Origin of the sequence: uncultured Polaribacter sp. (assembly GCF_947501385.1) — a bacterium.
In the GTDB taxonomy this organism is placed as follows: domain Bacteria; phylum Bacteroidota; class Bacteroidia; order Flavobacteriales; family Flavobacteriaceae; genus Polaribacter.
Window position 1 is genome coordinate 1 of sequence record NZ_CANMVP010000030.1, and the last position, 57,671, is coordinate 57,671.

Sequence of the window (57,671 nt, forward strand, 5' to 3'; positions counted from 1 at the left end):
AATAATAAACCAATTATTACTATTTTTAATAATGAAATAAATAACTAAAAACGGTCAACTCTAATCAGGGAAGTACAAGGAAAAGTACAAAAGATAAAAAAATCTGCGATTCCTTTTCGGTAAAATCGGTGCCAATTCGTGAAATCCGTGTCTAAACTTGAAATCATGAAACTTGAAACCTTTTTAACGTTCTCCCAGTTTAACCTTGAATTTTAAACTAAGAATCTTGAATCTTTTGAAGAAACTTGAATCTTTTGAAGCATGAAAAAAACAACCCAAATAGCCCTAGCAATCGCCCTACTCTTATTGCTGTTTCTCTTCAAAGACTGGATTAATTTTTCATTGCAATTTCTGTAAAACAACATGTTTTATTAATTGAAAAGGGATTGTAGAAATTGTTTATTAAAATGCACTTGCCCTTCAGGATGTAACATCGCATCAAAATCGAAAACCTTACGCGGTGCTATGGATAAGCATTTTTTACGGCGCCCAATTTCTAGCAATAGTAAAACACGCCATGCCACCAGTATATTGTCGAACTTTTCTTTTGATAAATGCCATTGTTGATCATAGTCTCCTTTTATAAATGTATAACAGGAATACAACACGAAAATGAGTTCACAGAGTAATTTTTCATCCATATCCACACTTTTAAAATTTGTTGCCGCTTCTAATCTGTAAAGCAGTTCTTCTGGAAGTTCGTTAGACATCATATCTGGCGCTTCCTTTAACACGTTCATGGTATCACGAATAAGATGATTCGTATCATTTTCAAATTGGTAATCGTTCAATGGGTTGTACATGAGCTTGTTTTCTAAGAGTTAGTTAAATAAACAGATCAGATACTAAATTTAGTAAAAACCATGAGATTTGCAAAATACAGGGTGTATTTTAAGCGAAATGCCTTCTACAATGGCTGTTCGATCTATCTTAGGGGCAGCAGCAGGTATGTGAGTGCGACAATTTCATCATAAGAATTTGGAAGCTGAAGTTTTAAGTTGAGTAGGTATACACTTTGAACTTTAAATTAAGAATTTTGAGTCTTTTGAAGTAGGAAGAAGTAAGAAGTTAGATGTTAGATGTTAGAAGTTGGAAGTTAGAAGTAGGTTAGATGTTAGATATTAGATATGAAAAGTACAAAAGATAAAAAAATCTGCGAATCCTTTGCGTTTCCTTTTTGAATATTTTTACGGTAAGATTAGTGCCAATTCGTGAAATCCGTGTCTAACCTTAAATTTTAAACTAAGAATTTTAAATCTGTTAAAGTGGTCAATCCATTAGCCCTTCACAACCCGTTTCATCAATAAAAAAAGCAACGAAAACAATTGAGTCTGCACTTCTTTACGAATTCGTTTTAAGGCTTTTCCAATCTGGTTTTCAACAGTTTTTACAGAAATACCCAATTGCGCAGCAATCTCTTTATAGCGCATATTGTTTTGTTTGTTCATCACAAAAATTTCTTTACAACGCGGTGGTAAGGTCTCAATCGCCGTTTGTACTTTCTCTAGACGTTCTTGAAACAGTGCATCATTGTCTTCTAGCAATTCAGAGAGGCTTTCTAGGCGAAAAGTTTCCAGCTCTTGGTGCATTTTTACTTTTTTTCGGTATAGATTAATGTATTCATGGTAGGCCAATTTGTACAAATAGCCTTTTAAAGAACCCTCAATGCGCAAACTGCTACGTTTGTCCCATAGTTTTAGAAAGGTTTCTTGTACAACATCTTCCGCAATGTTTCTGTCTGTGGTAAAATTTAAGACATAGATACACAAGCGTTCGTAGGCATAGAGGTAGATTGCCCGATAGGCAGCCTTGTTGCCGTTTTGAATCTCGGTAATAATATGCTTTTCATTATCAGTAGTATAGGTCATACAAATAGCTACTTAAACAGGGGGGGTGTTAATTTTAAGGAAATGATAAGCTAAAGTTAAAAAGAATATTTTAATAAAAAAAATGAAATTTGCGTGGGGGTTTTTTAAAATAGTACCGTATTACTAGCAAACAAACTAAAGCACCGTGAAAGAATACCCCAAAGATTTGATTCAGAAATTTTTAAGCAATCAGCTAAACGAATCAGAAATCGCAACACTAAAAGACTGGCTGGCATTGCCAGAAAACAAGGCGCTTTTAAAAGAAGAAATTAAGTTGTACCATTTGCTCAATGCGCATTTTCAAGCTTTTGATGCACAAAAGGCCTTTGCAAAACAAACCATCAAGATAAGCCCAGTACCTCCCAAAGCAGTAGTTAAAAAATTGCGTTGGACAGCAGTGTTCAAATACGCAGCTATATTTATAGGGCTGTTAGGCGGTTATTATACCTATATACAGTTGTCTGGAGGAAACGAGACGCAACTGATCATTCCAGAAGAAACCATCACCTTACAGTTAGACAACGGTACTACTAAAATTTTAGAAGAAGCCGGGAGCCAACAAATAGCGACTGCTAGTGGTCAGATTGTTGGTACCCAAGAAGGCAACCAATTGGTCTATGTAAACAAGGGTACGGCTACAGAAAAACTGGTGTTCAACACCTTAACCGTTCCCTATGGGAAGACCATGCAGGTGCGTTTGTCTGATGGCACACAGGTACATGTAAATGCAGGTACTACCTTGCGCTATCCACAACAATTTGGCAAAGACCAGAGAACCGTATTTTTAGACGGCGAAGCTTATTTCTCGGTGACCAAAAATGCCAAGGCCCCGTTTACGGTACAGACCCGTGGGGTAGCCGTAGCCGTATTGGGTACAGAGTTTAACGTTTCTGCCTATGCAGATGATGCAGAGATAAGCACGGTACTAGTAGAAGGCTCGGTATCTTTAAGTGCCCCAAAAGCAACAAAGACCTTTCAAAACCCAATCCTGTTGCAGCCCAATCAAATGGGGCTTTGGAATACTCAAACCCAACAAATAGATGTAAAGGAAGTAGCTGTAGATGATTATACGTCATGGCGTTTTGGCAAAGTCATCTTTTACAAAAAGACCTTTGCTGCCATTTTACGCGTATTAGAACGCAAGTACAATGTACAAATTCAAAACAAGTACTACGCCTTGGACGACCAACGTTACAAAGCCATTTTTGAGAACGAATCTATAGAAGAGGTGCTACATACCTTTACCCAAAGTAGGTTGTTTAGCTATACCCTACAAAACAATGTCATTGTCATAGAAGCACCCAAAAAATAAAACAAAGATGAATCAAATAAGCACACGTATGAAGAAACAAATCAAAAAAGCAAGCCCGCCCTAAGCTTTTGGATTTCGCCAAGCTGCGAAATGCGAATCGAGACTCCATGCCCGGAATCTCGATTCTAAAATCTAGTGATTGTAAAATAGAATTAAAAACCACCAAAAGACAAAAGTATGAAAAATCATCGATTGAGACAGTGGCTGCTGCCTGTTTCTCTAAAAATGGATCTTAAAATGAAATTGACGGTACTCTTTACGCTCATTTCTTTGTGCCAATTGCAGGCATTAGATTCTTATAGTCAAAAAGTAAGCTTAGATGTAGAAAATGCGACCTACGAAAGTATTTTTAAACAGATAGAAGCCCAGACGGCTTATACGTTTTTTTACAATATAGCCGATGTAGATGCGTATAAAACACGCAGCCTAAAAATACGTAAAAAAACGATTACCGAGGTACTGGCACAGCTCTTTCAAAACACAGACATCCAATACCGGCTTGCAGATACCCAAATCATTTTAACCAAAACTGTTCGTTCTGGAACCTCTAAAAAAGCAAGGCTAAAAGTCAAAGCGCAACAACGCCAAATAACAGGTACGGTAACCAACCAAAAAGGCGAAGTCCTCCCAGGCGTTAACATATTCATAAAAGACACGAACAAAGGCCTTTCTACCAATTTTGAAGGCCAATACCAAATTACGGTACCCAATGCCTCGAGTGTATTGATCTTTTCCCACTTAGGCTACCAAACCCAAGAAGTATTGGTAGGTAACCAAACGATCATTCATGTGACGCTACAAGAAGCTATTAATAAGCTAGAAGAAATAGTTTTAAATACGGGGTATTATAAAACTACAAAAGAACAAGCCACAGGATCCTACGAAAAAATAAATAATAGCACTTTAGAAACTAAAATAGCGCAAAATATTCTTACTAAAATTGAAGGGGAAATTCCAGGAATTCTTTTTGATGCAAATGATGGTCCCACCATACGAGGCTTAAGTTCTATTGATGATACTACAAATAGAGATCCGCTATTAGTGGTAGATGGCTTTCCTGTAACCCAAGATTTATCGACAATAAATCCTAACAATGTAGAAAGTATTACAGTGCTAAAAGATGCGGCTGCCGCCTCTATTTGGGGGTTAAGAGCTGCCAATGGTGTGATTGTTATTGTAACCAAAAAAGGGAGTAAAAATCAAAAACCAGTTGTCGAGTTTTCAACAAGATATAGCATCACTCCTCAAGACGATTTACATGATTTAAAATTAGCTTCTACGCCAGGTTTTTTAGATTTAGAAAGGCATTTTGCAGAGAACGGGTGGAGAAATCTACCTTTTGGATTTAGCTTACCACCATTAAGTGAAGGGTTGGAAACATTCTTACGCCTAGAAGCGAATCAAATTACAGAAGCAGAAGCCAATGCTGTAGAAAATAGATTAAGTACTATTGACAATAGAAATGAATTTGAAGATTTATTTATGAGTGATGAAACATGGACACAATACAACTTAAGTGCAAATGGCGGTGGGGAATATAATAGGTATAGAGCATCCTTCACTTACAATCGTAATGAAAGCATGGGGTCATATAAAGAGAATGATCAAGATGAATTAATTGCAAATATTCAAAATTCAATAAGTATTAGTCCTAAATTGACTTTTAATGGTAGCGTAAACTATGTGAAAACAGCTATTAAGCCAAATAGCATGAGTTTTAATGACTATAATAATATAGATCAATACCAAAGCATACTAGATGCTAATGGCAATTTTGTTGTACAGCCACAATCTTTATTTCAGCCTTATAAAGAAGAACGTGTTGCATTAGGCTATCCTTATAATTGGGATTATAACCTAAAGCAGGAATTCGATCATAAAAACAATAAAACAAAAAATACCCAATTAAGGTTACAAACATCGTTAAAATATGATATTACAGATTTCTTATCAGTTGAGGGGCTTTACCAATACGAATGGAGCGATAGCCAAACCACAAATTTATTTAACGAAAGTACTTATAGAGTAAGAAATATTACTAATGTTTATACCACCATAGATAATGGAAATGTTGTTAGCGCTATTCCTAAAGGAAGTATTGTAGACGAGCGCTCTTTGAATAGCGAATCTCAAACGGGTAGATTTCAATTAAATTATGATCAATCTTTTAATAGCAAACTGCATCAGGTTACAGCTATTGCGGGTTACGAAATTAGAAAGGAACTGTTTAAAGGGGTTCAAACTACAAAATATGGCTTTAATCCACGTTCTTTAACCTTTGCCAATATAAATTTTAGTGATCCATTACCTGTTTCACCTTTTGGTAGAAGAATATTAGGCGACCCTTCTAGCTTTTCAGAAGGTGAAGATCGATTTATTTCCTATTACGGAAATGCTGTTTATACGTATGATGGTAAATATGCACTCTCCGCAAGCACTAGGCTAGATGATGCTAATTTATTTGGAGCTGATAAAAAGTACAAAAATATTCCTTTATTCTCGGTAGGAGGTAAATGGGTTATTAATAATGAAGATTTTTTTAATAGTAATCTATTTAATGCTTTGGTATTAAGAGCCACCTATGGTAGCAACGGAAATGTGAATAGAGAAACGAGTCCTTTTGTGCAATTAAACCTAGATAGAAATCCAAACACAGATCAATTATTTGGGTATATCTCTAATGTTAAAAATCCTAGTTTAAGGCTTGAAACAACCTATGTAACTAATGTAGGAATAGACTTTGGCATACTTAACAATCGAATAAATGGTAGCATAGAATATTATAAAAGAAGAAGTGATGATTTGTTAGCTCCAGTATCTTTTCCGTCGCTACTCGGTTTTAACACGGCCTTAATTAATGCAGGTGAAATGCAAAATACAGGAATAGATATAGGTATACGAGCATTGGTTTTACATAGCAAAAAGTTTAAATACAATACAACGTTTAATTTTAGTTTCAATAAAAATGAAGTAACCAGAGTAGAAGTGCCAGAAGAAACCGTAACAACCTATTTAAACGGAGAACCGCTTCTTAATCGTCCATTACGTTATTTATACAGTTATAAGTATGCTGGTTTAGATGGTGAAGGCTTCCCTCAAGGAACTAATGAAAACGGAGAACTTATAGATTACAATGGTAATAAAACAGATGAAAATGGCAATTTAATAGATGCCCAAATTACCAACGTAGACGCCTTAAATTATGAAGGTACTACTACACCAAAGTATTACGGTGCATGGATTAATAATTTTGAATACAAAGGCTTATCGTTAAGAGTACTCACTACCTTTAAACTAGGTCATGTATTCAGAAATACAAATACTTTAAATTATGGTGTCTTACCAGGCAACATTTCTAACACACATATCCATGAAGATTTTGAAAACAGATGGAAAAACCCTGGAGATGAAAATACTACCGATATCCCAAGAATACCCATAGATCGAAATGACGCTTTAACACCTGGTTATCGGTATTATGTTTTTGGAAATAATTTTGTAGACAGCGCCTCGCATATTCGCGTAAAAGAAATAATAGTAAGCTACAATCTAGCTTCAAAAATTTCAAAGGCAATAGGATTGAATAATTTAAATATCAGTGCACAAGCAAGAGATATAGGGGTCATTACTTTTAATAAATGGAATATGGATCCAGAAAACTTTGTCTTGCCATTAAGGCCAACTTTTACATTAAGTCTTTCTACTAACTTTTAAAAAATATATCATGAAAAATATAATATACTTAATACTTTGTATGACTGTACTTTTTTCTTGTGATCGAGAAGAGTATTTAAACATTCTTCCTAAGAGTAAAATTATTCCCACTCAAGTTAATGATTACCGTTTGCTCTTAGACCAAATAGAAGCTATAGGTATTTCTCCAGGCTTTACAGGTTCGCACGGCAATCAAGAATTTATGTCAGACGATTTTAGAATTCCTGATGAATTATTCAATCGTCTTGGTCAAGAGGAAAAAAACAGTTTTACATGGCAAGACAATATTTATCAAGTAAATGATGAAGATGGTGATTGGCAAACATTTTACGGACAAATTTATGCTGCAAACATTGTAATAGAAGAAATTATGGACGCCACAGATGGCACCATGGAAGAAAAGTTACAATTAGAAGCCGAAGCAAAACTGCATCGCGCTTATGCATACTTTTCTTTAGCAAACCTGTATGCTGTGCATTATGATGCTAATACGCCTAATGCTATTTTAGCCGTTCCACTGAGGTTAGATACACGCTTATCTGGTGTGGATTTTTCAAGAGTAACCCTTAAAGACCTCTATGATTTAGTATTGGAAGACGTTACCAGTTCTATAGAAAGCTTACCAGAAACTACGACGTATAATCACAGACCCTCTAAAGCAGCAGCACATGCTTTTTTAGCAAGGATTTATTTATATATAGGAGATTTTGAAAAATCCAGAAATGCCGCTAATAGTTCCTTGGGCTTGGTAAGTACACTGCTTGATTATAACAACGTACCCGATTGGTTTTTTCCTGGTGTTGCAGAATTGCCCGAAATAGAAGAAGACCCACAAATTATATGGCTTAAAAGTGCCTTTCCTTTTGCATTATTACCAATTTCTGAAGCTGCACAGGCTTTAGTAGAACCAAATGATCAACGAAGAAGACTTTTTGCCTCTATTCGTTCTTTTTTTGGTGTAAATATACCAGGAAATGTATATGCTGCTGGGTATGCGCGTAATGCGCGGCCAGCTGGATTTTCTACACCAGAAATGTACCTTATAAGAGCAGAATGCAATGCACGACTTGAAAATGCTCAGGCAGCTATTGATGATTTAAATATCTTACGCATAAAACGATTTGACACAGGAACTTTTGTGCCGCTTACCAGTACTAGTCCAACCGAAGCATTAGCATTAGTAAAAAAAGAAAGACGAATAGAGCTTATCGCACAAAATCATCGGTTTTTCGATTTAAAAAGATATAACACATACGATGCCAGTAAAATAGATTTGGTACACACTTTGTTAGACCAAACTTTTACCTTACAGGCTAACAGTAAAAATTGGGCAGTGCCAATCGCTCAAAAATATATCATAGAAACTCCAGAAATAGGACAAAACGATAGAGAATAAGGATAATTGCATGGGCTTAATAATTATCTAAAGTCCTTTACCTTTAATTTAATTTCCATCGTATAAAAATCAAATAAATAACATGAAAAAAGCAATATATTTCGTCATACTAATCACATTAATCGTAGCCTGTAAAGACAGTGTTAAAGATTATGTAGTGCTTTCTGGACAGATTAAAAATAGCACAAGCAACGAACTTATACTCAATTTAAGCATTGCAAATAGAGACACAATAACTATTGATAATAATGGAAAATTCTTTGATACCATACAGCATATTAAAGAAGCAAGATACTACTTATACGATGGTAAAAATTATCTAAGAGTATATTTAGAAAATGGAAAAGATGTGCATGTATATTACGATGCCAAAAACGTTAAAGAAACTCTGATGTTTTCTGGTGCAGGTGCGGGTGTAAATAATTATTTTATGAACAAAGAGGCTATAGAAAAAAAGCGCATACAAAAAGATACTCCAAAGGCGACAGATATTTACAAACTGGATGAAGCTACTTATAAAATGAAACTTAAACAGGTAAAAAAAGCTCAGGAAGATTTGTTACTATCTAGCGCAGAAGTTTCAGAGGCTTTTAAAGTTAAAGAGAAAAAAAATATAATATATCAATATTTAGAAGACCTATCTAGTTATCAAGAGATGCATGCCTATTTTACAAAAAAACCTAATTTTAAAGTGTCAGATAGCTTTTTAAATGAATTGAACGAGGTATCTTATGATAATGAAAAAGACTTTAAATCCTCACCAGCGTATGCAAGGCTTATAAGACACCATTATAATAGAGAAGCAGAAGCTTTAGCGGAGTCTGAAAAGATAGCTGAAGATATTGCCTACCTTAAAGTTATGGAAAGAGTAAACAATAAAACCATTAAAAACAGCCTGTTGTTTGAGAAAGCAAAAAGCAGTATTACTTATGCAAATAATTTAGAGGCTTATTACAATGCATTCATTACTGCCTCTTCTAACAAAGCTCATATGGAGGAAATTAAAGAAATATATTCCAAATTAAAAATCGCGAGCGATGGACAGCCCTCTCCAAAATTTATAAATTACGAAAATTATGCTGGTGGCACTACTTCTTTAGATGATTTTAAGGGCAAATATGTGTATATAGATGTTTGGGCAACCTGGTGTGGTCCCTGCCTATACGAATTACCTTACTTAAAAAAAATAGAAAAAGCCTATCATGATAAAAATATTGAGTTTGTAAGCATTTCCATTGACGAATCTAAAAATCATGATAAATGGAAAACGATGGTTAAAAACAAACAAATGGGAGGCGTACAGTTATTTGCAGATAAGGCATGGAAGTCTCAATTTGTTAAAGATTATGTTATTAAAGGTATTCCAAAGTTTATTTTAATTGACCCAAAAGGTCAAATTATAAAAGCGAATGCCCCAAGACCATCTAGTGAAAAGCTTCTTGAATTGTTGAGCAATTATAATATTTAGGTACACTCTAAAAAACGAAATTTACACGAAAAGCAAAAGATAGTTTGCAAAGAAGTTATTAAGCAAAGCTTAAAGAAAGATTGATTTAACCCGTTGTGCATTTTGATAAATTCTGTCAATTCGAGTGAATTTCACGATTGAAATAAGTGAAATTTGTATCGAGAATAAGAATTTTCGTTTCTAAACTAGTTCTCGATACGATTTTTTTATCAAAAAATCACTCGAACTGACATTTTGCAATACATTTAACTCAAAATGCACAACGGGTTGATTTAGAAATAACAATTTGCATTTAAACTTTGTGAATTTTGTACTTTAAACCGCCACTTGTTTTCCATTTCCAAACAACAAAAACAAAATAGTATCTATTTTGTCGCCTACTTTTTTTCTAATAATTGCAAAAGCTTTGCTCATTTGATTTTCTACGGTTCTAAAAGAAATATTTAAATGTGCTGCGATTTCTGCATAGGTCAATCCTTCTTTTTTTCCCATAATAAATACTTCTTTACATTTGGGCGGTAGTTCTTGAATTTCTTGTCTTACCAAGTCAATAAGCCGGGTAAGTTCGCTAGTATCCTCTTCTTCTAAAATGCTATCTAGTGTTTTGATATATTCTTTTTCTAATGTAATTAACGTCATTTTTTTTCGATGCTGATTGATAAACTCGTTATAAACGCACTGGTATAAGTAGTTTTTTATAGAATAGATCTCTTTTAGTTTTTGTCGGCGTTCCCAAACACTTAAAAATATATTTTGTACAATATCTTCAGCAATATAAACATCACGGCAAAGGCTTTTGGCGTATACACACAATTTTTTATGATACCTATCCATCAAGTAGGCAAAAGCAGCTTCATGACCATTTTTTAAATGTTCCACCAGTATTTTGTTATTTGAAAAATCGATGTTCATTTTGTTAAATATGCCTTGTATTTAGGTAAAGTTAAAAAAAAAAATCTAAATAAAACTTGTGGGTGGTTGTGTTTGGCAAACGTACTATACTAAAAGAGACCCTTTAAAATGAATGAAAACATAGAGAAGAAAATTGTTAAATTTTTAATGAATGCTGCCAATATTGATGATTTAGAAGTATTAACCACTTGGTTACAAAAGAAAAAGAACAAACAACTATTTAAAGACTATATAAGAACCAATTACGCGATGGATATTAATATAAACCCGTTTGATACCGAAAAGGCCAAAAGAGAATACCTGCGTAAAATTAGGCAAGACAAAAAGAAAGGACATACCTTAAAAATATATACCCTTTTTAAATATGCCGCAGCAGCAGTACTTATTTTTGGATTGGGATATTTCTACCAGCAAGGAGTCTTTAAAACCTCTCAAGAGAAAGTTACGCCTATCATTGTCAATAACAAAATAGAAACGGGTAGCGACAAAGCAACGCTTACCTTAGAAGACGGATTGCAGATAGCGCTTGTAAAAGGGACAAACTATAAAGCGAGCAACGCCACCAGTAACGGAGAAAAAATTGTGTACCTGCCTACCGAACAGACAGCCACATCTAAAAACAAAAATAAAGAAACCAAAAAAATAGTCTACAACACGCTTACCATTCCAAGAGGCGGGCAGTTTCAAATGATCTTAGCGGATGGCACTCAGGTATGGCTGAATTCTGAGTCTCAAATCAAATACCCCATAGCTTTTACCGATGGAAAAACCCGACAAGTAGAGCTCATATATGGCGAGGCCTATTTTAACGTATCACCCAGCGCAGCTCACAAAGGGTCAACATTTAAAGTGCTTCACAAGCTACAGGAAGTAACTGTGTTGGGCACTGAGTTTAACATCAAAGGCTATAAAGATGAAACAACTATCTATACCACTTTAGTAGAAGGGAAGGTAGCGGTGAATTTTGAAAATAAAAATAAGGTTTTAAAACCTAGCGAGCAATCTAATCTTAATACCCTTACAAAGACATTGAATATTGCTAAGGTTGATGTGTACGATCAAATTTCATGGAAAAAAGGGGTCTTTAGTTTTGAACGTATACCTTTAAAAGAGATTATGAAAGTACTTTCTCGTTGGTATGATGTAGAGGTTCTTTTTGCAAATAAAAGTTTGGAAGAAATACGCTTTATAGGTGCATTAAATAAAAATCAGAGCATTGTAAGTGTGCTAAATGATATTAAAAATTACGGCGTTATTGATAATTATGAAATCAACGAGAAAAGGATTGTGTTGAGGTAGAGTATATTAAGTATAGAGTACTATGTATTGAGTATGAAGAAAAGAATAGGAGTATAAGTTCAAAATAGAAAAGGATAGTTTGTATGTCAGTTCGAGCGTTCCGAAGCTTCGGAAGAGAACTATTAAAAATACGAAACATAAAGGAAGTATAACAACTAAAAACGAACAGCTAAAACAATCTATATGAAACAAAATAACTGAACAAGTAGCTCATCTCTGATGATGAGGTCCCACAATGCTGTGGGATTATTAAAACAAGTTATTTTGAGTGCGTTTTTCAGACTGCTCAAAACAACGTTTTATTAAAGGGGACAAAGTTTAAACATTACCAAGTGCATCAAACTTTGTCCCACTAAAAATAATGGATCAATTAAACAAATGTCTAACTAACACAGCGCAAATTTATGGAATTTAAATTAATCAAAGGCTTTTTAGGAATACACCCAAAAAGACTATTCATGTTTCTTATGAGAACATTCATTTTCTTAGTATGCACCTCACTAATGGCACTTTCTCCTGACGGCAGTTTCTCTCAGGAAAGGGTAAAAATTAATGCAGATAAACAGGTCTCGGTAGACGAGGTTTTTAAATTGATAAAAACGCAAACAAAATACTCTTTTTTATACCCAGAATATCTGTTTACAAACGCTCCGAAAGTAGCCTTAAAAAAAGGGAGCATCACTGTAGGTAAGCTATTGCAGCAAAGCATACCAAAAGGGAAGTTCAATATTATGTTAGGTATAGATAACTGCATTACCATTAAGAAAAAAAGTCAAAGCCAACAAAAACAAATCTCTGGTACGGTAACTAGCAAAGGCGGTAGTCCTTTACCAGGTGTCACAATCCTCATTAAGGGTACTAACAAAGGGCTATCTACTAATTTTGAGGGGCAATACCAAATTACCGTACCCGATGCGGCTAGTGTATTGGTCTTTTCTTTTTTGGGTTATCAAACGCAAGAAGTATTGGTAGGCAACCAAACCGTAATTCATATAAGTTTAGAAGAAGACATTACATTATTAAAAGAAGTAGTGGTGGTCTCTACAGGTTACCAAGAAATTTCTAGAGAAAGAGCAACAGGCGCCTTTGAGTCTGTAAACAAAAAACAACTAGAAAAACCTGCATCAAGTATATCGGAGAGATTGGTTGGTATGGTAGCTGGACTGCAAAGTACTGTAAATGCAGACGGATCTATTGATTTTGAAATTAGAGGGCAATCAAGCCTCTATGCAGACCAGCAACCTTTAATAGTACTGGATGGCTTTCCAGTTGAGGATGGTTTTAATACCATTAACCCTAACGATGTAGAAAGCATTACCGTATTAAAAGATGCCGCAGCTGCATCCATTTGGGGGGCAAAAGCAGGAAACGGTGTAATAGTAATCACTACCAAAAAAGCAAAAAAAGGGAAAATAAATGTCTCTATTTCCTCATTTGTAAGAACTTCAAGTAAGTTAGATTTGGATTATGTACTAGGCCGTGCTACAAGTACTGAAACAATTGAATACGAACAACAAGGTTTTGATTCAAGTTTTTTTGGCAGCCCCTTTGGTGGCCCTCCAGGCGATTCACAAAGGGAATTGAGCCCTTTTTCTCAAGCCATTGTAGCAATGAACGAAGCACGATTAGGTCGAATAAGCAATGCGCAAAGAGATGCTACGCTTAATAGACTAAGCAGTTTAAACAATAAAAGCCAAATAGAAAAATATTTATTACAAGTGCCTATCACTAAGCAGTATAATATTAATATTTCTGGTGGCAATGAAAAAATGGCCAATAGTTTATCCTTATTATTTGAAGATGGTCAAAGTTTTTTTCAAGGTGATGAAGCTAAAAAATATTTAATAAACTATAACAATAATGTTAAGCTTACTAGTAAACTGGACTTTGACTTTGCAGCAATGATGCAATATAACGATGCCAATAATGACTCTGGTCGTATTGTAATAGGCAATCCTAACCGGCAAAGCACACCTTTTCCTGGGCAAGATATGTTAAATACTATAAGAACCCTGGCTCCTTGGGATATGTTAGTTAACGATGACGGAAGTTTGACTGATATGTCATACTTAAAATATTATAGACCAAATCTTGATACATACGTGCCTTTTGATGAGTTTCCTTATTCCGATTGGTCTTATAATCCAATTGAAGAGGTTAGGAATAGAGACTTACATACTGAACAATTAAATGCACGGGTTCAAGCAGGTTTAACCTACAGTTTTTTTGATGGATTAAAGCTATCTTCAAGAATACAATACGAAAGGTTTAAAACAAGTGTTAACAATTATTTTAACGACAAAACTTTTGATGTAAGAGAATTTGTAAATGAAACTTCGGGACCTGAATGGCAATCGGGTGGTACACCCTCACAGTTGGTGCCAAGTGGAGGTATTTTACAGCAGAGTGAAGGCACAACTACGGCCTACAATTTCAGAAATCAATTAAGCTTTAGCAGAGTTTTTGCTGAAAAACACGCTATTGATTTTATAGCTGGCTCTGAGATTTCAGATAGGGTTTCAAAATTTAAAAAAAGCCCTGATGCTTTTGGTTATAATGACAAAACATTATCTAACAGTCCGCTTTTAAAAGACCTTGATTCATCAGTTTTATGGGATTTTTCACCATCCCGTTTTGCTGATTTCTTTTACAATTTTAATCTTACTCCAGTATACGATTTTCAAGAGAACACCATTAGGCTCTTTTCTTTGTACAGTAATTTGAACTATACCTTTGATGGTAGATACTCTATTACAGGGAGTTACAGAACGGATGCATCTAATATTATTTCAGATGATCCAAAGTTTCGCTATAACCCGTTTTGGTCTGTTGGTTTAGGCTGGCAAATAGCGAATGAACCTTTTATGGAAAGTATAACTTGGATTAACAAGTTGACTCTTAGAGGAACGTATGGTGCTAACGGTAATATTGACAGATCAACATCCTATAGACCATTGATTAACTTATTATCGACTTTAGATCCAGTAACACAAGAAAGGCAGGCAAGGATATCTGACTTTGGAAATCCAACCTTGAGGTGGGAAAAAACAAATACCTATAATATTGGTATTGATTTTTCTTTGCTAAAAAATGCCTTTTATGGTTCTGTAGACATCTATAATAAAAAGGGTAACGATTTAATAGTTGAGCAATCTATCTCCGCTGTAAATGGTACAGATAATCAAAAATTTAATAATGGCAAGATGCTTAATAAAGGATTCGAAATTCAACTGGGAGCTACAGTTCCAATTAGCGAGAATGATGTGGTGTGGTCTGGATCATTAAATTTTGCACATAATGATAATAAAATTACAAGTTTTTTTAGAAATAATTATCAATCCTATGATTTATGGGGTGGGCCTACAAGTTCTTATGTTGAAGGATTTGATGCGAACACCTTGTGGTCTTTTAGATATGCAGGTTTAGTGAATACTGGTACAGAAGATAACCCTAATTTAATGCCGTCATTGTTTGGAGAAGATGATGTGAAATTGACTTTTACAAATTTCCCTTCAGGAAATGCTATTAATTATATGGAAAACCAAGGGACACTCGTTGCACCTACAACTGTTGGCATGAGAAACTCGTTTAAAATTTATGATTTTGATCTATCCTTTATCGTAACGGCTAAATTTGGTCATGTATTTAGAAGACAAAGTTTTAATTACAATCCCTTAATTAGTGGGAATTCTATGGTGAACGAGAAATATAGTGAGGTGGTAAACGGTGATCCTTCAAAAATAATACCTATACCTGATCAAGAATTTTGGTACTTCTTTTATGATCGATTTTATCCATTTATGAACTACTTAACCGAAGATGCTTCTCATATTCGATTTCAAGAAGTTAACTTAACATATTCCTTAGCAGACGCAATAGTTAAGAACCTGGGATTAAATACTTTTGATATATATGGCCAAGCCAATAACCTTGGTGTTATTTTATGGAACGATTTTGGAGAGGATCCAGAATTCCCTAAAGAATCAATACGGCCACAGGCAACCTTCACATTTGGAATACATTTAACATTTTAAACAAAGTCATGAAAATATTTAAGTTTACAATAGCAATAGCAATAGCAATCATGGTTATTTTCGTTAGCTGTGATGAATTTTTAGAAGAAAATCCATCAAAAACAATAGATGTTATCCCTGAAACTTTAGAACAGTTGGAAGCATTATTGAATAACTATAACGTATTTTATCGAGAGCCATCTAATGAAAGAATATTTGGAACAGACGATTATGCATTTATAACGGATCTATATGATGCAGAGAATTCTATTTATAGCACTATAAGCATTAGTTACGGTGCATGGGCTGTTGATCTTATACCAGATATTACAGGAAGAGTTTACTGGCCATCTGAATGGGAGAAAATATTTACAGCCAATCTTGTGCTTCAGGAACTAGGAAATGTACCTGGAGATGCACAAGAGAAAGAGGACATTAGAGCTGAATGTTATTTTATACGTGCATACAGTTATTTTCAATTAGCAACAGTGTATTGTTTGCCATATACGGATGCAAATAAAACTGAATTGGGCTTACCCATTAAACAAACCACAAGTTTTGAAGAAAATATAGAAAGAGCGACACTTGAAGAGACCTATACGTTTATAGCAGACGACTTAGATAAAGCGATGAAAATAACCCGATCCTTTAATAAGGTGAATAATTTAAACCGTTCGTGGAGAGCCAGTACCGCTGCTGTTAATGGTTTTGCGGCACGCTTTTATTTAGCATTAAATGATTATGTAAATGCACAATTCTATGCACAAAAAGCATTAAACGAATATAATCAATTAAGAAATTATAATACGGATATGCGTTTTTCTGATATACCGACAGAGGTAACTATTTTTAATCCAAACCCTACAAATGTTAGTATATTTTATCCTTATACACACGATCAACAAATTGTAGTTGAAGATAGACTGCAGTTTGGTGAGTCTTATTATTTTAGAATGTTATACGATGCTGGTATAGGATATTTTCCCTCTCAGGAATTATTAGCACTATATAATCAAGTATATGATCTTCGTTACAAATTTCACATTGTCGAAGACTATTCGTATACACGGAATGTAGTTGACCCCCCGTATAGTTACCCAGGTTATGTTTTCTTTTACCAGAGCGATCTCCCAAGTGGTCCCTCAGTCCCAGAAATGTTACTTATAAAAGCAGAATGTCAGGTACGTCAGGGTTCATTTGTTGAAGGTATCCAAACCGTAAATCAATTAAGAGTTGCTAGAATGGATGCTAGTGCACCTGCTAGTGACATTAATTTAACGGCTAGCTCTCAAACAGATGCATTGGTAAAAGTACTAGAAGAACGCCGAAGAGAAATGCCATATGTACATAGATGGTATGATGTAAGACGCTACAACAATAATGACAATAGTGCTGATGACGTAATTATGACAAAAACTTTTTATCCTTTTAATATTGCTAGTATACTAGGATCTGAGCCACCAATTACCTATACGTTAGATAAAAACTCGAGAAGATTTGCATATCCTATACCAGAGGCTGATATTATTGCTTCTGAAGGGGTTTTACAACAAAATAAGTATTAATTTTTGTTTTGATAAATCATTTATTCTTTAAATTCTAATCTTAGATAAGAGATGAAAAATCTACTACAGCAGTTATTTGTTGGCATCATATTGATCTTTCTAATTGTGGCTTGTAAAAAGACAGAAAATCATTCAGAACGATTTATAGTAACCGGATTTATAGAAGGGTTAGAAGGTAATTTATATTATACAAATCCTTATAAAAAATATAGTCCCACTCATCCTTTTGATTCAATTATTGTAAAAAATGGAGAATTCATTTTTTCAGATACAATTTCTGAATTAACCTTAATAAAGGCTTACACTAAATTTTCTGAAGAAAATAAACTTTATAAAAAGCCAAATATAAAGAATGGAATTTACCCAGTTCCCTCTATGTATCTCATGTTCTTTGCTTTTCCTAATGCAGAAATTGATATAAGTGGTGTCGCATCAGATTTTATGGATGCCTACCCCAGTGGTGATGAATATAATAATAGCCTAGCGGAAATAAACAAATTCGCATTTCCTAGTTTTAACAAGAGCGTTAATTTACTTGTTAAATCTACCTTTGAAAAGGATACAATAAAATCAGAAATTTTAAAAAAGCAATCTCAAGAAATTAGTGAGACTGGAAGACTAGCAAGAATTGATCATATTAGAGAACACCAAAACTCTCTAGGGGCCTTATGGTATCTCAATAATATGGTACTACAAAGTGACATTAGTGATAGTCTGGCGCTTGCAATTTTTAATAATGTATCACCTAATCTCCACCATTTCGAGATTTACAGGACATTGGAGGAATACTTTGATAATATCAAAGTTTTAAAGGAGGGTAATCCAGTTCCTAAAATTAAAACCAAGTCAACTCTTAATGGGGAGGAATTTAATTTAACCAGTCTAAAAGGAAAATATGTGCTCATAGACTTTTGGGGAATTTGGTGTCGACCCTGTGTTGAGGAGATGCCTAAAGTAAAATTATTTCAAAAAAGATATAAGGATAAATTTGCAGTGTTAGGTATTAATTCAGGAGATTCAAGAGAAAAAATACAGACTTTTATTGATGAAAATAAATATGAATGGCAACATATTTTAAATCAAACAGACGACACAACAAATGATTTTTTGAAAAAGTTTAATGTTAAGGGCTTTCCAACAAAATATATAATTGATCCTGAAGGAAAAATAGTTAAAAGTTTTTTAGGCGGTGGCGATGAAGCTTTTACTTTATTAGAAAAACTATTGAATTAATCTCCCTTAAAAAATAAAGGATTATGAATGAAGCTTTTAAATCATGTTTATTAATATCGATTGGACTGCTCGGTTTATTTAATATAAGCTGTAAAGATGATGTTTCTCCAGAGGGTTATACAATCAAAGGAAAAGTAAGAGGGATTCATAAAGGATGGGTTCATATAATACAACCGAGCGTAGTAGATAGAAATAGTAAAGGTAAGGTTATTGACAGTGCCGAAATTTTAAATGGTGCTTTTTTAATGAAAGGCAAAGTTGATAACATAGATAGGGTTAGCATGACTATTGGAGAAAATTATTTTAGTTCATCAGGTTTCTTTATAGAAAACAGCCCAATAAATCTTGATATTGATTTAGAAAAAGCAAATGAATATGGGAGGTTCGATTATGAAATTTCTGGTTCTAAAACACATGATCTATATCTTGAACAAGTAAAATATGAAAGAGCGATAATGACACAAGAAAAATATAGGCCATTAATAGCGCTTAGGGAAGATATGGTAAAAGCTTATAAATCTAATGATGAAGTATTAATTGAAAAATTTTCTAAAAAAGCAAAAGCATTAGAAAAATTGAGTGAGGAACGTCAAGAAGACTATCAAACTACAATTATAGATTTCATAAAAAAGCATCCATCTTCACCTGTCTCTCCATATATCTTAGGCTTTCAGTTTAATGAAGGACGAATGACTAAGGAAAGAATGAAGAAAACTTACAGGCGCTTTGAAGGCGAAGCAAAAAAAACCGCAATGTATCAGTATTTTAAAAAAGTATATACAGAAATTTTTGAGACTTTGCGTGAAGGAGCAGTGTCTCCAGATTTCACTTTAACTTCTTTGAATGGAGAAGAGATTACATTGTCTCAGGTAAAGGGGAAATATCTTTTAATAGATTTTTGGGCAAGTTGGTGTAAACCATGTAGGTCATCTTTTCCTCATTTAAAAGAACTATATGGTAAGTACAAGAACAAAGGGTTTGAAATTATAGCGATTGGCACAAATGATGAAAAAGCCAAATGGGAAAATGCCATTGAGGAAGACAATACGCCATGGATTCACTTATTTGATGAACCAAAAATTAAAAAACTAAATGAATATGGAGAAGTAGCTAAGCTTTATGGAGTACCATTTTTACCTACAACATTTTTATTAGATAAGAATAGGATAATATTAGGAAGACAATTAAGAGATAATGATTTAGATAATAAATTAAAGGAAATCTTCGGTTATTAAAATTATAGAAAACATGAAAAGCACAAATAAAAATAAATTATTATTCAGTATTATAGCTGCCATTGGTATGTTTATGCTGGGTTATGGACAAGAAAAATTGGACATAAAAGTACTCTACGTTGGTTATAGTCCTGAAATATCTATGCCAGAAAATTTAGAATCCATTCGTGTTACTGGTGGGATGACGCCAGAGCGGTTCAAAAAAGAATACGGAAAGCGAATGCCAGCATTCAAAGAACTACTAAACACCTATTTTACAATTGTAAAAACAGTTGATGCAAGAGATTATAAAGAGGAAATGTCATTGGGATATCTCACTATTTTCGACCAAGTTCCTAAACAAATAAGAGAACGTGTAGTTTATAATGATCCAGAGACAGGAGAATTTATTGGTATGGAGCCTGCAAAATACGTCAGTGATAATTTTAGTAGTCCTGCGATTTTTATTGGTCATACAGCCCCTGTTATTGGTAGTGGTTTAGGTTCTAAGCTAGATTGGTATTGTTTGTGCTTAGATAGGTATGCGCATCATATTAAAACTGAGCACGATATTTTTAATGGCCCTTTTAAAACGGATATTACTTTAATTGAAAGACCAACGCCAAAAGGTGTTTTAGAAGCTTTTGATGGATTTGACGTACCTAAAGAAATACCGATGTGGGAAGTAGATAAAGAAGGGTATGAAGATGGTAAAGGGTTTCGAGTCGGTTTGGTATCGCGTGGCTGGGGTTTTGAAGATTCCCCAAATGCTGAAATTATTTCAAGTGGTGTGTGCACTAAACAAAAAACAGCTGTTGCCTTAGGCAGACATGGCAATTTCTTTTTATGGGGGTTCGCCGGATCTCCTGAGTATATGACCGAGGAAGCTAAAAAAGTATTTGCTAACGTAATTGTTTATACCAATAAGCACGCTAACGATAAGATGATAGCTAAGAAATACAATGAACGAATAGCGACCAAAGTATATATAGATGAACTATTATTTTATACAACGAAGCCTTCATATTTAAGTTATGTTGAATTTTATAAGAAAGTGAATGAAAAAAATGCAAAACTAAAAGAAGCAGCAATACAAAAACAAAAAGCTGGAGAAGAATTGACGAAAATGGACAAAGTGATCATTAACGCTAAACCTGAACCTATTGCCTCAAGAGAAGGTTATCTTAAAGAATCCATAGGAAGAAACTCTTGGTCAAAAATAACAGGTTTAGATACTTTAGCTATTAGAGAATATCTTAAAGAAAATAGAGATTATTTCTATTCAGAACCCAGCGGATTTTATGATTTAAAAGTGGATAAGGATGTCAAGAGTTTAGGTATTGCTAATACCAATATAAAAGTGCTAGATAAAGCAATAGGCATGTTAGAGCGAAAGCAGGATGTGGATAAAGCCTATAGAATATTAATGCGATACACATTAGAAAGTTTTAAGTCTCCAAAAGACTGGAGAACTTGGTTTAACAAGTACAAAGACGATATGTTCTTTACAGAATCGGGAGGCTATGTATGGATGATAAATAGCCTTGATGCCAATCCAAAAACAAAACCAAGAAGCGAAAAAGAAATTTCAGAATTAAAGTATTTATAATCATATGATTCCTAATAAAATGATCCTTTTCATATGCTGTTTTGTTGCTCAGTTAGGTTGGGCACAAACTGAAAAAGTTTCTTCTGCATTAAAAGAGAAAGCAGAAAATGCTGGTATGGAAATAGTTAATAAAGAAACAAATCCAATGGATCCAGTTTCCGTGGGTGCAACACTTGTTTGGTCTGAAGATAAAACGCAAATAGCAATTGTTCTGAAAGCCAGTATAGCATTCAATTGGCATATTTATGCCTACGTATCAGATACACAGCCTTATATTTCAACAAAGCTAAAGTTAGATCTGCCCGAAGGCATTTCCCCAATAGGTGAGTGGAAACTGCCTTATAGCGAACCTTATGATGATGGTGTTTATGTTTATTATGGAGAACCCGTATTTATTCAGTATTGCGCCATAAATAGTGCTGTTAAAAATTCTAAAATAAGCTGTGGCTTATATTATCAAACGTGTGACCGTTATAAATGTTTTCCACCCGAAACTAAAACCAAAGAATTGGAAATTTAAAACATTGAATAGGAATATGAAAAATATTGTTTTTACAGTAGTACTACTAATACTAATTTTTAGTTGTACTGAAAAAGTAACAAAAGAAAATAAAACAGTCACTTTAACAGGAACCATTGCCAATTACGATCAGGATACGCTTTATATGAATAATATATCTTCAAAATTCATGCTGTTTAAAGAAGACATACAGGGGATACCTTTAGAGGGAAGAAATAATTTCAATTATAAGTTTGAACTTGAGAAACCCACATACTTCCAAATAGGAAGAACTTTTTTATACCTATCTCCTGGTGATAGTTTAGTAGCCAATCTAGATACAAAGAGTAGAAGTTTAGCAAAATTTGAAGGTCGAGGTGCTGAGGCAAATAACTATTTAACGAATGTGCCTTACCCAAAGGGTGGTTCTTATTGGGGCGATAGAGAAATAGCTTTAAAAATTGAAACTTATCAAGAAATTCCAGAGGCATTCAAAAAATCTGTTGACCATCGACTCGAAGAACTTAATAAGTTAAATTCTGTATCTGATGAATTTAAAATGTTAGAGAAAGCACGTACCAAATTCGACTATGTTAATTCTATGAATAATTTGTTTTATCTATACTATGCTAAAGTTAGAAAAGGTGAAATGAAACAGGAAACAATGGATACAAAAATAGAAGAAGCAAGTAACTATCTAATTCCATATAAGCAAAGTTTGTTAGATGATTTTAATAAAAAAGAATACCTACAATTAGAGGTTTTTCAATCTGTTTTATATTCGTTAAGTGATGATGATTTTACAAGTAAACATCAACTAGTTGAATTAGATGCTACTTTAAAAGAATACGTTAGAACTAGAGATTTATTAAATGAATTAAAGTTTAATGGTTATTCGAATGAGATAGGAGATAAATTGAAAATAGCGTCTCAAAATATAACAACTAAAAATTACGCAACCGTTTTACAAGACGTTCAAAAAGAATACGAAACAATCACAAAAGGAAACCCTGCTTCAGATCTTATTTTTACAACACTTAAGAATGGTAATGTTGCATTAAGTGATTACAAAGGCAAAGTAATTGTATTAGATCTATGGGCAACTTGGTGCGGGCCCTGCATGAAAGAAAAGCCATTTTTTGAGGCTCTCGAAAAAAAATATCACGGGAATGAAAATATTGAATTCATATCGCTTTCAATTGATACAGAAAAAGTTTGGCGTGAGTACTTTGAAGAAAATGACATAGTTGGTAATCAATTACAAATAAATAGGAGTCAGTTGACTAATTATAAAGTGGCCGGAATACCACGCTTTTTTGTAATTGACAAAAACTTTAAAATAGTTGATGTCTTTGCTCCGTTACCTTCGTCTGGAGATTTGGAAAAGTTAATGAATCAATACATTTAAATAGAACACATGATTAAAAATTACAATTACATTCTATTCTATTCTATTATGAACCTTACTTACATTCCCTGTAAATGCAGAGTCCACTATGAAGAAATTTCCAGTAAAACTAATAGATTTATTGAATAGCGCTCTTTTTGGAATAGTTATTATTGAAAACTTATAAGATTATGATAGAGCCTTCAAGAAAGCCTCTTTAGATAAAGAACAAATGAAGAAGACAGATAGTGTTATAGACCCAAATTTGTTTGGGTTGGTAGTAACATAGTAAACACAACAGCAACCAGACCTTCAGGTGAAAGTATTTTATTTTGAGCAATTAAAAATATAGTGGTAATCCGCTGTATATTTTTAACGCACAACGAATAACTTTAACATTTTTTTATATTTTAAAAGTAAGGGAATAATACGCTAAAAGCGTCTTATATATGAGGATGCTCTAAGAGAACTTTGTTTTTGTTGTATATTATTTGAATTAGTTAACATTAAAAACAAAATAGATTCCTCCTTTTAAAGACACAGCGTTTATTTGCGCTGTGTCTTTTGTTTTTCAACTCCCTTTTATAACATCATTTTAGGCAAATCTTTTTACAAGCCCGTTTTCGTTTCAATAAAATGTTAATAAAAGAAGAAAACGCATTTGTGTGTAGGGGTTTTTAGTTTTTAATACGTCTTATACATAGAAGCCACCTAAAAATAAAAACAGAACATGAACCTAGAATTCAATAGAAGCCTACAAACACTAACTGTCCTAGTGATGCTATGTGGGTTTTGTTTTAAAACAAATGCCCAAATTCTTACTCCTGCAAAATGGCGTATAGAAATGCCTAAAAAAACAGTAAGAGTAGGCGATAATGTCACCATATTTTTCAAGGTTATCTTGACAGATAGCTGGTATATTTATTCTAGTGATCAAGATCCCGATTTGGGCCCCATCCCAACTTCTTTTGAATTCGAAGAAGATGGGAGTTACCGAGTTATAGGAAAACCAATTCCAATAAAAATGAAAGAGAAATATGACGATGTTTGGGAGGGTACTGTGCGCGTTATTTCAACATCAGGGGGTGGCTTTAAAATAAAAATTAAAGTATTACAGTCTAACCCAACAGTGGTAGGGAATATTATCTACACCACTTGTTCTATGAAAACGGGGCAATGTATTTTTCCAGAAGAAGACTTCGAATTTGATATCAAAACAGCCAATTAAGTATGCAAGAATTATGGTCTTTTATGCTATTGGCATTTGGTGCAGGTTTAGCAGCGCTACTAACACCCTGTGTATTTCCGATGATCCCACTCACAGTAAGTTTTTTTAGTCCTCCTAAATCTCCCCAAAGAGGGGAGCATGTTCACGGCGAAACGGTTTCAATACAAAGCCGTGAACCTCAAAAAAAAGGGTTGAAAAAAGCATTGTTATATGGCTTTTTTATCATCTTAATCTATGTCATTGCAGGAACCTTGGTGGCCAGAATCAATGGCCCAGAGTTCGCTAATTGGCTCAGCACCCATTGGGTGCCGAATGTATTCTTTTTTCTGATCTTTCTTATTTTTGCCATGTCTTTTTTAGGCATGTTCGAACTTACGTTACCTAGTTCTTGGATCAATAAAATGGATCGTAAGAGTAACGAAAAAGGAATATTGGGAACCTTTTTTATGGCATTTACTTTAGTACTGGTGTCCTTTTCATGTACGGGTCCCATTGTAGGCAGTGTGTTGGTTTTGTCTGCAGGCGGAGCGGTTATCAAACCCATATTGGGGATGTTCGCCTTTTCATTGGCCTTGGCATTACCCTTTACACTCTTTGCAGCTTTTCCAAAATGGTTAGAAAAACTACCCAAATCTGGAGGCTGGTTGCAAGAAGTAAAAGTGGTATTGGGTTTTTTAGAACTGGCACTGGCACTAAAGTTTTTAAGTATTGCAGATCAAGTATACCATTGGGGCATTTTAGACAGAGAAGTCTACTTGGCGCTTTGGATTGTAATTTTTGCGCTATTAGGGTTTTACCTTTTGGGAAAACTTCGACTACCCCACCATGCAGAGAAAAAAGAAATAAGTGTTCCAAAATTATTGATGGCAACACTCGTTTTTAGCTTTGTAGTGTATTTAACCCCTGGAATGTTTGGTGCACCTTTAAAAGCACTATCTGGTTATTTACCCCCATTAACATCACAAGAATTTATTATGAATCCCAATTTAGTATCCTCTGGTGTGGTCAAAGACTCTTTTGATAGAAGAAAGAGCAATGCCATAAGAATGTTTGCTGCATCTGCCTGTCCACAACCAAAATATGCAGAAATGCTACATTTGCCACATGGGTTAAAAGGCTATTTTGATTTAGCACAAGCCAAAGTCTGTGCCAATGCACAAAACAAACCCATTTTTATTGACTTTACAGGACACGGCTGTGTGAACTGCCGAGAAATGGAAGCACGCGTATGGAGCGACCCACGAGTCTTAGAAATCTTAAAAAACGAGTATGTGGTGGTGGCCTTGTATGTAGATGAAAAAACCAAATTACCAGAAGAAAACTGGTACATTTCTGAGTATGACGGCAAAACCAAAAAAACGATCGGCAAACAAAATGCCGATTATCAAATTACCAAATTCACCAACAATGCGCAACCCTATTATGTGCTCATGAATGCGCAAGAAGAAGTATTGGCAACACCCAAAGCCTATGATTTAGAAGTAGAAAACTTTATTGACTTTTTAAAAAGTGGCATCAAAGCCTATAAAAAAGTGCTTTAAAGGAGAAAACGATATAAAATGATAAAAAAAGAAAGCGCTGCTTAAACAGCCTATTGTTAAAATGAAAGGAAATCGTCTAAGAAATAAAGGAGAAAATAAAATGAATACAAAGGGGGATATGAATAGTTAATAGAATATTTTCTCCTTGTTTCTTTCTCCCCCCGCTGTTATTTTAAAGTTGATAGTTACTTTAAAAAATAGTGAAGAGCAAGGAGTTTTTAGTGGCGTTTAGACATCGTTATCTGCTACTTTACATACAAAATCAAAAAAAGAACCTACTATAAAAATAGGTTGATAAAAAATATAATGAAATAAAATCAAAACGAAGTACATATAAAAGACACCCTGCAAAAGTCTGCCTTTTTTATCGTTATTTATTTGAATAAATTACACGATACATAACATTTTGATTTTTAAACACGGGAAGCTATCCTATCATGAATAGATACTCTCGTGTTTTTTGTAGTGAAAGGGAATATACCAAGGAAAGAAGTGTTACATACTTTTTTGAAACGTGTTTTAGGGTCTATAGATACATAGATTTATTTCAAGTAAATTAAAAAAGGCTGTCTAAAAAGGAGTTCATGTCCGTTCAAGCGGAGTCGAGAGCTTATTTAAATTACTGATATTAAATAACCTTTCGATGGCTTTGTTAGTTATCTTTAATAAAAATGTCTTTTCATTAAAGACAATGCTCAAGGGAGACAACAAAAATTATTACAGTTTTTTAAACAGCCATTTTTTAATGTTAAAACTTATTTTAAATTAAAAGCGATCTAAGTTCATCACTTTTGTCCAAGCGGCAATAAAGTCATCAACAAATTTTTCATTTCCATCGTCTGCACCATATACTTCACAAATGGCTCTTAATTCTGTATTGGAACCAAAAATTAAATCGGCTCTTGTTCCAGAAAATTTCATGGCATTTGTTTTACGATCACGCCCAATAAATTCAGTTTCTTCAGAAGTTGTTGGCTCCCATGTTAAAGAAAAATCAAGTATGTTGATAAAGAAGTCATTAGATAGTGTTCCAACATTATTTGTAAATACACCGTTTTTAGAATGGTTAGCATTTGCTCCTAAAACACGTAAACCACCCACTAAAACAGTCATTTCTGGAATAGATAATGTTAAAAGGTTGGCGCGATCTAATAAGGCATGTTCTGTAGCTAACTTTTGATTGTTCTTTCTGAAATTTCTAAAACCATCTTGTTGTGGCTCTAGATATACAAAAGACTCCACATCTGTTTGTTCTTGAGAAGCGTCTGTTCTTCCTACCGTAAATGGAACAGATTTTTCAAATCCGCCGTTTTTTGCCGCTCTTTCAACGCCAACTGCACCACCTAAAACAATTAAATCTGCCATTGCTATTTTCTTAGCATCAGTATCAAAATTATTTTTAATTTTTTGATAAACAGCTAGAACTTTTGCCAATTCCTGCGGATTGTTTACTTCCCAATTCTTTTGAGGTTCTAAGCGAATTCTACTTCCATTGGCACCACCTCTTTTGTCTGAATCTCTGTAGGTGGATGCAGAAGCCCAGGCAACAGAAACCAGTTCAGAAATACTTAGATTGGCTTTTGAAATTTGGTTTTTTAGCTCTTTAATATCTTCTTTATTGGCTTCTTCATAATCTGCGGTAGGAATTGGATCTTGCCATAACAATTCTTCATTTGGAACTTCTGGTCCTAGATACCTTGAAGTTGGTCCCATATCTCGATGCGTTAATTTGTACCACGCTTTTGCAAAAGCCTCTTCAAAGGCTTTGTGATCTTTATGAAAACGTTTCGAAATTTCTAAGTATTTAGGATCTGTTTTTAAAGCAATATCGGCAGTAGTCATCATTAATACTTGTTTTTTCGAAGCATCACCAGCTCTTGGCGCCATTCGTGCGTTTGAGGCTTCTGTTGGCTTCCATTGATGTGCACCTGCAGGACTTTTTGTCAACTCCCAATCGTAATTTAATAAAACATCAAAATAATCATGATCCCATTGTGTAGGATTTGGAGTCCAAGCGCCTTCAATTCCACTGGTGATGGCATCGTCTAAAACGCCCGTACCAAAAGAATTTTTCCAACCCGTACTCATTTCTTCAATTTTAGCCCCATGAGGTTCTGTGCCCACGAATTCATTTGGATCTGCAGCACCATGTGCTTTACCAAAAGTATGTCCGCCAGCAACCAATGCAACGGTTTCTTCATCATTCATTGCCATTCTTCCAAAAGTTTCCCGAACATTTTTTGCAGAACCCATCGGATCTGGATTTCCATTAGGTCCTTCTGGGTTTACGTAAATCCAACCCATCATTACAGCGCCTAAAGGTGCTTCTAAATCGCCATCTTCATATCTTTTTTCATTATTTCCCCATTCGGTTTCATTTCCCCAATAAATATCTTGTTCTGGTTCCCAGACGTCTTCTCTTCCGCCAGCGAAACCAAAGGTGTCAAATCCCATAGATTCTAAAGCGCAATTTCCTGCTAAAATCATTAAATCTGCCCAAGAGATTTTATTTCCGTACTTCTTTTTAATGGGCCAAAGTAATAGTCTTCCTTTGTCTAAATTCCCATTATCTGGCCAACTGTTTAACGGTGCAAAACGTTGATTGCCTGAACCAGATCCACCACGACCGTCACCAATTCTGTAAGTACCTGCGCTATGCCAAGCCAAACGAATCATAAAACCTCCGTAATGTCCATAATCTGCTGGCCACCAATCTTGAGAGTTTGTCATTAAATTTAAAACGTCTTGTTTTAATTCCCAAAAGTTTACACTGTTAAAAGCATCAGCATAGTTAAAATCAGCACCCATAGGATTTGATTTTTTTGCATGTTGACGCAAAATATTTAGCTTTAACTCATTGGGCCACCAATCTCTGTTTGTAGTGCCACCGCCAGCAGTTGTAGTATGTGAGTTGCCCATAAATGGGCATTTGCCGGCATTTGATTCGTTAATATCGAATGCTTTTCCGTTTGAATTTGAGTGGTTGCTTTGCATGATGATAGAATTTAATGTATTAAGTGCACTAAATTTATGCTTTTTTTATTTTAAAAAAGAGGGCAGAATTAAATTTATACTTATTAAATTATAATTAAAAACTATGCTTAATTTTTACATTCAATCAAATTGGTTAAATTTATCTTGAATCTAAAAACTTTTTATAAATTCGCTTTATAACTTTTTATGTCATTAGAATTAAGAATATATAATGGAGATAGGGGAGCTTTTGAGATAGTGTACAGACTATACTTCAAAAAGGTATTCTATGTTGCAAAAAAATATGCTCCCAAAGAAATTGATGTAGATGATGTTGTTCAAGAGGTTTTTTTAAAACTATGGAGAAAAAGAAAAAATATTTCTACTGAAATCTCTATCGAACAGCAATTGTTCACCATTACTAAAAATGTAGTTTTAAATTTATTGAGAGCAAGAGTAAGTCAACAGCAACTTTTATTAAAATTAAAAGTAGAGAAAGCGAATGATACTATAGAAGAGGAAGATTTTTCTGAAATTAGACTCAAAAAAATAAATAGTGTTGTAAAAAAACTACCTAAAAAGCAACAAAAAATTTTTAGAATGTATCGAGATGAAGGTTTGACTTATAACGAAATTGCAACTGCACTCAGTATTTCTAAAAACACCGTTTCTTCTCATTTAAATTCAGCAATGACTTTTCTTAAAAAAGAATGTTTAGAGTAACTCTTAATAAACATCATTAAATTAGTGAAACTCAATTTTTATTCCGAAGCTTCGGAAGCAAAACAATGAATTAAAAATTGCTAGCTGAACCTGCCTATGCAGGCAGGCAGGCTAATCCCGCTTTTTTTAGCGGGATCTATAGGTTTTACCTGCCAGCTGGCAGCTGGTTCCCCGACGCTCTGCGTCGAAATAAAAAATAAATTTCTACTTGATACCTCCTACCCTTGGGTCGAGGTTTTTCATTTCAGTAAAAACAATATTTTAACCCGTTGTGCATTTTGATAAATTCTGTCAATTCGAGTGAATTTCACGATTGAATTAAGTGAAATTTGTATCGAGAATAAGAATTTTCGTTTCTAAACTAGTTCTCGATACGATTTTCTTATCAAAAAATCACTCGAACTGACATTTTGGAATACATTTAACTCAAAATGCACAACGGGTTATTTTAATATTAGAATGACCTTAAAAATGTTAAAATTTTAAATTTTAACATTTAAAACCCATACTTATTGTTTTGGTAAGTGTAATACTTATATACAACAAAAATTAATTCAATAGAAAATAGAAGCTATGGAAATAAATCGATTGATAGAAAAGTTTTTGAAGAACGAATGTTCTAAAGAGGAGATTTCTATTTTAAATGATTTTTTTAAGAAAAAGAAAATAACAGCATTTGATAAAGATTTTTTAATAGCATGGAAATCTGAAAATGAAGACGTTTCTTTAAAATTTAAAGAAGAGGCTATTTGGTCTCAATTGAAAGAGAAAACAGCAGGTGATAAAAATCAAAATTTACACAAAAGAACAAAGAAAAGAAATAGCCATGCTATTTTAAAGTATGCAGCCGTTTTTGTGGGAATTATTACCACAGCTTTTTACGTTTTTAATAATAGTTCTTCTACAGAGGAACAGAAAAGTGAGCAACCTATAAAAATTAAATTGGCAGATGGTAGCACAAAAAAAATTCAATTAAAAATGAATTTGGATACGCTAAAGAGTAGGTATCAAAAATTAGCCGTACAAAAAGGAAACAAATTAATTTATTTTCGAAAAGAAAAAGATAATAATTCACATAATTTAGAGTACAACACGCTTACAGTTCCCTATGGAAAAAAGTTTCAAGTAATACTTTCAGATGGTTCTCAAATATATTTAAATTCTGGTTCGTCTTTAAAATACCCTGTCGCATTTATTGAAGGGCAAAAAAGAGAAGTTTTTTTAAATGGTGAAGGTTATTTTAAAATAGCAAAAAATAAAAAGGATGCTTTTATAGTTCATGCTAAAAATATTCGGACAAAGGTCTATGGAACTGAATTCAACATAGCCTCTTATGATAATGAAGAAAATATCAATATCGTTTTGGTTGAAGGGAGTGTTGGTGTTTTTAAAGCCTTAGAAAAAAATAAAGAAAACAAACTAAAACCGAATCAAATAGCTACGTATTCTAAATCTGATAAAAAGATGAAGATTGCCAATGTAGCAATAGATAGCCATATTGCATGGATTGATAATGTGCTTTTGTTTAAAAATGAAAAATTTAGTATCATTCTAAAAAAACTAGAAAGACATTATGGAGTTAAAATTACAATAAATAATGAAAATTTTTATAAAGATGAACGTTTTACAGGAAGGTTTGAAGTAGAGTCTATTGAAGACGTATTAAAAACGATGAACAAAGTACTGGATTTTCAGTTCACAAAAAATAACAACCAAATTAGTATTCATCCTTAATCTAGAAATATATGAGCTGACATAAAATGAAAATCGAGAAATGCGGCAACATTTCTCGAAAATAAATAACTAAAAAATTAGAAACCAACTTTTTAATCTTAACAAAAATATGAAAAATCTTAGTACGATTTGCATTTTTGATGCAATCACTATAAAATTAGATTTAAAAATGAAACTAACGGGAATACTATTTTTATTAACCTTGTTTCAAATGAGTGCGAATGATACGTATTCTCAAAATACAAAAATATCATTAGACTTAAAATCTGCAACCATAGAAAAAGTGCTTCATGAAATTGAACGCAAAACAGATATCAATTTTTTCTTTAAAAATGCTGATATTAATCTAAACAAAAAGATAAACCTAAACGCAAAAAAAACAAGCGTTCAAAAAATATTAGAAACTATTTTTAAAAATTCGAACATCAAGTTTGAAGTTTTTAATAAGCAAATCATTCTTCGGGAAGAAATCAAACAAAAAAAGGAAGCTTTAGTTAAAAGCCTAAAGAAAATTCTTAAAATTCAAGAAACTGTAAGTGGTGTAATTACAGATGTAAACGGAACGCCTTTATTTGGAGCTACTGTAGTTATTAAAGGAACTAAAAGAGCAACTAGTTCAGATTTTGATGGAAGATATAGCATTGATTTGCCCGAGGCTGCCACTACTTTAGTAATCACTTATGTAGGTTTTAAAAGACAAGAAGTAGTCATAAACAATAGAACCACAATAAACATTCAATTAGAAGAAGATGAAACCAGTTTAGATGAAGTTGTTGTAATTGGGTATGGAAAGGTGAAGAAAGAAGCCTTAACTGGTGCTGTTGGTACAGTTGACGTGAAAAGCGTACAAGATCAAGGTACGATACTAAATATAGACCAAGCATTACAAGGTCAAGTAGCAGGAGTTCAAGTAAGTGCTCCTTTAGGTAGACCAGGTGCAGCTGCAAAAGTAAGAATACGTGGTAGTTCTTCTATTTTAGGGACTAATCAACCTTTGTATGTAATTGATGGAGTTCCTATAGAGCCTTCTATAGAAATGCCAGGATTTAGATCATTTATTGATAATATTAGTAATATTAACACTACTCCATTTGAAAACGAAGGTACCAATAATGATTTAGGGTTTATAGATTTTAATAATATAGAAAGTATTTCTATTCTTAAAGATGCTTCTGCAACTGCCATATATGGTTCTAGAGGATCTAATGGGGTAGTTATGATTACAACTAAAAAAGGTAATAAAGCTTCAAAACCTCAATTTGAGCTTTTAGTCACCAAAGGTTTAAAATTCATACAAAGGGTAGATGTTCTTAATTCAAGTCAATTCCAGCAAATTTACAAAGAAGCCATAGAAAACTATCAAAATTCAGGAGGTATTGTCCCAAGTAATGACACATTTGCTCAAGGTATTTTAGAAGGTACAGAAGTAGATGAAAGTGTAAATATAGATTGGCAAAATTTGGTCTCTAAAAATATTACAACTAGTAGCAACTACAGTTTCAATGTAAGAGGTGCGAGTGAAAGAGGATCTTATTACTCATCCTTAAGTTTACAAAAAAATAATGGAGCTATAGATGGAGATGAATTAACAAGATATACATTTTCTTTAAATTTAAAACAAAACTTAAAAGACAATTTAGAGTTTTTTACTAACCTAAGTTTAGGTAAAATAGAAAATAAATTTGCGTTGAGTACACCTTATGGAGCCCCATTTATTAGACCTGACAAAGAACCTTATGACGAGAATGGAATACCTGTTAGAAGGATTGGCGATATCAATAACCCTATTTCAGAAAGAGAAAGCAGGTCAGATGCAGAAGATTTTTCACTATTGGGAAGTATTGGCTTAGAGTATGAACCTATAGAAGATTTATTTATAAAAACTACGGGAATACTTCAGTACATTGATAGAGAAAACTATTCTTTCTATCCAAGTTTTACACAGTTTAGAGGCAATGCTAGAGGTGCCTTAATAAATTCAAAAACCTTTAATCCTTCAATAGAAACTACTTTAACTTATGATTTCTCCTCTAAAAGTAAGCATCACTTTAATTTTTTATTAGGAAATACATATCAAAACAATAATTCTGAAACCGTAAATACATTTGGAGAAAATTTCCCAAATGATGATACATTAACCAGCATTAATTATGCTAGTGAAAATCTTTCAAATCAATTAGCTATTACCAGAAGTACATTAATTTCTTTCTTTTCTAGATTGCAATACGATTATGATAATAAATATCTTTTAACACTTACAGCAAGAACAGATGGTTCCTCTAAATTTGGCATAAACAAAAGATGGGCTTCATTCCCATCTGCAGGAATTGGTTGGAATATTCATAGAGAAGAATTTGCTAAAGATTTGGAATGGTTAAGCTTCTTAAAATTAAGAGCTAGTTTTGGTCAATCAGGTAATGTTACTTTTGATCCTAATCAATCATTTAGTTTATTTGGAGCTCTTAATGGTAATCTAGGGTTTTATGATGAAAATACTGGCTTAGTACCATTACGTATTGGGAATCCCGATTTAAAATGGGAGATTACGACCCAAAAAGATTTTGGTATGGAGTTTTCTTTTTTTAAGAATAGTATAAAAGGAGAAATAGGATACTATCAAAAAGATACCAAAGATGTTTTATTTCAAACAGAATTACCTCTAACAACAGGTATTGGTACTGTTATAGCCAATTTAGGAGATACACAAAATAGAGGATACGAATTATCACTTGATTTTAATTTGATTGATAAAAATGATTTGAAGTGGAATTTGAGACTAAATTCCTCTACTGCTAAGACAAAAATTGTAAGCTTAAATAGTACATATAAAAATGAATCTGGAAATATCGATTTATCAGGGGTACTTTTAAAAGAAGGAGAAGCCCTTGGTTTAATAAAAGGATATATAGCAGAAGGTATATTTCAAACTCAAGAAGAAATAAATGCATTAGATGCGAATGCACCTAGAGGTTATTATCAAGCACAAAATACACAACCAGGCGATATTAGATATGCCGATTTAGATGGAGATGGTGAAGTAAGTGCATCATCGATATCTGGTCCAGATGTTACAAATATTGGAAATATAGAACCTGATTTTTTTGGAGGTATTAATACTAATATAGCCTACAAGGGATTGTCTTTAAATGTATTTGCTAATTATAGTGTAGGTAATGATATTTATTGGGAAGCAGGTGAGAATACATTTAGCTTTACAACCTTTAACGATCAAAGTAATAAATTAACTCAGGTTTTTGATCGTTGGACTCCAGAAAACACAGATGCTAAATATCCAAGAGCTGTTTATAGAACTAATGTTGGAGTAAATAGTAATAATGCAAGGCAATCTAGTTTATATATTGAAAAAGGTGATTATTTAAGAATAAAAACAATAACATTAAGTTATAGATTGCCTAAAAAAACACTAAAGCATATCAATCTTCAAGGACTATCTTTTTATGTAACAGGTACTAATTTGTTTACAATTACAAATTATTCTGGTGCAGATCCAGAATTTACAAATATAGCGAGCTTTAGAGCTCCAGTAGACAATAACAATTACCCAACTTATAAAGAGTTTATAGCAGGAATGAGAATAACCTTTTAAAATATGAATATGAAAAATATAGTTATAATAATAAGTATTTTCACAGGGCTTATGTTTTGCTCTTGTGATGAGGAATTAAATGTAAAGCCAGAAAATTATTTATTTGAAGAACAATTAATTACAAACGATAAAAGTGCACAATCCTCACTTTTAGGAGTCTATACTCAATTAAATTCAGTATATATAACTCAATATACAGAACTCTATACTGGTCTTATGGATGGTACATTAGTAACAACTACCACAGGTCTAAATTTACAATCTTTTATTAATAGTTTTGACCCTTCCATTTCAACTTTAAAATTTTTTTATAGAGCACCTTATACTATTGTTAATTCTGCAAATGCTACGTTAAAGACAGTTACTGGAAACGATAAGGTATCGCAGACTATGCGAGAAAGGATTTTAGGGGAAGCGCATTTTTTAAGAGCATTTGGTCATTTACAAACATTAAAATATCATGCACAGTTTTTTGATGTTACAAGCCAATACGGTATTGTTTTAAAGGACGAACTTTCTACTTTTGAAAATAGAGAAAAGAAGAGAGCTACAGTAAAAGAAAGTTATGATTTTATTTTAGATGATTTAGATAAATGTATAGATAGCAGTGTTCCATTTACAGATAATTTTTATGCATCTACATTGGCAGCAAAAGCATTTAAAGCGAATATATTACTTTATATGGGAGGTGATGCAAACTATACCAATGCCATCGATTTGGCCAATGAGGTAATTGATGATGGTGCTGTAGAATTAGAGCCTAATTTTGAAGATGTTTTTGCAAATGGAGTAAATAATAGCGAAGTTATTTTTGCACGTTATACAGATAATACCCAAACGAGTAAAAGTTTGTTTCTTTATCAAACACAGCAAAAAGCGTCTGCTTGGCTTAAAGATTTTATGCAAAACGATCCTAGAGCAATCCACACTTTTACGGCTAGCAATAGTAAAATAAAAAAAGTATATCTTCCTAGTATAAAAGGTGGTCCTACAAATTTTATACGTTTAGCCGAAGTATATTTAATAAAAGCAGAGTGTCAAGCAAGGCTTAATTTATTGACTGAAGCAGAAGCTACACTAAATATCGTTAGAAAACGAGCTTACGGAGGCACTCCACCAGCATTAATATATACTAACAAAGAAGAATTGTTAGATTTAATTTTTGATGAGTATGTAAAAGAGCTTTGTTTTGAGGCTGGAACAGTTTGGACAGCTGCTATCCGCCACGGTAAAGTTGAAGAATTAAAACCAAATGTGACCAGTTCAAATCAATATATAATGCCCATACCTTTGCTTGAGTTACAAACAAATTCTTTATTTGGTGAACAAAACCCTGGTTATGATGGAATTTAATTAATACATATGATATCATAGACTATAGACTTTTAATTTTTTAAAGATGTAAATAAAATCCCCTAAATTATGTCATTACAGAAATATATCAACCGTATAGCGCAATTAGATCAACTCATAAGATTAGAAGCAACTGGGAATCCAGCGGAGTGTGCAAAAAAGTTGCAAATTTCTAAAAGGAGTTTGTATTGCTTGCTTGATGAACTTAAAACAGATTTCAACTGTCCAATAAAATACTGTAAAGTTAAAAGAAGTTATGTTTATACACAAAGAGGAGCGATTTCTGAAATCCGCTTTAAAACGAAACCTTAATAATAAGGTTATAAAATAAATAATTTATCTCGTAGTGCTATATTTCTGCACTGGTATTTTTTAATTTTAAGGTAACTATTAAGAATTGTAAGAATCTATTATTAGACAATTTAAAATATTTAAACTTAAAAATTACCTACCAATGAGATAGATTGTACAACAAATAACCAGAGGATTGTATTATAAAGATAATATACCTCGCAGATTTTACAATAAAATAGTTTAATCATTTAAATTTAAAAATCATGAAAAAAGTAATAATTACTAGTGTATTTATGTTAATTACTCTTGTGTGTTTCGCACAGACTTGTGCTGAAAAATTTGTTGAATTAGATACTAATCAAGACGGGCTTATTTCTCGAACAGAGGCAAACGCAGACGCTATAGTTTCCAATTGGTTTGATATAATAGATACAGATGCAGATGATTACATAAATTTGGCAGAATTTGCAAATTTTTGTTCATAGATCCTAAACTAAAAACTAATATAGAATAGTAAATAAATAACTATTCTATATTGGTTATTTATATAGATATGAAATATTTTACTTTAATAAGTTTTCTAATAATCATACAACACCTATGCGGACAATCACAAAAGTCTGTTTCTATAGAAGTTTTTAAAATAAGTGGCAAAGTAACTGATGTCAAAAACCAACCTATCCCCAACGCTCATATAGTTTTTACCCATATAAAAACTGAAAAAAAATTAGGTGTTATTAGTAACCAAGATAATGGAAAATTTTCTATTGAATTAATTTCTGGCGAATATATAGTTCAAGTAACTGCTTTGGGTTTTTTAACTTATACAGAAAAATACAAGATACTAAAGAACACGATATTGAAAGATATTGTGCTAAAAGAAAAAGCTGAGCAACTTGATGAGGTGGTCATTAAAGCAGATCTTTCAAAAAACATAAAACACAGTGCTACAGGGATGACCATTAATATACAAAACGATTCTTTGTATAAAAAAATGTCAACCGCTGAAGTATTATCCTTACTACCTGGAGTAACGGTAGGTGAAGATGGAACTGTTAAACTTCAAGGCATTCCAGCTAAAGTTACCATAGACGGTAAAACGCAACGGATGTCTTCTACTATTCTTATGATGCTTTTGGAAAGTATGCAAGGCGATCAACTCAAAAATATAGAATTGATCAACACACCTTCTGCAAAATATAGTGGTAGAGTTCAAAAAGTAATAGATATTAATTTAAAAAAGGAACGTAATGATGGTTTAGCCGGTGCTGTTTCATCAAGAGTTGGCAATGCAGATTTTTCAATAGGTCCTTTTGTTTCTATTAATTATAAAATAGGGAAGTTTGTTTTTACAGGAACATCAACTCCATATATGTACTCTAAAATATCAAGATCTATATTTATAAAAAGACAATTGTTAGACAATAGTTTGTCTTTTGATGAAGAACAAGAAAGCTTCAGTAAAGATAAAAGTAGTTTTAATCAGTTTGGGATTGATTATACCATTACTAAAAAACATTCAGTATCGGTAGGAATTAGTTTGAATAATGACAATAATGATTCTAATATAGATTTTAGAACCAATCAGTTTGCTTTTAAAACGCTAACCAATCAACAACTTAATAGCAACATTAATGATTCGCACAATAATTCATATACCGTTGATTTTGGGTATCGTTATGACATCGGAAATCAAGGTGTTCGTTTGGATTTTGCAAGTAGTTATGGCGAAAATAAATCTGATAATAATACCAATATTGAAAGTGAATTGATTGATTTTGAAAATGATAACACAACTTTTACGAACAGTAGAGATAACCAAGATCAAGATAATACACAAAGTAGTAGTCGAATAGATTTTACAATGCCGTTAAAAGATAAAAAAGGAAAATTTGAAGCCGGTCTTAAATATGATGATTTAATAATTACAGATGCCAATCTATTTGAAAATTTTAATACGAATACGAATCGTTTTGAGATAGATGCTAATTTTACAAACGCTTTTGAATATAATGAAGAAGTATTTACAGGTTATATGTCTTACAACGCTAGCTTTAAAAAATTGAAATATTCTTTGGGCTTACGATTAGAACATGTAGAAACTCAAAGTTTTTCAAAAACAACAGACCAAAGATTCGCAAATACATACACCAATTTTTTACCAGTTATTGCCTTAAAATACATGACCAATAAAAAACAAACCAGTACAATTGGTCTATCTTATAGAAAAGGATATGAACTTCCGCCTTATGTGCAGTTAAATCCGTTTGAAACGTTTGTCAATTCCAATACCATAAAACGAGGCAATCCAACATTAACACAAAGTCTCTATCATCTTTTTGCATTGAGCCGTACCATAAAAAATAAATATTTTATCACATTAAGTGCAAATTTTTACAAAAACCTATTTCAAACAACTCAAATATTAGAAGGTGATAATGCTATTATTTCTTACCGAAATTTAGGCACCAGGTCTTTATATAAAGCTAGTTTTAATACGACTTTTAAATTATATTCATGGTGGCGATTTAATGTAAATCCTATGTTAAATTATAGCATTTTAAAGGATGGTCAGATTATTAACGAAGTCTTTACAGTACAGGCTTCTACAGTTAATACGTTTACCTTACCTAATAGTTTTAGAATAGGTCTAACTACTATTTTTTCTAACGGAGATTCTAGTGGTTTAGATACCCCAAACGAATTCATTAGAGTTTTTCCAATTGTATCGCTATCTAAGCGGTTTTTAAAAAACAAAGGTTCTGTAAGAGTAAGTATTTCAGATATTTTTGGAGTATCAAATAGAAATGAAAGTAACTATATTTTAGATGACACTGGTTTTTCTAGAAGATCAGTAATGCAAAACCCTAGAATAAATTTTAATTTGTCATATCGTTTTTCATCAGGTAAAAAAGTGAATAAGAAGATGAAAAAGACAAGTAAAGTAAATAGTACTCGATTTTAAATTTAATAAGTTAAAAAAAAGAAATCAATGAAAAAAATAATAGCAAAACTACTTTTAGTAACCTTTATTTTCGTTTTTTCAACCCAAACTAATGCCCAATTTTGGAAGAAAAAGAAAACAGCAACTCAAAAAGTAGCTCCAAAACCAAAACCTAAAAAAGGGGATATTCAGCCTTATAGTAAAGTGGTTACTAAAGAGCATAAAACTGATGAAGGTTTGTTTAAAATTCATCAAAAAGAAGAAGAATATTTATTTGAAATTCCAGATTCTTTGTTAAACAGAGAAATGCTTATGGTAACTAGAATTGCCAAAACTGCAAGCGGCATTGGTTTTGGAGGAGGAAAAACCAATACCCAAGTATTGCGTTGGCAAAAAAAAGGGAAAAAGATATTATTACGGGTTGTTTCTCATAATGTTGTTGCAGATACTATTTTACCCGTGCATGAAGCAGTGCTGAATTCAAATTTCGAACCCATTCTGTATGCTTTTCCAATTAAAGCCTTTAGTAAAGATGCTACGGCAACCGTTATAGATGTGACTCCTTTTTTTACGGAAGATGTAAAGCCCATTGGTTTCCCGGCTTCACAAAGAAAAAGATATTTGGTCACCAGATTAGATAAAGACAGGTCTTACATTCAAAGATTTAGTAGTTACCCTAAAAACATAGAAATTAGACATGTAAAAACCTATGCTGCAAATAAAGCACCATCTACAGCAGCTGTAACAGGCGCTATTTCTTTAGAAATGAGTAACTCTATGGTTTTATTACCAAAAGTGCCTATGCGCAGAAGGTATTTTGATCAAAGAGTCGGTTGGTTTGCTCGCGGACAAACAGACTATGGTTTAAAAGCACAAAAGAGTAAAAGAGTTACCTATTTAGACCGATGGAGATTGGAAGTAAAAGATGAAGATGTAGAGAAATTTAAGCAAGGAGAATTGGTGATTCCTAAAAAGCAGATTGTGTATTATATAGATAGAGCCACACCAAAAGAATGGATTCCGTTTATAAAACAAGGAATCGAAGATTGGCAAGTTGCCTTTGAAGCTGCAGGATTTAAAAATGCCATCATTGCGAAAGATCCACCAACAAAAGAAGAAGATCCAGATTGGTCTCCAGAAGATGTTCGCTATTCTGTGGTACGGTATTTAGCCTCCCCAATTCCAAACGCAAATGGGCCTCATGTGAGTGATCCAAGATCTGGAGAGATTTTAGAGTCAGACATCAATTGGTATCATAACGTGATGACCTTGTTGCACAACTGGTTCTTCATTCAAACGGCAGCAATCAATCCAGATGCGCGCCAAAAAGAATTTAAAACAGCAGTCATGGGACGTTTAATTCGTTTTGTTTCTTCGCATGAAGTTGGGCATACTTTAGGTTTGCCACACAATATGGGGAGTTCTGTAGCTTATCCTGTAGATTCTTTACGTTCTGCCAGTTTTACCCAGAAATACGGAACGGCTCCTTCCATTATGGATTATGCTCGGTTTAATTATGTGGCACAACCCGAAGACAAAGGTGTTGCTTTGATGCCAAATATTGGTCCGTATGATAAATATGCCATTGCTTGGGGATACAAACCAATTTTAAATACCACTGCAAAGGATGAAAAAGAAACATTAAATAAATGGATTTTAAAACACGCTGGCGACCCTGTGTATCGTTTTGGAGGCCAACAAATTTTAAATAACCTGGATCCTAGTTCACAAACAGAAGATTTAGGCGATGATGCGATGAAAGCGAGTAACTACGGAATTAAAAATTTAAAAAGAATACTACCCAACTTAAAAAATTGGACTACAGAAGCGGGTGAAAATTATGACGATTTAGCAGCCATGTATAAAGAATTAACGACTCAGTTTAATAGATATATTGGGCATGTTTCTGCAAATATTGGTGGCGTTTATGAAAATTTCAAAACTTCAGATCAAGAAGGAACTGTTTATACTTATGTAAGTAAAGACAAGCAACAAAGAGCAGTGCAGTTTTTACAAGAGGAAGTTTTTACCACACCAATTTGGTTGTTAGACACCGCTATTTTAAATAACATTCAGTTTTCTGGTTCTGATGTTAAAATTAGAGACTTACAAATAGGCGCATTAAATAGAGTGATGAGACCCGGAAGAATTGCGAGATTGCTAGAGAATGAGACCTTAAACGGGGCTAAAGCTTATACTTTTATAAACTTAATGACTGACTTTAGAAAAGGTATTTTTTCTGAAGTATATGCCAGAAAACCGATAGATACGTATCGAAGAAATTTACAAAGAACGTATATTATTAAATTAGCTTCTTTAATGAAATCAAAAAAACAAGGTTCAATTAATATTGGTATCTTAAAATTATCAGCAATTGATGCAGATATTTCTGATTTGAAGCCCATTGTTAGAGGCGAATTAAACAGAATTAAAAGAGACATCAAAAGTGCTTTAAATAGCAATACGAACACCATTACTAAATATCATTTACAAGATTTAATAAAAAGAATTGAAACTATTTTAGATCCTAAATAATATCACTGTATGTTTTAAAAGAAAAAAGACCGCTGCGTTAGAAGACTATAGAGATTAAGACTTTGTCAAGCTACTAAAAAAAACAATTTACGATCAATTTTTATAGTGATTTCTATTCATTTTGGTAGATGTTAGTGAAATAATACATTATAAATGTCAAGTGAAAACTGAGTTATTTTTATTTCAATAAAGCAACAATTCTTAATGGACTTCCGCTACCACCTTTTATTTTCATAGGTAATGCCACGATGTTAAAATCTTTTTCTGGTAGTTGATCTAAATTCGTCAAATTCTCAAAAGCAGGAATATTATTGGTCATCAAGGCAACATGGCTTTCAAAATGAGTAGATTGACCGTAATCTATACTAGGAGTATCAATTCCGATAGAGTTAATTTTTCTGTTTTTAACTAACCAAGTAGCTGCTGCTCCAGACAAGCCAGGAAAATGCAATAGTTCAATGGCTTGTTCCCCACGTTTGTTAGTTCCCATATATTTTACTTTGTTTGGATAATAGGTGGAGAAACCGGTTTGTAACAACACAATACTTCCCACAGGAATTTGCATTTTATGTGTTTCTTCCCAAGTTTTTAAATCATTGATAGTAATGAGATAATCAGGATTGTTCAATGCATTTTTAGAAACATCAATTTTAATAGCGGATCCAATTAATTTTTCTAAAGAAATTTCATCTACCGATTTTGCTCCTTCAGCAAAATGTACAGGAGCATCTATGTGTGTACCACCATGTTCTGCAGTTTCAAAATTGTAGGCAGAATAGTAATATCCCTTAGCTGTTTTACCTTTAAAAACCGTATCCATGGTAAATTCTTTAGCGGTAACCCAATACACGGTTTCATGAGAATAAGAATGTGATAAGTCTACGATTTTTGTATTTGAAAAATCGAGATGTGACGTTTCTTTTTGTGCTGTTTGACAGTTGAAAAAAAGCGTAGCACAAAAGATAGAGAGGAAGTTTAACTGTTTCATGTTGATAATCTATAAAAAGAGGAGTAAATTTATTTATAAAATATTGAAAAATAAAAAGGTTTGCCCATTTTTATCAAAAAAAAACTAATGATGGGTCATTTTCTTTATGATGACTTTATGAATAGGAAATTTTAAAGTTAATGTTTCGCAAGAAGGCAAGTCGAAATCTCTAAAATCAAACCCTGGAGAAACAGTGCAACCTACAAAAGAAAAAGAGTTTTTTTTGATCACTTCTGCTGCGAAGTAGTATTGTGCAAGAACTGTAAATTGAAACAAATCTCCATTTTTAAAATCATCACCAATAGTAACTAAAGAGTATTTTCCTTCAGGAGAAATTAGGTGTAGTTTTAGGCTTGTGCCTTTATAAAAATGCCAAATTTCATCTTGATTTATTTTATGAAAAGCAGAGAATGTATCTGACGTTAGCAAGAAATAGATACTTGTACAATAGTTTCTATTGCCAACAAATTCATCACTTAAATGTTCTGATAAAATTTCTCCTTTACTTCTATAAACTTCTTTATAATAACCTCCTTCTGGGTGTTTTTGTAAATCAAAATGATTTATAATGTCGCTTTCATCCATTTTCTAAAATTTCTTTTTTTCATGATAAACTGCGCCATTTCTTTTCCCCATAAATCGTATGAGACTTTTGATGGATGCACACCATCACTAAAATAGATTGCAGGATCATTTTCTATATTGTATTTTTTAGACCATTTTGCCAACGTAATAATTTCTCTATTGTAAAAAACCCGTTTTCGTTTTCTAACTTTTTTATACAATTTGGCTCCAAAGATCTCGACCAAATTACCAACCACAAACTTTATGACGCTTGTAAATGCAGGAAACTCTTTAATGGGAGGCATATTTGTGAAGTAAATAGGCGTTCTGGGAAATTTCTTGTGCAAATTTTTAATCAAAGCACTTACATTGATCATAAAAAGTGTCGGAGAATTCAGTTTAAAAGCATCATTACCTCCCAAACCAATAACAATCATATCTGCATTAGATTCTTCAATTTTTGGCACTAAACGCTTGTTAATCTGTTTTGCGGTATAGCCACTTTTTGCATATACCTTCCATAATACAGAGATGTTTTTTTTTGTTGAAAATTCTTTTGCCAAAGCTCCTGTAAATCCGTTTTCATGAATGTCTACGCCTACGCCAGCAATGGTACTTTCACCAATTGAAATAATTTTTAAAGTTTTATTAGAAGTTGTTTGTATAAAACCTTGTGGCTGTATCGCCTCTGCTAATCTTGGAGTCTCTTTAATAATTCTCTTCCCTTGAAAAAAAAGGATCGGAAGCAGCGGTACAGAAATAATACTTCCAAATAGGTATCTCCAACTCATCATTTATTTTTTCTTTTGGTTATTAATTTTTTTAACAATCGCTTTTAAACGCTCTTTATGAAGTTGTTTGTCTAATTTTATTTTGTTGTTTTTACGCGCCAGTAATTTAGCATGTTTTGCTTTATTAACCGTGTTTTTTTCTTTTCCTTTCTTTGGCATTGCTCAACACAATTTAATGGAATTATTTTTTATAAAAGTACAATATCCTTTAAAAAGACAAATAGAATAAAGGATTCTATTTTTTTCTTTAAAATCTACTATCTTCGTTTCACACAAATAAAAATATAATGGCTAGAAATTTTAAAGATTATTTAGTAGTTGGTTTAAAAGGAATGGCAATGGGAGCAGCAGATGTAGTGCCTGGTGTTTCTGGAGGTACTATTGCTTTTATCTCTGGAATCTATGAAGAACTTTTAGGGTCTATTAGCAACGTAAATCTAACACTTTTTAAAACTTTAAAATCTGAAGGTATAAAAGCCGCTTGGAAACAAGTAAATGGGGCTTTTTTATTAGCCTTGTTTATCGGGATATTTATAAGCATTATTTCTTTAGCAAAAACCATTAAATGGTTGTTAGAAAATGAACCAGTTTTATTGTGGTCTTTCTTTTTTGGGTTGGTGCTAGCAAGCATTATCTATATCGGAAAGCAAATTAGTAGATGGAATTTTATCACCATTCTAGTGATGGTTGTTGGTGCTTTTACTGCTTACTATGTAACCACTTTAAATCCTTTGGTGACAGAGAACTCTTCTTTATTGTTTATGTTTCTAGCAGGAGCTATTGCTATTTGTGCAATGATTTTACCTGGAATTTCAGGAGCTTTTATTTTGGTTTTACTAGGTGCTTACAGGCCTATTTTATCTGCTGTAGACGATAGAGATGTAAAAACAGTTGCTGTAGTTGGCTTAGGTGCCATTGTTGGTTTACTTTCTTTTTCTAAAATTTTAAAATGGCTTTTTTCGAATTATAAAAACTACACATTGGCAATTTTAACAGGTTTTATTATTGGTTCTTTAAATAAAATATGGCCTTGGAAAGAAACGCTTACTTGGAGAACCAATTCTCACGGAATAGAAGTGCCTTTTAAACAGCAAAGTATCTCTCCTTTTTCTTTTGACGGGAACCCTGAATTCATGTTGGCCATTGTGCTAGCCATTATAGGTTTTGGTCTAATTTTATTAATGGAAAAATTAGCAGTCAAAAAACAATAATGCATACAGAAAAAACTTTTTTAGAGAAACTCATTCTTTTTTTAAAGGGTTTGGCAATGGGCGCTGCAAATAAAGTTCCAGGCATTTCTGGTGGTACGGTTTCTTTTGTTTTTGGTTTTTATGAAGAACTTATTTACTCATTTAAAAAAGTAAATATCATTGCCTTTAAGCTTTTTATAAGTGGAAGATTCAAAAGTTTTTTTAGATATATAAATGCACAATTCTTACTGCTAATTATGGCTGGAAGTATTTTTAGCTATTTTAGTATTTCACTATTATTAGACTTTTTTCTAGAAAATTATCAGCTCTATGTTTGGAGTTGGTTTTTTGGGATGATTATTGGCTCCATTTATTATATAGGTAAAGATTTTGGTGAATGGAATAGTGCCAATTTCATTTCTTTGGTGATTGGAATTTCTGTAGGATTAGGAATTAGTTTTTTAAATCCTGCACCAGAAAATGACAATCTCTGGTTTGTCTTTGTTTGTGGAATTATTGGTGTTTCTGGCATGACACTTCCTGGTCTTTCAGGCTCTTTTATTCTCATTTTAATGGGAAATTATGCACTGTTATTGGTAGATTCTGTAAATGAATTATTTTATATTTTAACCAATCTAGTATCAGGAAACTTCGAGGTGCTTTCAGATCCAGAGAAAATTAGATATCTCAAAATAATTGCTGTTTTTACAGCAGGCTCAGCATTTGGTTTGGTTTCTATTAGTCATATTTTAGGCTATGTTTTAAAAAGATGGAATGCGATTGTTACTGCTGTTATTATAGGTTTTATAACAGGTTCTTTAGGGATTGTTTGGCCATGGAAAAAAGCAGTGTACCTTGTAAAAGAGGATGAATTTTTACTAGATAAAAGTGGCGATAAAATCATTGAAAATTACAAGCGTTTTGTGCCAGATTTTTCAGCAACAGAAACTTGGGTTGCTATTTTTTATATTGTTATTGGTATTGCGATAATTTTAATAATAGATTATTATGGAAGAAAAAAGAAATAAAGTTTTTGGTCTTTTAGGAAAAAATATTTCCTACTCATTTTCTAGAGGATATTTTGCTGAAAAATTTGAAGCATTGGGTTTTAAAAAGCACAAATATAAAAACTTTGATATTCTGGAGATTCAAGATTTTCCATCGATACTTAAAAATGAAGCGCATTTAGAAGGTATGAATGTAACCATTCCGTATAAAGAAGCTGTGATTCCTTTTTTAGATAAATTAGACAAAACTGCTGAAAAAATAGGGGCAGTAAATACAATTAAGTTTACCAAAAGAGGCAACTTAAAAGGATACAATACCGATGTTGTTGGTTTTGAAAATTCAATTACTCCTTTATTAAAAAAGCATCATAAATTTGCTTTGATTTTAGGAACTGGTGGTGCGTCAAAAGCAATTGCTTATGCCTTGAAAAAGAATAAGATCAAATACAAATTCGTTTCTAGAAACCCTGAGGGTAAAAAAGAAATTGGGTATCAAGAATTAACAGAAGAAATTATTTATAAATACCATATAATTATCAATTGTACACCGATTGGGACTTCGCCAGACATCCACTTGTCACCCAATATACCTTATCAATTTCTCTCAGAAAACCACTTATTATTCGACTTAATTTACAATCCTAAAATTTCTACATTCTTATCGAAAGGAAAAGAAAAAGGCGCAAGTATTAAAAACGGATATGAAATGTTAGAATTACAGGCAGAAGAATCTTGGAGAATTTGGAATGAAACCAAATAATTTATTTTATTTCTATGATTTGTTAATTCTGTAAGTTGTCAGTATCTTTATAGACTATAATAATGCGATATTATTAACTGAACTTAAACATTGTAGACATGTTAGATAAGAATGAAGAAAACGTTGAAAAAACGGTAAAGAGTACTGAAGAAGTTGTAAACGAAACTCCAAAAGCAGCAACAAAACCAGCGGTTGTTGAAGAAAAAAAGGAGGAAAAATCTTCTGAAGAGCTAAATGAAGTTGAAAAACCAGTAGAAGAAATTATTGTAGAAAAAGAAGAGGAAACTTCTAAAGTAGAGGAAGTTGTTGCCACAAACGAAGGCGAAAATGCTGAAGCAATTGATGAAGTAGAAAAGTCTGTAGCAGCAGATGCTGAAAAAAACGAAACGAAAGAAGAAGTAACTACGGTAGATTATACTGCTATGTCTTTAGAGGAGTTGGTTGCCGAGTTAAAAAACACATTAGCGAACAACCCTGTTCAGAGAGTAAAAAATCAAGTAGAAAATATAAAAAGTGCTTTTAACACAAAATTTGGCGCCACATTAGCAGAAAAGAAAAGTGCTTTCTTAGAAGCAGGAGGAGATTCTATAGATTTTCAATTTTCTAGTCCTATAAAAACGGAATACAATACATTACTTTCAGATTATAAAAGACAAAGAGACGCACACTACGGTGCTTTAGAAAAGCAGTTAAATGAGAATCTCGATAAAAGAGTACAAGTCATAGAAGGTCTAAAAAGCCTTATTGCAGATGCGAATGCAAATACTATGTACAAAGAATTTAGAGAGTTGCAAGATGCTTGGCGCGCTATTGGACCTGTTTCTAAAACGCGCTATAATGATACCTGGAAAACATACCATCATCATGTAGAACGCTTTTATGATTTGTTACATTTAAGTAACGATTTTAGAGATTTAGATTTTAGAAACAACTTAGAAGAAAAGTTAAAAATTGTAGAAAAAGCAGAAGCTTTGGCTGCATCATCAGACATCAATCAAGCTTTTAAAGAATTGCAAGAATTGCATAAAACTTGGAAAGAAGACATTGGGCCTGTGGCAAAAGAGGTAAGAGAGGAAGTTTGGCAAAAATTTAGCGCTGCCACCAAAAAAATACATGACAAAAGACACGAACATTTTCGTGAAATGAAGTCTAAGTACCAAGAAATTATTGAGAAGAAGTTGGCCATCATAGAAGCTATAAATGCCTACGATACTTCAGGAAACAAAACACATAAAGACTGGCAGCATAGTATCAAAGAAGTTGAAATATTAAGACAGCAATATTTTAGTGCAGGCAAATTGCCGTATACTAAAAGTGAAGAAGTTTGGCAAAAATTTAAGGCGGCTACCAAAAAAATAAACAGTGCGAAAAATCTTTTTTATAAAGACGAAAAAAGTGGTCAACAAGAAAATTTAAAAAAGAAACTAGCTTTAATAGAAATTGCTGAGTCTTTAAAGGAAAGTGAAGATTGGGATACGACTACAGATGCTATGAAAAAAATTCAATCTGATTGGAAAAAAATTGGGCATGTACCCAGAAAATTTTCAGATGATATTTGGAACAAATTTAAAGCAGCTTGTAATTATTATTTTGATAGGTTCCATCAGCAAAAAAATGAAGTTAGTAAAGAGCAGCAAGATGTTGTAGATGCTAAAAAGGCGTTTTTAGACACTTTAAAAGAAGATAAAGAGCACACCAAAGAAAGTGTTTTAGAAGCTATTAATACATGGCAAGAGTTAGGTAGATTACCAAGAAATGTAAGACACTTAGAAGGAAAGTTTAACAAACAAATAGACAGACTCTTAGAAACTTTATCATTAGACAAGAAAGAAGTGGCAATGATGAAATTTACAAACCTTGCAGATGGCTTGGCTGCCAATGAAGATTTTAGAAAACTAGATTCAGAGCAGTTGTATGTTAGAAAGAAAATAGATGAAGTTGTTAGAGAAATTCAGCAATTAGAAAACAATTTAGGTTTCTTCTCAAATGCTAAAGATGACAATCCTTTAGTACTAAATGTTAAAAATAGGGTAAATGAATTTAAAGAAGACTTAGCGATTTGGAAAGAGAAATTAAGTTATTTAAAGAAGTTAGACTATTAATAAAGTAGTTTATAAAGCAAAAAAACTCGAAGCAAAAGCTTCGAGGTTTTTTTAGGATTTTTGTAAAGAGATTAAGAAAATAATTTATCCATTTTCGCTTTCTCTTCATCAGCCAATGCAGCATCTACTAAGATACGTCCACTATGCTCATCTATTGTTATTTTTTTTCTGTTTGCAATTTCTAATTGAACTTGAGGTGGAATCGTAAAATAAGATCCTCCAGAAGCACCACGTTCTATTGCAACCACTGCTAAGCCATTTTTAACCTTGGTTCTAATCCTTGTATACGCAGCAAATAAATGTGCATCTAAAGTCATAGCAAACTCTTCAGATTTTTCGGCTAACAATTTTTCTTCTTTTTCAGTCTCTTTTAAAATCGCATCTAATTCTGCTTTTTTATGACCTAAATGTTGATCTTGCTTCGCTAATTTTTCTTTTGTAGCATCAATTACTTCATTTTTCTGAGCAATTTTGGCTTTGTACTCATTAATTCTTTTTTCAGCCAATTGAATTTCTAAATCTTGAAACTCCATTTCTTTAGCTAAAGAGTCAAATTCTCTGTTATTTCTAACATTTTTTTGTTGCTCTTCGTATTTAGCCATCAACACTTTAGAATCTTCTATTGCTTGCTTTTTATTGTTGATTTCTGTTTCTAAGTTAGAAGCATCTTCCGCTAAATTAGAAATACGTGTATTTAATCCAGCAACTTCATCCTCTAAATCTTCCACTTCTAAAGGTAGTTCACCTCTTACATTTCTAATTTCATCGATTCTAGAGTCTATTAATTGTAGGTCATACAATGCTCTTAATTTTTGTTCAACTGAAATTTCTTTCTTCTTTGCCATGATTATATATAATAAATCGGATTTGTACTTTTTTCTGATAAAACGATTGCAAAATTACTAAATTTTTTCGTAAGATAGTCAACCAAAAGGTTTTTTGTAAACTGTTCACTCTCATAATGACCAATATCTGCCAATAATATGCTGTTTTCAGCTTTAAAAAACTCATGATATTTAAAATCTGCACTCACATAAGCATCTGCACCGGCTCCTTTTGCGTTCGAAATGGCAAAACTACCAGCACCGCCTAACACGGCAACTTTCTTTATTTTTTTATTGATAAAGTTTGAATGTCGAACACAAGCTGTTTGCATCGTTTTCTTTAGAAATAGTAAAAATTCTTGTTCATCCATTTCATTTGGGAGCTCGCCAATCATTCCCATGCCAATATTTTGATGCACATTTTCTGTAGTAATTAATTCGTAGGCAACTTCCTCGTAAGGATGATTCTCCTGCAGTGCTTTTAAAATCGAAGCTTCATTTTTACTTTCAAAAACAACACTAATTCGTGTTTCTTTTTCTGTGTGTAATTTGCCTCTCTCTCCTAAGGTAGGATTCGAATTTTCATTTCCTCTATACGTTCCTTCTCCTTCCATATTAAAAGAACATTGGTCGTAGTTACCGATGTTTCCTGCACCAGCATTAAATAGCGCATCTCTAAGATTATTTGCTTTTTCTGAAGGAACAAATGTGGTTAGTTTTTTGATGATTCCCTTTTTAGGGATCAAGATTTTCGTGTTTACCAAGCCTAAAACTTCGCACATTTTTGCAGAAACGCCATTTTGAGAATTGTCTAAAGCGGTATGCGTTGCATAAATAGCAATGTCATTTTTTATGGCTTTTAACACAACCCTTTCTACATAAGAATTTCCGTTTAATTTTTTTAATCCGCCAAAAATTATAGGATGAAAACTAACAATTAAATTGCATTTTTTAGCAATGGCTTCATCTACAGTTTCTTCTAAAGTATCTAAGGTTACTAAAACTCCTCGAACCTCTGTCTGGTAGGTTCCTACTAACAAACCAACATTATCAAAATCTTCAGCATACTGAAGTGGCGCTAACTTTTCTATACAATTTGTAATTTCTTTGATTTTCATGCTATATTATTTCTGCAAAAACCAAAGTTAGCATTTTCCATGGAGCAATTCATAAAAATGAGTTATTTTCGTACTGATGAAATTTTTACGTGTATTCTTATTTCCATTTTCAATCCTATACGATGCAGTTACAAGCATTCGTAATTATTTTTTTGATACAGGTATTTTTAAACAAACGTCCTTTCAAATACCTGTAATTGTCATTGGGAATTTAAGCGTTGGTGGTACAGGGAAAACTCCGCAAATAGAATACTTAATTCGTCTTTTAAAAGATGATTTTAAAACCGCTGTTTTAAGCAGAGGTTATAAGAGAAAAACAAAGGGTTTTGTTTTGTTGCATAAAAATCATGCTGCAGAAGATGTTGGTGATGAACCTTTGCAATATTTTAAAAAGTTTAATACAATTGCTATTGCTGTAGATGCGAATAGAGTAGAAGGAATTACCAAGTTAATTGAACGTAAAAACGCTGAAATTATCTTGTTAGACGATGCTTTTCAACATCGAAAAGTAAAGGGGAGTTTTTATATTTTACTTACTAAATATGACGATTTGTTTGTTGATGATTTTTTATTACCCACAGGAAATTTAAGAGAAAGCAAAAAAGGAGCAGCGAGAGCAGATGTAATTTTGGTCACGAAATGTCCAGCAAACCTATCTATAATAGCACAGCATGCTATCAAACAAAAGCTAAATAAATTTAATAAAGAAGTTTTTTTCACTACGATTTCCTATGCCGATAAAATAGTTGGTGCACATGAAATTCTTTTAGAGGAATTGAAAAATTTTGAAGTTTTATTAATTACTGGAATCGCAAATCCAGACCCATTAACCAATTATTTGAAAGGTTTAGGGGTTAAATTTCAACATTTAAAATATTCAGATCATCACAACTTTTCTCAAAATGAAATTAAAGACATCAAACAAAGATTTGCTGCAATGTCTTCTTCAAAAATTTTATTAACCACGGAAAAAGACTATGTTCGGTTGGCTCATAAAATTGATGATTTAAATTGTTTACCTATAGAAACCTCGTTTTTAAATGATAGTGGTAAGGAATTTAATCAATTGATAAATAGTCATTTGACAAATAATTTTTAATATTGGTATTATTTTTGATACTTTTGAACAAATCATAAGCATGAAAAAAATTATTTTCACTTTTTTACTATGTTCACTTTTTTCTTTAAGTAGCTTCGCTCAAGAAAATGTAGTGCCAGTTTCAACAGAAGATACCATTGATATTAATTGGGAATCTTCTTTTAAAAATGCTTTAAAAAAATCTAAAAAGGAAAAAAAGCCTGTTTTGATTTATTTTACAGGTTCAGATTGGTGTAGTCCTTGTAAAATCTTAGACAAGAAATTATTTCATACGGAGAAATTTAAAGCGCTTGCAGATAAAGATTTAATTTTATACGAAGCAGACAATCCTAGGAATAAAGATCTTATAGGTGCTAGTAAATTAGAAGAAAACTATCAATTGATTAGAAAATACAAAGTAAAATCATACCCAACCTTGGTTTTTGTCAATCATAAAGGAAAAATGATTGGCTATAAAAAAGGTTTGATCTTAACGGATTATTATTATCCGTTTATACAATCGGTTACAGAAAATTATTAAATACACAGCATAAAAAAAACCGAAGCAAATTGCTTCGGTTTTCTATTGAATTCAACTGAACTTATTTTTGATTGATTATTCTAAAAGTAGTTCTTCTGTTTGCTCTGTGTTCTGCTTCTGTACAAGAAACGCCATCAGCACATCTATTTGTTAATCTTCTTTCTCCAAAACCATTTCCAGTTAATTGGCTAGGATTTACTCCTTTAGAAATTAAATAGTTGGTTACCGCTTGCGCTCTTCTTTCAGATAAATCTTGGTTACTTTCTTTAGTTCCTCTCATGTCTGTATGAGACTCAATAGCAACAGCAACACCATCTTTTAAGATTGGTAACAATCTAGCATCAATAATTCTTTTTGCACCGTTTGTTAAGGTAGCACTTCCTAAATTCCAAATAATAGGTAAAGGAGTATTGTTTACCAACTCACATTCTACTTCTTTCCAAGTAGTTAAACCACCTTTATTAATTAAAACTTCTTTAGTAACCGTTCTGTATTTAGCAGCAACCGTAACTTCTTCTTGCCACGCATCTTTTACTAAAACCGTTTTTTTGATACTTCCATACACTGCAGGCACATCTATAGTTCTTGTAGTTGGTCCTGATACCATTACTCTTTTGGTATAGGTTTTTGTATAACCAGGAACTTTAGAAGGTGCTGTAGAAGCATCTGCATCTAATTTTGTCTGAGGAATTGTTACAAACTGTGCAGGAATTGGCTTATAACACCAGTATCTACAGTCATTAGGGTCACTAGATTCACAATCTGGTGCTCTTTCACTCATTTCCCAAACAGCAGAAGCTGCTTTTGTCTCAATTACTTGAGAATCTGGAGCAAAAGTAGCATTAATTACTCTTAATTTGTTTGCATCTTCTTTTGCAGTATACGTCTCAGTTTCAGTTTTCCAAACACTTGGTACAACAACCAAACGTTTGTCAGCTTCTTTTACTAATACTCTTTCTGTTACCGTTTTATACTCTGCAGGGTAGGTTACAATTTTCTTGTAAGCAGGAGCAATTTCAATTGTTACGTTTTCGTTTTTCCAAACTTCTGGAGTTTTACAACGTACATAACATTTTCCTGGTTCTGGATTTTCTGGTAAATCTTGACTGAATGCCACAGCGCCAAACATTAAGAGTGCGCCGGTAAATAGAATTTTTTTCATTTTCATTTATTTAATTATTACTTGTTTAGACCTATCATTTGAATATAAGCCACTGCAAAAGTACAAAAAATTAATAAATGTTAACGAGTAGTTAATAGAAAGTTAATTAAAAGTTAAAAAAAAGAGTTATAACGATTTGTTATAAAGACTTTTAATGATACCATCTGAAAGTCCAATTTTAGGAACATAAATCTTTCTTGCGCCACTCCATTTCATGGCAGATAAGTATATTTTTGTAGCAGGAATTATAACATCTGCTCTATCTGGATTTAAACTTAATTCAGAGATTCTGTCATCATAACTCATGTTCTTTAAAAACTGATATTGTGCGTTTAAATAAATAAAAGAAATAGGTTTTCCTTCTGTTCTGCCAGACATTTTAAAAAGTTTGTTAATATTACCACCAGAACCAATTAAAGAAACCCTTTTCAAGTCTTTGGTATTCTTTTTAATCCACTTTTCTACATTTGCGAATATCTCTTTATTTACAGATTTTTTATTGTTTAATAAACGAACGGTACCCATTTTGAATGACTTCGAAATGATAATTTCACCCTTAGAGAAAATGGTAAACTCTGTACTACCACCACCAACATCTACGTATAAATAAGCGCTGTCTCCTTCTATCAATTCATTTAAATCTGTAGAAGATATAATTGCAGCTTCTTCTTTACCACCAATAATATCAATTGTAACCCCTGTTTCAGATAGTATTTTTCCAACTACTTCCTTTCCATTCGCAGCTTCTCTCATCGCGGAAGTTGCACAGGCTTTGTATCTTTCTACGCCATGAACTTTCATTAATAACTTGAAAGCTTCCATCGCATTTATCATTCTAGTAACGTTGGCCTCACTGATAATGCCTTCGCCAACAAATGCATCTGCTCCTAAACGAATGGGTACACGTACCAAAGAAGATTTTTTAAATTGAGGTTCTCTATCTTCCGCTACAATTACGTTTGATACCAGTAATCGAATTGCATTAGAACCAATATCAATGGCAGCGAATTTTTTTATTGCTAACAAAATCTATTATTTATGATTTTTTGGAAACTCTACTAAAATAGTTTTGCCTCTTCTGATGTTTTTCCAATGTTTTTCTTGAAATTGAATGCCAATAATACCACAGGTTGTTACATGCGCTAAAGGCTTATCTCCAAACTCATTTACAAAATTATTAATACCATGATCGTGACTAAAAATAATGGCTGAATCAAAACCGTCATCTAAGGCATTTACAGTTTTTACCAAATAACCATCACTAAAACTATATAATTGTCGTTTTATTTGAAGGTTGGCATGTGGAAAACCGAAATTCTCACAAAAAATAACTGCAGTATGCAACGCTCTATTGGCACTACTTGTGATAAAAACATCTGGTTTGTCTATGTTTTTTGCTAAATATTTAGACATTAAATGAGCGTCTTTAATGCCTCTTTTCTTTAAAGGTCTATCAATATCATCAATTCCCTTGTACTCCCATGAAGATTTTGCGTGTCTAACAATATATAATGTTTTCATTTAATTTTTGTTGATTGGGGTAAATATAAAAATTTATGGCGCTAATCTTTCTATTTTCCAAGAAAAATCTTCTTCTAAACGATATCTAATTCTGTCGTGCAGTCTATTTGGTCTCCCTTGCCAAAACTCAACAGATATGGGTTTTACCAAATATCCGCCCCAATGTTTTGGTCTTGGGATCTCTTTCCCTTCAAATTCTTTTTCAAATGCATTTAAATTTTCTTCTAATGCTTTCCGAGAAGAAACCACCGTACTTTGGTTTGATGCCCAAGCACCTAATTTGCTACCATCTGGTCTCGATTCAAAATAACCGTCAGATAAATTTTCTGCCAATAATTCTGCTTTTCCTTTGATGATAATTTGCTGCTCTAAAGCAGGCCAAAAGAAAGACAAACAAATATGATTGTTTTCTGCAATTGCTTTTCCCTTTTCTGATGTGTAATTTGTGTAGAAAATAAAGCCTTCCCAAGTAAATTTTTTTAATAAAACAATTCTATTTTTAGGAAATCCATCCTTACCAATCGTAGCAATATTCATGGCGTTTGTTTCTTCTACGCTATCAGACTCATCTGCATTTCTAAACCATGTTTGAAATAATTCCATTGGGTTTTCTGGACAATTACTTTCTAAAAGCTCTTGTTTTTCGTATGATTTACGGTAGTTGCTTAAATCTTTTGACATTTCTATTTTCTTTTAAACAAATATAAACCAACAAATGTTATAAATCCATTTAATATCAAAAGAGAAAAACCAAAATCAAAACCTCCATATGCTAATGTAAAATAGTTGATAGCATAGGTTATAAACGGAGATAAAAGGCAAATAATAGGTACGGCTTTGTCTTTTACTTTTAGTTTGGTAAACAAGCCAAAAGCGTACAGACCTAATAGTGGCCCATAGGTATAATTGGCAAACGTAAATATTTTGGCAATCACACTTTCATCCGCAATAAAATATTTAAAAACCAAAATAGTTGCGATTAAAATAAGTGAAAACAAAACGTGAATTTTCTTTCTAATGTTAACTTGTTCAGTTTTATTTTTCTTTTTGTCAATTTCTAAAATATCAATACTAAAGGAAGTGGTTAAAGAAGTTAAGGCAGAATCTGCACTTGAATATGCAGCGGCAATTAAACCTAATAAAAAGAACATGGCTGTTGCCAAACCTAGTGTTCCTTTGGTGGCAATTATTGGAAAAAGCTGATCTTTATGTGCGTCTATTCCGTTTTGTTGTGCGTAATCTGTTAATAAAACACCCAACGCTAAAAAGAAAAAGTTAACAATCACTAAAACGATTGTAAACCAAAACATGTTTTTTTGTGCATCTTTTAAGTTTTTACAGGTAAGGTTTTTTTGCATCATATCTTGGTCTAAACCCGTCATTACAATGGCTACAAAAGCACCTGCGAGGAAACGTTTCCAAAAATAATTACCGGCATTTACGTCTTCGAAAAAGAAAGTTTTAGAGAGTTCGCTATCGGCAACATAAGAAAAAATATTTGTGATCTGTAATTCATCAGAAATTGTATAAATACAAACACCTACAGCAATTAACATAAATAATGTTTGTAAAGTATCTGTCCAAACAATGGTTTTAATCCCGCC

43 protein-coding genes (1 of these 43 running past the window's edge) are annotated in these 57,671 nt (G+C 32.8%); 28 read left to right on the plus strand and 15 right to left on the minus strand.

Features of this window, described 5'->3' with window-relative positions; genetic code table 11:
• Positions 1 to 371: 371 nt before the first annotated feature.
• Both Q0998_RS16520 and Q0998_RS16525 read right to left on the minus strand, forming a co-directional pair.
• A complete protein-coding gene (locus Q0998_RS16520; RefSeq protein WP_299671843.1) occupies positions 372 to 803 on the minus strand; it encodes a hypothetical protein in 432 nt (143 codons plus the stop codon).
• 474 nt (positions 804 to 1,277) lie between these two features.
• Positions 1,278 to 1,868 (minus strand): RNA polymerase sigma factor, encoded by a 591-nt coding sequence (locus tag Q0998_RS16525; RefSeq protein WP_299671845.1) that lies wholly within the window; start codon positions 1,866 to 1,868, stop codon positions 1,278 to 1,280.
• 145 nt (positions 1,869 to 2,013) lie between these two features.
• Here Q0998_RS16525 and Q0998_RS16530 point away from each other — a divergent pair, with 145 nt between their 5' ends.
• From Q0998_RS16530 to Q0998_RS16545, 4 genes are all read left to right on the plus strand, one after another.
• Positions 2,014 to 3,180 (plus strand): FecR family protein, encoded by a 1,167-nt coding sequence (locus tag Q0998_RS16530; RefSeq protein ID WP_299671847.1) that lies wholly within the window; start codon positions 2,014 to 2,016, stop codon positions 3,178 to 3,180.
• A 177-nt stretch (positions 3,181 to 3,357) separates the two neighbouring features.
• A complete protein-coding gene (locus Q0998_RS16535; RefSeq protein ID WP_299671849.1) occupies positions 3,358 to 6,894 on the plus strand; it encodes a SusC/RagA family TonB-linked outer membrane protein in 3,537 nt (1,178 codons plus the stop codon).
• Between the two features lie 10 nt (positions 6,895 to 6,904).
• Positions 6,905 to 8,290, plus strand: coding sequence for a RagB/SusD family nutrient uptake outer membrane protein (locus Q0998_RS16540; protein WP_299671851.1), 1,386 nt, complete (start codon positions 6,905 to 6,907; stop codon positions 8,288 to 8,290).
• Between the two features lie 82 nt (positions 8,291 to 8,372).
• Positions 8,373 to 9,758, plus strand: coding sequence for a TlpA disulfide reductase family protein (locus Q0998_RS16545; RefSeq protein ID WP_299671853.1), 1,386 nt, complete (start codon positions 8,373 to 8,375; stop codon positions 9,756 to 9,758).
• Between the two features lie 315 nt (positions 9,759 to 10,073).
• Here the strand turns inward: Q0998_RS16545 and Q0998_RS16550 are convergent, their stop codons facing one another.
• Positions 10,074 to 10,637 (minus strand): RNA polymerase sigma factor, encoded by a 564-nt coding sequence (locus Q0998_RS16550; protein ID WP_299671855.1) that lies wholly within the window; start codon positions 10,635 to 10,637, stop codon positions 10,074 to 10,076.
• A 141-nt stretch (positions 10,638 to 10,778) separates the two neighbouring features.
• Here Q0998_RS16550 and Q0998_RS16555 point away from each other — a divergent pair, with 141 nt between their 5' ends.
• The 10 genes from Q0998_RS16555 to Q0998_RS16600 all read left to right on the plus strand — a co-directional run bounded on the left by Q0998_RS16555 (position 10,779) and on the right by Q0998_RS16600 (position 26,258).
• Positions 10,779 to 11,969 (plus strand): FecR family protein, encoded by a 1,191-nt coding sequence (locus Q0998_RS16555; RefSeq protein WP_299671857.1) that lies wholly within the window; start codon positions 10,779 to 10,781, stop codon positions 11,967 to 11,969.
• A 404-nt stretch (positions 11,970 to 12,373) separates the two neighbouring features.
• Complete coding sequence (locus Q0998_RS16560) at positions 12,374 to 16,003, plus strand: SusC/RagA family TonB-linked outer membrane protein (protein ID WP_299671859.1); 3,630 nt, start codon at positions 12,374 to 12,376, stop codon at positions 16,001 to 16,003.
• An 8-nt stretch (positions 16,004 to 16,011) separates the two neighbouring features.
• A complete protein-coding gene (locus Q0998_RS16565; RefSeq protein ID WP_299671861.1) occupies positions 16,012 to 17,547 on the plus strand; it encodes a RagB/SusD family nutrient uptake outer membrane protein in 1,536 nt (511 codons plus the stop codon).
• Positions 17,548 to 17,598: 51 nt separating this feature from the next.
• Positions 17,599 to 18,780, plus strand: a complete 1,182-nt coding sequence (locus tag Q0998_RS16570) for a TlpA disulfide reductase family protein (protein WP_299671863.1) — start codon at positions 17,599 to 17,601, stop codon at positions 18,778 to 18,780.
• Between the two features lie 23 nt (positions 18,781 to 18,803).
• Positions 18,804 to 20,015, plus strand: coding sequence for a TlpA disulfide reductase family protein (locus Q0998_RS16575; RefSeq protein ID WP_299671864.1), 1,212 nt, complete (start codon positions 18,804 to 18,806; stop codon positions 20,013 to 20,015).
• 13 nt (positions 20,016 to 20,028) lie between these two features.
• The gene (locus Q0998_RS16580) at positions 20,029 to 21,603 is read left to right on the plus strand and encodes a hypothetical protein (RefSeq protein ID WP_299671866.1); all 1,575 of its coding nucleotides are present in this window, start codon (positions 20,029 to 20,031) and stop codon (positions 21,601 to 21,603) included.
• 19 nt (positions 21,604 to 21,622) lie between these two features.
• Complete coding sequence (locus Q0998_RS16585; RefSeq protein WP_299671868.1) at positions 21,623 to 22,123, plus strand: protein-disulfide reductase DsbD domain-containing protein; 501 nt, start codon at positions 21,623 to 21,625, stop codon at positions 22,121 to 22,123.
• A gap of 16 nt (positions 22,124 to 22,139) precedes the next feature.
• Positions 22,140 to 23,510, plus strand: coding sequence for a TlpA disulfide reductase family protein (locus tag Q0998_RS16590; protein ID WP_299671870.1), 1,371 nt, complete (start codon positions 22,140 to 22,142; stop codon positions 23,508 to 23,510).
• Positions 23,511 to 24,219: 709 nt separating this feature from the next.
• The gene (locus Q0998_RS16595) at positions 24,220 to 24,717 is read left to right on the plus strand and encodes a hypothetical protein (protein WP_299671872.1); all 498 of its coding nucleotides are present in this window, start codon (positions 24,220 to 24,222) and stop codon (positions 24,715 to 24,717) included.
• Between the two features lie 2 nt (positions 24,718 to 24,719).
• The gene (locus Q0998_RS16600; RefSeq protein ID WP_299671874.1) at positions 24,720 to 26,258 is read left to right on the plus strand and encodes a thioredoxin family protein; all 1,539 of its coding nucleotides are present in this window, start codon (positions 24,720 to 24,722) and stop codon (positions 26,256 to 26,258) included.
• A 765-nt stretch (positions 26,259 to 27,023) separates the two neighbouring features.
• On the opposite strand, the gene katG is transcribed toward Q0998_RS16600, so the two are convergent.
• Positions 27,024 to 29,252 carry a catalase/peroxidase HPI gene (gene katG / locus Q0998_RS16605; RefSeq protein ID WP_299671876.1) on the minus strand — a complete coding sequence of 743 codons (2,229 nt, stop codon included), beginning with the start codon at positions 29,250 to 29,252 and terminating at the stop codon, positions 27,024 to 27,026.
• A gap of 186 nt (positions 29,253 to 29,438) precedes the next feature.
• On the opposite strand from katG, the gene Q0998_RS16610 reads away from it, so the two are divergent.
• The 8 genes from Q0998_RS16610 (at position 29,439) to Q0998_RS16645 (ending at position 42,421) form a co-directional block, all read left to right on the plus strand.
• Positions 29,439 to 29,954 carry a sigma-70 family RNA polymerase sigma factor gene (locus Q0998_RS16610; protein WP_299671877.1) on the plus strand — a complete coding sequence of 172 codons (516 nt, stop codon included), beginning with the start codon at positions 29,439 to 29,441 and terminating at the stop codon, positions 29,952 to 29,954.
• A 573-nt stretch (positions 29,955 to 30,527) separates the two neighbouring features.
• Positions 30,528 to 31,688, plus strand: coding sequence for a FecR family protein (locus Q0998_RS16615; RefSeq protein ID WP_299671879.1), 1,161 nt, complete (start codon positions 30,528 to 30,530; stop codon positions 31,686 to 31,688).
• A gap of 109 nt (positions 31,689 to 31,797) precedes the next feature.
• Positions 31,798 to 35,295: a SusC/RagA family TonB-linked outer membrane protein gene (locus tag Q0998_RS16620; protein ID WP_299671881.1), complete on the plus strand. Its 3,498-nt coding sequence runs from the start codon at positions 31,798 to 31,800 to the stop codon at positions 35,293 to 35,295.
• A gap of 9 nt (positions 35,296 to 35,304) precedes the next feature.
• Entirely contained in the window at positions 35,305 to 36,648 is a 1,344-nt protein-coding gene (locus tag Q0998_RS16625; protein ID WP_299671883.1) for a RagB/SusD family nutrient uptake outer membrane protein, read from the plus strand.
• 69 nt (positions 36,649 to 36,717) lie between these two features.
• Entirely contained in the window at positions 36,718 to 36,960 is a 243-nt protein-coding gene (locus Q0998_RS16630) for a hypothetical protein (protein ID WP_299671885.1), read from the plus strand.
• A 245-nt stretch (positions 36,961 to 37,205) separates the two neighbouring features.
• The gene (locus Q0998_RS16635; protein ID WP_299671887.1) at positions 37,206 to 37,427 is read left to right on the plus strand and encodes an EF-hand domain-containing protein; all 222 of its coding nucleotides are present in this window, start codon (positions 37,206 to 37,208) and stop codon (positions 37,425 to 37,427) included.
• Between the two features lie 68 nt (positions 37,428 to 37,495).
• A complete protein-coding gene (locus tag Q0998_RS16640) occupies positions 37,496 to 39,907 on the plus strand; it encodes an outer membrane beta-barrel protein (RefSeq protein WP_299671889.1) in 2,412 nt (803 codons plus the stop codon).
• A 27-nt stretch (positions 39,908 to 39,934) separates the two neighbouring features.
• A complete protein-coding gene (locus Q0998_RS16645; protein WP_299671891.1) occupies positions 39,935 to 42,421 on the plus strand; it encodes a zinc-dependent metalloprotease in 2,487 nt (828 codons plus the stop codon).
• A gap of 178 nt (positions 42,422 to 42,599) precedes the next feature.
• On the opposite strand, the gene Q0998_RS16650 is transcribed toward Q0998_RS16645, so the two are convergent.
• From Q0998_RS16650 to Q0998_RS16665, 4 genes are all read right to left on the minus strand, one after another.
• Positions 42,600 to 43,409, minus strand: a complete 810-nt coding sequence (locus Q0998_RS16650) for a cyclase family protein (protein ID WP_299671893.1) — start codon at positions 43,407 to 43,409, stop codon at positions 42,600 to 42,602.
• A gap of 84 nt (positions 43,410 to 43,493) precedes the next feature.
• On the minus strand, positions 43,494 to 43,994 hold the full coding sequence (locus tag Q0998_RS16655) for a cupin domain-containing protein (protein ID WP_299671895.1): 501 nt from the start codon (positions 43,992 to 43,994) through the stop codon (positions 43,494 to 43,496).
• The gene (locus tag Q0998_RS16660) at positions 43,973 to 44,764 is read right to left on the minus strand and encodes an SGNH/GDSL hydrolase family protein (protein WP_299671897.1); all 792 of its coding nucleotides are present in this window, start codon (positions 44,762 to 44,764) and stop codon (positions 43,973 to 43,975) included. The genes Q0998_RS16655 and Q0998_RS16660 overlap by 22 nt, the downstream gene beginning before the upstream one ends.
• Before the next feature lie 3 nt (positions 44,765 to 44,767).
• Entirely contained in the window at positions 44,768 to 44,923 is a 156-nt protein-coding gene (locus Q0998_RS16665) for a hypothetical protein (protein ID WP_299671899.1), read from the minus strand.
• Between the two features lie 128 nt (positions 44,924 to 45,051).
• Between Q0998_RS16665 and Q0998_RS16670 the strand changes: the two genes are divergently transcribed.
• The 4 genes from Q0998_RS16670 to Q0998_RS16685 all read left to right on the plus strand — a co-directional run bounded on the left by Q0998_RS16670 (position 45,052) and on the right by Q0998_RS16685 (position 49,823).
• Complete coding sequence (locus Q0998_RS16670) at positions 45,052 to 45,975, plus strand: DUF368 domain-containing protein (RefSeq protein WP_299671901.1); 924 nt, start codon at positions 45,052 to 45,054, stop codon at positions 45,973 to 45,975.
• Positions 45,975 to 46,982, plus strand: coding sequence for a DUF368 domain-containing protein (locus Q0998_RS16675; protein WP_299671903.1), 1,008 nt, complete (start codon positions 45,975 to 45,977; stop codon positions 46,980 to 46,982). Before Q0998_RS16670 ends, Q0998_RS16675 begins: the two co-directional genes overlap by 1 nt.
• Positions 46,963 to 47,721 carry a shikimate dehydrogenase gene (locus tag Q0998_RS16680; RefSeq protein WP_299671904.1) on the plus strand — a complete coding sequence of 253 codons (759 nt, stop codon included), beginning with the start codon at positions 46,963 to 46,965 and terminating at the stop codon, positions 47,719 to 47,721. Before Q0998_RS16675 ends, Q0998_RS16680 begins: the two co-directional genes overlap by 20 nt.
• Before the next feature lie 98 nt (positions 47,722 to 47,819).
• Entirely contained in the window at positions 47,820 to 49,823 is a 2,004-nt protein-coding gene (locus tag Q0998_RS16685; protein WP_299671905.1) for a DUF349 domain-containing protein, read from the plus strand.
• A gap of 71 nt (positions 49,824 to 49,894) precedes the next feature.
• Here Q0998_RS16685 and Q0998_RS16690 read toward each other — a convergent pair whose 3' ends face one another.
• A complete protein-coding gene (locus tag Q0998_RS16690; protein WP_299671907.1) occupies positions 49,895 to 50,668 on the minus strand; it encodes a hypothetical protein in 774 nt (257 codons plus the stop codon).
• A gap of 2 nt (positions 50,669 to 50,670) precedes the next feature.
• Positions 50,671 to 51,765, minus strand: a complete 1,095-nt coding sequence (locus Q0998_RS16695; RefSeq protein ID WP_299671909.1) for a Nif3-like dinuclear metal center hexameric protein — start codon at positions 51,763 to 51,765, stop codon at positions 50,671 to 50,673.
• Positions 51,766 to 51,841: 76 nt separating this feature from the next.
• Between Q0998_RS16695 and lpxK the strand changes: the two genes are divergently transcribed.
• A complete protein-coding gene (gene lpxK / locus Q0998_RS16700) occupies positions 51,842 to 52,864 on the plus strand; it encodes a tetraacyldisaccharide 4'-kinase (RefSeq protein ID WP_299671911.1) in 1,023 nt (340 codons plus the stop codon).
• Between the two features lie 40 nt (positions 52,865 to 52,904).
• A complete protein-coding gene (locus Q0998_RS16705) occupies positions 52,905 to 53,384 on the plus strand; it encodes a thioredoxin family protein (RefSeq protein WP_299671912.1) in 480 nt (159 codons plus the stop codon).
• A 61-nt stretch (positions 53,385 to 53,445) separates the two neighbouring features.
• Here Q0998_RS16705 and Q0998_RS16710 read toward each other — a convergent pair whose 3' ends face one another.
• The 5 genes from Q0998_RS16710 to Q0998_RS16730 form a co-directional block, all read right to left on the minus strand.
• The gene (locus Q0998_RS16710) at positions 53,446 to 54,546 is read right to left on the minus strand and encodes an OmpA family protein (protein WP_299671914.1); all 1,101 of its coding nucleotides are present in this window, start codon (positions 54,544 to 54,546) and stop codon (positions 53,446 to 53,448) included.
• Positions 54,547 to 54,672: 126 nt separating this feature from the next.
• Positions 54,673 to 55,572 carry an exopolyphosphatase gene (locus Q0998_RS16715; RefSeq protein ID WP_299671916.1) on the minus strand — a complete coding sequence of 300 codons (900 nt, stop codon included), beginning with the start codon at positions 55,570 to 55,572 and terminating at the stop codon, positions 54,673 to 54,675.
• 6 nt (positions 55,573 to 55,578) lie between these two features.
• A complete protein-coding gene (locus Q0998_RS16720) occupies positions 55,579 to 56,067 on the minus strand; it encodes a histidine phosphatase family protein (RefSeq protein ID WP_299671918.1) in 489 nt (162 codons plus the stop codon).
• A 33-nt stretch (positions 56,068 to 56,100) separates the two neighbouring features.
• A complete protein-coding gene (pdxH, locus tag Q0998_RS16725; protein WP_299671920.1) occupies positions 56,101 to 56,748 on the minus strand; it encodes a pyridoxamine 5'-phosphate oxidase in 648 nt (215 codons plus the stop codon).
• 2 nt (positions 56,749 to 56,750) lie between these two features.
• Positions 56,751 to 57,671: the 3' portion of a sodium:solute symporter gene (locus tag Q0998_RS16730; protein WP_299671922.1), read on the minus strand. The gene runs 513 nt beyond the window's last position; the window shows 921 of its 1,434 coding nt (coding positions 514-1,434); its start codon lies beyond the right edge, outside the window; the stop codon is at positions 56,751 to 56,753.

Coding starts and splice junctions, on each gene's coding strand:
- Q0998_RS16520 (WP_299671843.1), bottom strand. CDS start 803: ATGTACAACCCATTGAACGATTACCAATTTGAAAATGATACGAATCAT.
- Q0998_RS16525 (WP_299671845.1), bottom strand. CDS start 1,868: ATGACCTATACTACTGATAATGAAAAGCATATTATTACCGAGATTCAA.
- Q0998_RS16535 (WP_299671849.1), top strand. CDS start 3,358: ATGAAAAATCATCGATTGAGACAGTGGCTGCTGCCTGTTTCTCTAAAA.
- Q0998_RS16540 (WP_299671851.1), top strand. CDS start 6,905: ATGAAAAATATAATATACTTAATACTTTGTATGACTGTACTTTTTTCT.
- Q0998_RS16545 (WP_299671853.1), top strand. CDS start 8,373: ATGAAAAAAGCAATATATTTCGTCATACTAATCACATTAATCGTAGCC.
- Q0998_RS16555 (WP_299671857.1), top strand. CDS start 10,779: ATGAATGAAAACATAGAGAAGAAAATTGTTAAATTTTTAATGAATGCT.
- Q0998_RS16560 (WP_299671859.1), top strand. CDS start 12,374: ATGGAATTTAAATTAATCAAAGGCTTTTTAGGAATACACCCAAAAAGA.
- Q0998_RS16565 (WP_299671861.1), top strand. CDS start 16,012: ATGAAAATATTTAAGTTTACAATAGCAATAGCAATAGCAATCATGGTT.
- Q0998_RS16570 (WP_299671863.1), top strand. CDS start 17,599: ATGAAAAATCTACTACAGCAGTTATTTGTTGGCATCATATTGATCTTT.
- Q0998_RS16575 (WP_299671864.1), top strand. CDS start 18,804: ATGAATGAAGCTTTTAAATCATGTTTATTAATATCGATTGGACTGCTC.
- Q0998_RS16580 (WP_299671866.1), top strand. CDS start 20,029: ATGAAAAGCACAAATAAAAATAAATTATTATTCAGTATTATAGCTGCC.
- Q0998_RS16585 (WP_299671868.1), top strand. CDS start 21,623: ATGATCCTTTTCATATGCTGTTTTGTTGCTCAGTTAGGTTGGGCACAA.
- Q0998_RS16590 (WP_299671870.1), top strand. CDS start 22,140: ATGAAAAATATTGTTTTTACAGTAGTACTACTAATACTAATTTTTAGT.
- Q0998_RS16595 (WP_299671872.1), top strand. CDS start 24,220: ATGAACCTAGAATTCAATAGAAGCCTACAAACACTAACTGTCCTAGTG.
- Q0998_RS16600 (WP_299671874.1), top strand. CDS start 24,720: ATGCAAGAATTATGGTCTTTTATGCTATTGGCATTTGGTGCAGGTTTA.
- katG (WP_299671876.1), bottom strand. CDS start 29,252: ATGCAAAGCAACCACTCAAATTCAAACGGAAAAGCATTCGATATTAAC.
- Q0998_RS16610 (WP_299671877.1), top strand. CDS start 29,439: ATGTCATTAGAATTAAGAATATATAATGGAGATAGGGGAGCTTTTGAG.
- Q0998_RS16615 (WP_299671879.1), top strand. CDS start 30,528: ATGGAAATAAATCGATTGATAGAAAAGTTTTTGAAGAACGAATGTTCT.
- Q0998_RS16620 (WP_299671881.1), top strand. CDS start 31,798: ATGAAAAATCTTAGTACGATTTGCATTTTTGATGCAATCACTATAAAA.
- Q0998_RS16625 (WP_299671883.1), top strand. CDS start 35,305: ATGAAAAATATAGTTATAATAATAAGTATTTTCACAGGGCTTATGTTT.
- Q0998_RS16630 (WP_299671885.1), top strand. CDS start 36,718: ATGTCATTACAGAAATATATCAACCGTATAGCGCAATTAGATCAACTC.
- Q0998_RS16635 (WP_299671887.1), top strand. CDS start 37,206: ATGAAAAAAGTAATAATTACTAGTGTATTTATGTTAATTACTCTTGTG.
- Q0998_RS16640 (WP_299671889.1), top strand. CDS start 37,496: ATGAAATATTTTACTTTAATAAGTTTTCTAATAATCATACAACACCTA.
- Q0998_RS16645 (WP_299671891.1), top strand. CDS start 39,935: ATGAAAAAAATAATAGCAAAACTACTTTTAGTAACCTTTATTTTCGTT.
- Q0998_RS16650 (WP_299671893.1), bottom strand. CDS start 43,409: ATGAAACAGTTAAACTTCCTCTCTATCTTTTGTGCTACGCTTTTTTTC.
- Q0998_RS16655 (WP_299671895.1), bottom strand. CDS start 43,994: ATGGATGAAAGCGACATTATAAATCATTTTGATTTACAAAAACACCCA.
- Q0998_RS16660 (WP_299671897.1), bottom strand. CDS start 44,764: ATGAGTTGGAGATACCTATTTGGAAGTATTATTTCTGTACCGCTGCTT.
- Q0998_RS16665 (WP_299671899.1), bottom strand. CDS start 44,923: ATGCCAAAGAAAGGAAAAGAAAAAAACACGGTTAATAAAGCAAAACAT.
- Q0998_RS16670 (WP_299671901.1), top strand. CDS start 45,052: ATGGCTAGAAATTTTAAAGATTATTTAGTAGTTGGTTTAAAAGGAATG.
- Q0998_RS16675 (WP_299671903.1), top strand. CDS start 45,975: ATGCATACAGAAAAAACTTTTTTAGAGAAACTCATTCTTTTTTTAAAG.
- Q0998_RS16680 (WP_299671904.1), top strand. CDS start 46,963: ATGGAAGAAAAAAGAAATAAAGTTTTTGGTCTTTTAGGAAAAAATATT.
- Q0998_RS16685 (WP_299671905.1), top strand. CDS start 47,820: ATGTTAGATAAGAATGAAGAAAACGTTGAAAAAACGGTAAAGAGTACT.
- Q0998_RS16690 (WP_299671907.1), bottom strand. CDS start 50,668: ATGGCAAAGAAGAAAGAAATTTCAGTTGAACAAAAATTAAGAGCATTG.
- Q0998_RS16695 (WP_299671909.1), bottom strand. CDS start 51,765: ATGAAAATCAAAGAAATTACAAATTGTATAGAAAAGTTAGCGCCACTT.
- lpxK (WP_299671911.1), top strand. CDS start 51,842: ATGAAATTTTTACGTGTATTCTTATTTCCATTTTCAATCCTATACGAT.
- Q0998_RS16705 (WP_299671912.1), top strand. CDS start 52,905: ATGAAAAAAATTATTTTCACTTTTTTACTATGTTCACTTTTTTCTTTA.
- Q0998_RS16710 (WP_299671914.1), bottom strand. CDS start 54,546: ATGAAAAAAATTCTATTTACCGGCGCACTCTTAATGTTTGGCGCTGTG.
- Q0998_RS16720 (WP_299671918.1), bottom strand. CDS start 56,067: ATGAAAACATTATATATTGTTAGACACGCAAAATCTTCATGGGAGTAC.
- pdxH (WP_299671920.1), bottom strand. CDS start 56,748: ATGTCAAAAGATTTAAGCAACTACCGTAAATCATACGAAAAACAAGAG.